This window comes from Sulfitobacter noctilucae (genome assembly GCF_000622365.1).
Taxonomy (GTDB): domain Bacteria; phylum Pseudomonadota; class Alphaproteobacteria; order Rhodobacterales; family Rhodobacteraceae; genus Sulfitobacter; species Sulfitobacter noctilucae.
The window spans coordinates 173,015-230,685 of sequence record NZ_JASC01000002.1; the positions used below are offsets into that span (position 1 = coordinate 173,015).

At 59.9% G+C, this 57,671-nt stretch carries 47 protein-coding genes (2 of these 47 running past the window's edge); 24 read left to right on the top strand and 23 right to left on the bottom strand.

The window, feature by feature from the left end; all coding sequences use genetic code 11:
• A protein-coding gene (locus Z945_RS0101995) for a rhomboid family intramembrane serine protease (RefSeq protein WP_025050449.1) crosses the window boundary here: on the bottom strand, positions 1-242 show its beginning. Its footprint begins 445 nt before the window's first position; 242 of the gene's 687 nt are visible here — the first part of the coding sequence; it begins with the start codon at positions 240-242; the stop codon falls past the left edge of the window.
• Between the two features lie 74 nt (positions 243-316).
• On the opposite strand from Z945_RS0101995, the gene trpS reads away from it, so the two are divergent.
• The 4 genes from trpS (at position 317) to Z945_RS0102015 (ending at position 3,824) form a co-directional block, all read left to right on the top strand.
• Positions 317-1,333, top strand: coding sequence for a tryptophan--tRNA ligase (gene trpS / locus Z945_RS0102000; RefSeq protein WP_025050450.1), 1,017 nt, complete (start codon positions 317-319; stop codon positions 1,331-1,333).
• 109 nt (positions 1,334-1,442) lie between these two features.
• Positions 1,443-2,549, top strand: coding sequence for a class II histone deacetylase (locus Z945_RS0102005; protein WP_025050451.1), 1,107 nt, complete (start codon positions 1,443-1,445; stop codon positions 2,547-2,549).
• A gap of 4 nt (positions 2,550-2,553) precedes the next feature.
• Entirely contained in the window at positions 2,554-3,132 is a 579-nt protein-coding gene (locus tag Z945_RS0102010; RefSeq protein WP_025050452.1) for a nitroreductase family protein, read from the top strand.
• The gene (locus Z945_RS0102015) at positions 3,117-3,824 is read left to right on the top strand and encodes an EI24 domain-containing protein (protein ID WP_037970285.1); all 708 of its coding nucleotides are present in this window, start codon (positions 3,117-3,119) and stop codon (positions 3,822-3,824) included. Before Z945_RS0102010 ends, Z945_RS0102015 begins: the two co-directional genes overlap by 16 nt.
• Here Z945_RS0102015 and Z945_RS0102020 read toward each other — a convergent pair.
• The gene (locus Z945_RS0102020) at positions 3,784-4,077 is read right to left on the bottom strand and encodes a DUF1467 family protein (RefSeq protein ID WP_025050454.1); all 294 of its coding nucleotides are present in this window, start codon (positions 4,075-4,077) and stop codon (positions 3,784-3,786) included. The genes Z945_RS0102015 and Z945_RS0102020 overlap by 41 nt on opposite strands.
• A gap of 3 nt (positions 4,078-4,080) precedes the next feature.
• Positions 4,081-4,485, bottom strand: a complete 405-nt coding sequence (mce, locus tag Z945_RS0102025) for a methylmalonyl-CoA epimerase (protein WP_025050455.1) — start codon at positions 4,483-4,485, stop codon at positions 4,081-4,083.
• A 131-nt stretch (positions 4,486-4,616) separates the two neighbouring features.
• Between mce and Z945_RS0102030 the strand changes: the two genes are divergently transcribed.
• Positions 4,617-5,336 (top strand): response regulator, encoded by a 720-nt coding sequence (locus Z945_RS0102030; protein WP_025050456.1) that lies wholly within the window; start codon positions 4,617-4,619, stop codon positions 5,334-5,336.
• A 100-nt stretch (positions 5,337-5,436) separates the two neighbouring features.
• Here the strand turns inward: Z945_RS0102030 and Z945_RS0102035 are convergent, their stop codons facing one another.
• Positions 5,437-6,168 carry a GNAT family N-acetyltransferase gene (locus tag Z945_RS0102035; protein WP_025050457.1) on the bottom strand — a complete coding sequence of 244 codons (732 nt, stop codon included), beginning with the start codon at positions 6,166-6,168 and terminating at the stop codon, positions 5,437-5,439.
• A 168-nt stretch (positions 6,169-6,336) separates the two neighbouring features.
• Here Z945_RS0102035 and Z945_RS0102040 point away from each other — a divergent pair, with 168 nt between their 5' ends.
• Positions 6,337-6,516, top strand: coding sequence for a hypothetical protein (locus Z945_RS0102040; RefSeq protein WP_025050458.1), 180 nt, complete (start codon positions 6,337-6,339; stop codon positions 6,514-6,516).
• 9 nt (positions 6,517-6,525) lie between these two features.
• Here Z945_RS0102040 and Z945_RS0102045 read toward each other — a convergent pair whose 3' ends face one another.
• Together Z945_RS0102045 and Z945_RS0102050 are read right to left on the bottom strand one after the other, a co-directional pair.
• Positions 6,526-7,683 (bottom strand): DUF1501 domain-containing protein, encoded by a 1,158-nt coding sequence (locus tag Z945_RS0102045; protein ID WP_174412321.1) that lies wholly within the window; start codon positions 7,681-7,683, stop codon positions 6,526-6,528.
• 11 nt (positions 7,684-7,694) lie between these two features.
• On the bottom strand, positions 7,695-9,077 hold the full coding sequence (locus tag Z945_RS0102050; protein WP_025050460.1) for a DUF1800 domain-containing protein: 1,383 nt from the start codon (positions 9,075-9,077) through the stop codon (positions 7,695-7,697).
• 156 nt (positions 9,078-9,233) lie between these two features.
• Between Z945_RS0102050 and Z945_RS0102055 the strand changes: the two genes are divergently transcribed.
• Positions 9,234-9,710 carry a hemerythrin domain-containing protein gene (locus tag Z945_RS0102055; RefSeq protein ID WP_025050461.1) on the top strand — a complete coding sequence of 159 codons (477 nt, stop codon included), beginning with the start codon at positions 9,234-9,236 and terminating at the stop codon, positions 9,708-9,710.
• Between the two features lie 34 nt (positions 9,711-9,744).
• Here Z945_RS0102055 and aspS read toward each other — a convergent pair whose 3' ends face one another.
• From aspS to Z945_RS0102090, 7 genes are all read right to left on the bottom strand, one after another.
• On the bottom strand, positions 9,745-11,595 hold the full coding sequence (aspS, locus tag Z945_RS0102060; RefSeq protein ID WP_025050462.1) for an aspartate--tRNA ligase: 1,851 nt from the start codon (positions 11,593-11,595) through the stop codon (positions 9,745-9,747).
• Positions 11,596-11,712: 117 nt separating this feature from the next.
• The gene (locus Z945_RS0102065; RefSeq protein WP_025050463.1) at positions 11,713-12,012 is read right to left on the bottom strand and encodes a PAAR domain-containing protein; all 300 of its coding nucleotides are present in this window, start codon (positions 12,010-12,012) and stop codon (positions 11,713-11,715) included.
• A gap of 14 nt (positions 12,013-12,026) precedes the next feature.
• On the bottom strand, positions 12,027-12,740 hold the full coding sequence (locus Z945_RS19940; protein WP_025050464.1) for a DUF4123 domain-containing protein: 714 nt from the start codon (positions 12,738-12,740) through the stop codon (positions 12,027-12,029).
• Positions 12,740-13,102 carry a hypothetical protein gene (locus tag Z945_RS0102075; RefSeq protein WP_025050465.1) on the bottom strand — a complete coding sequence of 121 codons (363 nt, stop codon included), beginning with the start codon at positions 13,100-13,102 and terminating at the stop codon, positions 12,740-12,742. Before Z945_RS0102075 ends, Z945_RS19940 begins: the two co-directional genes overlap by 1 nt.
• The gene (locus tag Z945_RS0102080; protein WP_025050466.1) at positions 13,099-13,896 is read right to left on the bottom strand and encodes a hypothetical protein; all 798 of its coding nucleotides are present in this window, start codon (positions 13,894-13,896) and stop codon (positions 13,099-13,101) included. The genes Z945_RS0102075 and Z945_RS0102080 overlap by 4 nt, the downstream gene beginning before the upstream one ends.
• Positions 13,893-14,438, bottom strand: coding sequence for a hypothetical protein (locus Z945_RS20665; RefSeq protein ID WP_025050467.1), 546 nt, complete (start codon positions 14,436-14,438; stop codon positions 13,893-13,895). Before Z945_RS20665 ends, Z945_RS0102080 begins: the two co-directional genes overlap by 4 nt.
• A 4-nt stretch (positions 14,439-14,442) precedes the next feature.
• Positions 14,443-16,761: a type VI secretion system Vgr family protein gene (locus Z945_RS0102090; protein ID WP_025050468.1), complete on the bottom strand. Its 2,319-nt coding sequence runs from the start codon at positions 16,759-16,761 to the stop codon at positions 14,443-14,445.
• 213 nt (positions 16,762-16,974) lie between these two features.
• Here Z945_RS0102090 and Z945_RS0102095 point away from each other — a divergent pair, with 213 nt between their 5' ends.
• The 11 genes from Z945_RS0102095 (at position 16,975) to Z945_RS0102145 (ending at position 29,990) form a co-directional block, all read left to right on the top strand.
• The gene (locus Z945_RS0102095) at positions 16,975-17,574 is read left to right on the top strand and encodes a DUF6931 family protein (protein ID WP_025050469.1); all 600 of its coding nucleotides are present in this window, start codon (positions 16,975-16,977) and stop codon (positions 17,572-17,574) included.
• A gap of 108 nt (positions 17,575-17,682) precedes the next feature.
• Entirely contained in the window at positions 17,683-18,945 is a 1,263-nt protein-coding gene (tagH, locus tag Z945_RS0102100; protein WP_025050470.1) for a type VI secretion system-associated FHA domain protein TagH, read from the top strand.
• Positions 18,946-18,998: 53 nt separating this feature from the next.
• Positions 18,999-20,336, top strand: coding sequence for a type VI secretion system protein TssA (locus Z945_RS0102105; RefSeq protein WP_025050471.1), 1,338 nt, complete (start codon positions 18,999-19,001; stop codon positions 20,334-20,336).
• 127 nt (positions 20,337-20,463) lie between these two features.
• Positions 20,464-20,982 carry a type VI secretion system contractile sheath small subunit gene (tssB, locus tag Z945_RS0102110; protein ID WP_025050472.1) on the top strand — a complete coding sequence of 173 codons (519 nt, stop codon included), beginning with the start codon at positions 20,464-20,466 and terminating at the stop codon, positions 20,980-20,982.
• A 54-nt stretch (positions 20,983-21,036) separates the two neighbouring features.
• Positions 21,037-22,530, top strand: a complete 1,494-nt coding sequence (gene tssC, locus Z945_RS0102115) for a type VI secretion system contractile sheath large subunit (protein ID WP_025050473.1) — start codon at positions 21,037-21,039, stop codon at positions 22,528-22,530.
• A gap of 64 nt (positions 22,531-22,594) precedes the next feature.
• The gene (locus Z945_RS0102120; protein ID WP_025050474.1) at positions 22,595-23,092 is read left to right on the top strand and encodes an Hcp family type VI secretion system effector; all 498 of its coding nucleotides are present in this window, start codon (positions 22,595-22,597) and stop codon (positions 23,090-23,092) included.
• A gap of 115 nt (positions 23,093-23,207) precedes the next feature.
• Positions 23,208-23,798, top strand: a complete 591-nt coding sequence (gene tssE, locus Z945_RS0102125; protein ID WP_025050475.1) for a type VI secretion system baseplate subunit TssE — start codon at positions 23,208-23,210, stop codon at positions 23,796-23,798.
• Complete coding sequence (tssF, locus tag Z945_RS0102130) at positions 23,795-25,726, top strand: type VI secretion system baseplate subunit TssF (protein ID WP_025050476.1); 1,932 nt, start codon at positions 23,795-23,797, stop codon at positions 25,724-25,726. Before tssE ends, tssF begins: the two co-directional genes overlap by 4 nt.
• Positions 25,723-26,775: a type VI secretion system baseplate subunit TssG gene (gene tssG / locus Z945_RS0102135; protein ID WP_025050477.1), complete on the top strand. Its 1,053-nt coding sequence runs from the start codon at positions 25,723-25,725 to the stop codon at positions 26,773-26,775. The genes tssF and tssG overlap by 4 nt, the downstream gene beginning before the upstream one ends.
• A gap of 30 nt (positions 26,776-26,805) precedes the next feature.
• Positions 26,806-29,460: a type VI secretion system ATPase TssH gene (tssH, locus tag Z945_RS0102140; protein WP_025050478.1), complete on the top strand. Its 2,655-nt coding sequence runs from the start codon at positions 26,806-26,808 to the stop codon at positions 29,458-29,460.
• 59 nt (positions 29,461-29,519) lie between these two features.
• Positions 29,520-29,990, top strand: coding sequence for a hypothetical protein (locus Z945_RS0102145; RefSeq protein ID WP_152541027.1), 471 nt, complete (start codon positions 29,520-29,522; stop codon positions 29,988-29,990).
• On the opposite strand, the gene Z945_RS0102150 is transcribed toward Z945_RS0102145, so the two are convergent.
• The 3 genes from Z945_RS0102150 to Z945_RS0102160 form a co-directional block, all read right to left on the bottom strand.
• Positions 29,987-32,335, bottom strand: a complete 2,349-nt coding sequence (locus Z945_RS0102150) for a peptidoglycan DD-metalloendopeptidase family protein (RefSeq protein WP_025050480.1) — start codon at positions 32,333-32,335, stop codon at positions 29,987-29,989. The genes Z945_RS0102145 and Z945_RS0102150 overlap by 4 nt on opposite strands.
• A 3-nt stretch (positions 32,336-32,338) precedes the next feature.
• Positions 32,339-33,721 (bottom strand): hypothetical protein, encoded by a 1,383-nt coding sequence (locus tag Z945_RS0102155; protein WP_037970291.1) that lies wholly within the window; start codon positions 33,719-33,721, stop codon positions 32,339-32,341.
• 75 nt (positions 33,722-33,796) lie between these two features.
• On the bottom strand, positions 33,797-34,216 hold the full coding sequence (locus Z945_RS0102160; RefSeq protein WP_241434450.1) for a DUF1036 domain-containing protein: 420 nt from the start codon (positions 34,214-34,216) through the stop codon (positions 33,797-33,799).
• A 202-nt stretch (positions 34,217-34,418) separates the two neighbouring features.
• On the opposite strand from Z945_RS0102160, the gene Z945_RS0102165 reads away from it, so the two are divergent.
• The 6 genes from Z945_RS0102165 (at position 34,419) to Z945_RS0102190 (ending at position 38,425) form a co-directional block, all read left to right on the top strand.
• Positions 34,419-34,925: a hypothetical protein gene (locus Z945_RS0102165; RefSeq protein ID WP_152541028.1), complete on the top strand. Its 507-nt coding sequence runs from the start codon at positions 34,419-34,421 to the stop codon at positions 34,923-34,925.
• A 163-nt stretch (positions 34,926-35,088) separates the two neighbouring features.
• A complete protein-coding gene (locus tag Z945_RS0102170) occupies positions 35,089-35,517 on the top strand; it encodes a hypothetical protein (RefSeq protein WP_025050484.1) in 429 nt (142 codons plus the stop codon).
• Between the two features lie 51 nt (positions 35,518-35,568).
• The gene (locus tag Z945_RS0102175) at positions 35,569-36,207 is read left to right on the top strand and encodes a MotA/TolQ/ExbB proton channel family protein (protein ID WP_025050485.1); all 639 of its coding nucleotides are present in this window, start codon (positions 35,569-35,571) and stop codon (positions 36,205-36,207) included.
• A 7-nt stretch (positions 36,208-36,214) separates the two neighbouring features.
• Positions 36,215-36,676: an ExbD/TolR family protein gene (locus Z945_RS0102180; RefSeq protein WP_037970347.1), complete on the top strand. Its 462-nt coding sequence runs from the start codon at positions 36,215-36,217 to the stop codon at positions 36,674-36,676.
• 7 nt (positions 36,677-36,683) lie between these two features.
• Complete coding sequence (locus Z945_RS0102185) at positions 36,684-37,082, top strand: hypothetical protein (protein WP_037970349.1); 399 nt, start codon at positions 36,684-36,686, stop codon at positions 37,080-37,082.
• Complete coding sequence (locus Z945_RS0102190) at positions 37,079-38,425, top strand: hypothetical protein (protein WP_025050488.1); 1,347 nt, start codon at positions 37,079-37,081, stop codon at positions 38,423-38,425. The genes Z945_RS0102185 and Z945_RS0102190 overlap by 4 nt, the downstream gene beginning before the upstream one ends.
• Before the next feature lie 3 nt (positions 38,426-38,428).
• Here Z945_RS0102190 and Z945_RS0102195 read toward each other — a convergent pair whose 3' ends face one another.
• From Z945_RS0102195 to Z945_RS0102225, 7 genes are all read right to left on the bottom strand, one after another.
• A complete protein-coding gene (locus Z945_RS0102195; protein WP_025050489.1) occupies positions 38,429-40,453 on the bottom strand; it encodes a serine/threonine-protein kinase in 2,025 nt (674 codons plus the stop codon).
• Positions 40,450-41,253 carry a PP2C family protein-serine/threonine phosphatase gene (locus Z945_RS0102200; protein ID WP_025050490.1) on the bottom strand — a complete coding sequence of 268 codons (804 nt, stop codon included), beginning with the start codon at positions 41,251-41,253 and terminating at the stop codon, positions 40,450-40,452. Before Z945_RS0102200 ends, Z945_RS0102195 begins: the two co-directional genes overlap by 4 nt.
• Positions 41,250-41,933 (bottom strand): type VI secretion system-associated protein TagF, encoded by a 684-nt coding sequence (tagF, locus tag Z945_RS0102205; RefSeq protein WP_025050491.1) that lies wholly within the window; start codon positions 41,931-41,933, stop codon positions 41,250-41,252. Before tagF ends, Z945_RS0102200 begins: the two co-directional genes overlap by 4 nt.
• A gap of 1 nt (position 41,934) precedes the next feature.
• Positions 41,935-45,558: a type VI secretion system membrane subunit TssM gene (tssM, locus tag Z945_RS0102210; RefSeq protein ID WP_025050492.1), complete on the bottom strand. Its 3,624-nt coding sequence runs from the start codon at positions 45,556-45,558 to the stop codon at positions 41,935-41,937.
• 17 nt (positions 45,559-45,575) lie between these two features.
• Positions 45,576-47,180: a type IVB secretion system protein IcmH/DotU gene (icmH, locus tag Z945_RS0102215; RefSeq protein WP_025050493.1), complete on the bottom strand. Its 1,605-nt coding sequence runs from the start codon at positions 47,178-47,180 to the stop codon at positions 45,576-45,578.
• Entirely contained in the window at positions 47,180-48,514 is a 1,335-nt protein-coding gene (tssK, locus tag Z945_RS0102220) for a type VI secretion system baseplate subunit TssK (RefSeq protein ID WP_025050494.1), read from the bottom strand. The genes icmH and tssK overlap by 1 nt, the downstream gene beginning before the upstream one ends.
• Positions 48,515-48,627: 113 nt before the next feature.
• On the bottom strand, positions 48,628-57,671 hold the 3' portion of the coding sequence (locus Z945_RS0102225) for an autotransporter-associated beta strand repeat-containing protein (protein WP_025050495.1). It continues 550 nt past the right edge of the window; 9,044 of the gene's 9,594 nt are visible here — the last part of the coding sequence; its start codon lies beyond the right edge, outside the window; the stop codon is at positions 48,628-48,630.

The window sequence follows — 57,671 nt, forward strand, 5'->3', positions numbered from 1 at the left end:
GTAAAGGCGCGTATGACCTCCCAGAATGGCCACTGCCCGTTGGCTAGCATCCAGTCAAAAATCTGGCCTGAGAACCCGTAGTCCCGGATCAGGCCCAGCCGCCACCCCACAGCCCCCGGACCGCCGAAAATACCGGCCTCGCCCAGTGACAGCCCTGCCTCGACGCTTGCGATCGCCAGAAAGACCAGTGTGACGATCGGTGGCAGCGGATTGATGGGGGGTTCGAAATCGGGGTCCTGCATGGGCGCTCCTTGACTGCGGCAGGCCCTAGAGTTACGCCGCAAGTGCCCGTTAATCCAGCCCTCCGAGGTATGACATGTCCGATCCCAAATTCACCCCGCGCGTTTTCTCCGGTATCCAGCCATCCGGCGGTCTGACGCTGGGGAATTATCTGGGTGCGATCAAACGTTTTGTCACGATGCAGGACGAAGCATTCGAGACGGTTTATTGCATGGTCGATATGCATGCGATGACCGTCTGGCAGGACCCCAAGGATCTGGCGCACAATACCCGCGAGCTGGCCGCAGGCTTTATCGCTTCGGGCGTATCGCCGGAGAAATCCATCCTGATCAACCAGTCCCAGGTCCCCGAACATGCGCAGCTCGGCTGGATTTTCAATTGCGTGGCCCGCATGGGCTGGATGGGCCGCATGACACAGTTCAAGGACAAGGCCGGTAAGAACACCGAGAATGTATCGCTGGGCCTCTTCGCCTATCCTGCGCTGATGGCGGCCGACATCCTTGTCTATCACGCGACCCATGTGCCGGTGGGCGAGGACCAGAAACAGCATCTTGAGCTGACCCGCGACATCGCGGCCAAGTTCAATCACGACTACGGGGTTGATTTCTTCCCGATGACCGAGCCGGTGATCGAGGGTGCCGCGACGCGTGTGATGTCCTTGCGGGACGGCTCCAAGAAGATGTCAAAGTCCGATCCGTCGGATGCCAGCCGCATCAACATGACCGATGACGCCGATGCCATCGCCAAGAAAATCCGCAAAGCCAAGACCGACCCCGATGCCCTGCCCTCCGAGGTGGATGGTCTCAAGGACCGGCCAGAGGCGCGCAATCTGGTGAACATCTATGCAGGCCTGAACGAGCAGTCGGTCGAAGAGGTGTTGCGTGATGTGGGCGGACAACAGTTCGGCACGTTCAAGCCGGCTTTGGCCGAGCTTGCGGTCGCCAAACTCTCGCCCATCTCGACCGAGATGGCGCGGCTTATGGCTGACCCCGCCGAGATTGACCGTATTCTTGCAAGAGGTGCCGGTCAGGCCCGTGAGATCGCAACGCCGATCCTGAAGAAAACCTATGAGATCGTGGGCATGGTTGGCTAAGCCAGCCCGTCAAAGGCTGTGGTGCCCTGCCAAAGCTCCCTTCTTTTGGTCTTATGGACAAACCTGAAGCACTGCGCCACCTTCGGCGCATTGCAAGAAAGGACATCACATGAGCACGGGATTTTTCTGGGACGAACGCTGTTTCTGGCATGCGGGCGGGAATTACGCTTTTACGATGCATATCGGCGGACTGGTGCAGCCCTTGGCCGCTGGCGGTATCCCCGAAAACCCTGAAACCAAGCGGCGGTTAAAGAACCTGATGGATGTGACCGGCCTGACTGCCGAGCTTGCGATGCAGGGCGCCCCCGCTGCGACGCGCGAGATGCTGGAGCGGGTGCATCCGGTGTCCTATCTCGATGCTTTCAAAGCCATGTCCGACGCAGGCGGCGGAGAGATCGGGCATCATGCACCCTTTGCCAGCGGCGGCTACGAGATTGCCGCTGTGTCCGCCGGGCTGGCGGTGGGCGCGGTGGATGCTGTGGCCTCTGGGACCCTCGACAATGCCTATGCGCTCAGCCGCCCGCCCGGGCACCACTGCGAAGCGGATGGCCCTGCGGGTTTCTGCCTGCTCGCCAATATCGCGATTGCCATTGAGGCCGCGCGCGCCAAGGGGTTGGTCAAACGTGTGGCGGTGGTGGATTGGGATGTGCACCATGGCAACGGCACCGAGGCGATTTTCTATGACCGCGACGAAGTGCTGACCCTCTCGATGCATCAGGACGGCAATTACCCCATCACCTCTGGTGCTTTGAAAGATCGAGGGCGCGGTGCAGGCGAGGGTTATAACATCAACCTCCCGATGCACGCGGGCTCTGGCCACAATGCCTATCTACACGCAATGGACCGCGTCGTGATCCCCGCGCTTGAAGCCTACAAGCCCGATATGATCATCGTCGCCTGTGGCTATGACGCGGCGGTGGTGGACCCGCTGGCGCGGATGCAGGCGATGGCCGAGACCTTTGGAGTGATGACAACGCGCATCAAAGATGCGGCAGAACGGCTCTGCGACGGCAAGCTGGTGCTGGTGCATGAGGGCGGCTATTCCGAAGTCTATGTGCCGTTTTGCGGCCATGCCACGCTGACCGCTTTGTCAGGCAGCCGCATTGAAGCGCCTGATCCGATGGCCCCCGGCTTGAAACCGCGCCAGCCTTCCCCCACCTTTGATGCATTCCTACGCCAGTCAATCGACGATATGGCCCTGCAACTGGAGCTTTGATCTAATGCCAGAGTTGAACGCGCAAGCGTTACATTTCCTGCAAACCCGCCGCTCGCGGCCCGCCAAGACTTTGGGCCAGCCAGTGCCGGACAGACTGGCGCTGGAGCCGCTACTGACGGCTGCGGCCCGTACGCCGGACCACGGCAAGCTGGAGCCCTGGCGTTTTATCGTCGTGGAAAAGCCTGCGATGGCGCGGTTGGCCGATGTGGCAGAGGCCCGCGGTGTGGCCTTGGGATTGGATGCCGAACAAATTGCCAAAGGGCGCAATCAATTCGACACCGGTAATCTTGCAGTGGTTGTGGTTGAGGTTCAAAAGCCCTCGGCCAAGATACCGGCGCTGGAACAGACGTATTCCGCCGGTGCGGTCTGTTTGGCGCTGCTGAATGCGGCGCTTGCAGCTGGATGGGGCGCCAACTGGCTTAGCGGTTGGGCCAGCCATGACCGTGGGTTCATGGAAGAGGGTTTGGGCCTTGCCCCGCACGAATGCATCGCTGGACTGATCCACATCGGCACCGAAACCGCCGCCCCGCCAGAGCGCCCGCGCCCGGATATCCAAGGGATCACCACGTGGCTATCGGACTGATCTTTCGGTCATTTATACTGGCTGTCAGCCAGCTTTCCGATCCGCGCTTTCGCCGGGTCTTTGCCCTTGGCGTAGTGCTGTCTTTGGTGTTGTTGATCGGCTTTACCGCCGGTTTTGCAGGATTCACCGACTGGATCACACCTGAAGAAGTCTGGCTGCCTGTCTTGGGCGAAGTCACATGGATTGATGATTTGCTATCCTGGGGCGCGGTGTTCTTGCTGCTGTTTTTGTCGATATTTCTGATGATACCCGTCGCTTCTACCATCACATCCATGTTTCTGGATGAAGTGGCAGATGCGGTCGAAGTCGCGCACTTTCCCCAACTGCCAGCGCCCCAGTCGGTGTCCTGGGGGGATGCGATCCGTGATACGGTGAACTTCTTTGGCGTTCTGGTGGCGGCAAACCTCGTGGCCATCGTCCTATATATCTTCCTTGCACCATTGGCCCTGTTCATCTTTTGGGGACTGAACGGATTTTTGCTGGGCCGGGAATATTTCACCATGGTCGCGATCCGGCGCGTTGGCCGGACAGAGGCAAAGCAGCTCAGGGCGAAATTCAGCGGCACGATCTGGGTCGCGGGTGTGCTGATGGCGATGCCGTTGTCAGTGCCGCTGTTGAACCTATTGGTTCCGATTATCGGCGCTGCAACATTTACTCATCTATTTCACGGCCTGACCACGCGCCAGCTCTAAACAGGCTTTCCACATCATCAACGCTGATCCATTCCGACAGGATCACCGTGGCCGCGATGGCCCAAAGGATCGCCGCAACAACGGTGGTCCAGAACGCTTTCTTGCGCAGGTGGTGATGTTCGGGAGATCCGGCATGGGTGCCGGGTACGATGTCGTTCAAATCACCCTGGGTTTGCACACGGATCGGCAGCGCGATCAGGAAACACATCGCCCATATGACCGCATAGAGAACCAGCCCTGATACAACACCCATTGTTCAGACCTGCTCAAGCTCGACCAAGGCACCGTTAAAGTCCTTAGGATGCAGAAAAAGCACAGGCTTGCCATGCGCGCCAATTTTGGGCTCTCCGGTGCCCAGCACGCGTGCGCCGGTGGATTTCAGATGGTCGCGGGCCGCGATGATATCGTCGACTTCGTAGCAGATGTGATGAATGCCGCCCGCCGGGTTTTTCTCGAGAAAGCCGTTGATCGGGCTGTCATCACCCAAGGGATACAGCAGTTCAATCTTGGTGTTTGGCAGTTCGATAAAGATCACCGTCACACCGTGGTCGGGTTCGTCCTGGGGGGCCCCAACGTTGGCACCCAATGCGTTGCGATATTGATCTGCGGCGGCCTCAAGGTCAGGCACGGCAATGGCAACATGGTTCAATCTTCCGATCATCGGGACAGCTCCTCGGGCTTGCAAGTATCAGCCCGGTTATGGCGTTCAGAAACCCGAAGGGCAATGCGTCACGTTAACTCCCTGTTAGCCACCCTTGGGTAACGATAGGGCTCTGCAACCTGGAGGCTATGATGGATACGAATGACCCTTTCGCGGCAAATATCCCCGCGCCAACTGCCGCGCGCCCGCTACTGGGGCTGACCGTCCTTGTCGTGGAAGACAGCCGTTTCGCTTGCGAAGCAATGCGCCTTTTATGCCTGCGCTCTGGTGCGCGAATCAGACGGGCGGATTGCTTGCGGTCGGCCCGGCGGCACTTTCGGGTGTATCGCCCTTCGGTTGTGATCATCGACCTTGGGCTGCCAGACGGCAATGGTGCCGAATTGATCGAAGAACTGAATGAGGCAAGCCCCCGTGTGGAGGGTATTCTTGCCATCTCCGGTGACCGTCATCTTGAAGCTGCAGCGATGGCTGCAGGGGCGGACGGGTTTATGGAGAAACCAATCCTGTCGCTTGGCGAGTTTCAGGAGAAGATTTTGGCGATGCTGCCTCCCGAACGACACCCCAAAGGACCACGGCAGGTGGATAATTCAGCCATTCTGCCGGACAGGCTCGCCTACCGTGATGATATGGCCCATATCGCGGATGTACTGGATGAGCAGATAACGGAACATATCCTCGACTATGTCGCGCAATTCCTAAGCGGTGTCGCCCGTTCAGCTGGTGACAGGGTGTTGGAGGACGCAGCCAAGGCGCTGGCAGAAAAGCGGGCGATGGGCAAGACCGCCGCATCTGAAACCGCAAAGATTGCCGGCTTGATCCAGAACCGACTGTCCGAGAGCGTTGCGATCTAGGGACGTGGAAAATAGTCGTATGAGGTAAAAGAGCGACTGCGCGCCTGTCCCCTCTGCTTCAAATGCGCCCGAGCCAACGTGCCTACATCCTAGCGGACCACTAAGGATCAAGTGCGGGGTCGCTTGAGACCCGAACAAGCCGGGTCAGATCGCCCAGACGCTCGCGCTGTTGGCCTTTTGCATCAAAATTACTGGGGGCCAACCATGCCTCAAAGGCTTCTTTCAACGCGGGCCATTCCGCATCAATAATGGCGAACCATGCGGTATCGCGGTTGCGTCCTTTAACGACCGCCGCTTGGCGGAACACCCCTTCAAAACTGAACCCAAGTCGCTGAGCAGCTACGCGGGAGGGCAGGTTGAGGGCATTACACTTCCATTCATACCGCCGGTAGCCCGCATCAAAGGCCCACTTCATCATCAGATACATCGCCTCAGTCGACGCACGGGTGCGCTGCAACGAGGGGCTATAGCTGATAAAACCAACCTCGATAGATCCCGCATCGGGGCTGACGCGCAGAAAGCTAGCCACACCCTCCCACTGATCGGTTTCCAGATTGCGTATAGCAAGAAAGTAAGGGTCCGGCTTGCCCTCATGATCGCGCACCCACCTATGGTACTGCGCCGCCGAGGAAAACGGGCCGTTCGGCATATAATCCCAAATCTCGTCGTGACCTGCATAGGCACGATACAAGAGTGCTGCGTGTTCTTCGGCAGAAAGCGGGGCGAGTTCTGCGAAACTTCCGCGAAGCCGGATTTTGTCCGGTGCCGGCGGCGGCGTCCAGTGGGGCAACAAAGCGCCAAGCGGACGCGAAGAGGATTTATCCTGGGTCATCAAACCACGTTAGGGCCAAGTTTACGCCGCGCCAAGCCCTTAAAATACAACACAAGTTGCAAGAATTATCCCCGTTCTGAACGCAGGCACCGCATAAATCCGCCACACAAATATAGGATGATCTGGGCAGAGCAAGGCACCCCCTGCCTGCAGAGGAGAGACAAAATGATGACCACAAAGCTCAAGCGTTTTTGCAAAGACACATCCGGCGCCGTCACGGTCGACTGGATTGTATTGACCGCAGCCGTGGTGGCCCTCGCGGCGATGACGGTGACCGTTTTGCAGTCCGGATCGGAAGGCCTGGCAGAAAACACCGGCGATTTTATGATTGATCAAAATTTCTTTTGATCAGAGCGGTTAGCGCAGCAAACCCGGATCCGAGCCCATTTGCAGACCGGGAAAGACGCTTGTTTCAAGGGTACTGCGGTCAAGGCCCGTCAGCCCGCGCATGATCCATGCCGCAGGTGCGCGTACATCGGCGGTCGGCATCAAATCACGCTCTTGGTACAGGTTTGCCGGGTCAAGGCCCGGCCAGCGCCCCATTACCTGCCCGCCACGCACCGCACCACCGGCCATGACCATCAGCCCGGCTGTGCCATGATCCGTCCCGCCTGTGCCGTTTTCCCGCGCCGTCCGTCCAAATTCCGTCATCGCGATCACAGCCGTCTTGCCCCAGACATCCGCGCCCACGCCGCTGCGCAAAGTCAGCAGAGTTTCGGATAGCTGTTGCAAGCTACGAGGCAGCGACCGGTCCTGCCGCCGATGCGTGTCCCATCCATTCAGGGAAAAGGCCGCAATGCGGGCCGAACCGCGCAAACGATCGGCGGCAAACCTTGCGACTTTCTGATGAGCCCTCCCCCCGCCTCCGCCCGGCGCAGTGGAGTCTGACAGCATCTGGGCTTCTGCGACTGCGGCATGCAGGGCCGGGTCGTCTTCCATCACCAATTCGGCAAGACGCAGGGCGGCGGGGCTGAGCGTGAGACGCGCATCAGGCGCCCAATTGGCCACCGCCGCATCACCGTTCAGCACACGGATATCATTATTCCCAATGGCATAGGCGGTATCGGCCCGCACATCGGGCATCACCTGTAACATCCGGTTCAACCATCCCCCCCGCGCAAATGCGCCGCGTGGATCAGTGCCGGCTTCCAGTATGTCCTGCCCGTCGAAATGGCTGCGCTTGTCCCGATAAGGAGTCGAGACAGCGTGGAAAAACCCTAGCTCTTCGCGCTGCCAAAGCGGCATCAACGGCGCAAGTGCGGGGTGCAACTGGAAGTAGCCGTCGAGATCGAGACCGAGATTTGCCGCAGCCAAAGTCGGACGCAAGGCGGCATAGGCCGGATCACCCACGGGGCGCACGACATCCAGCCCGTCCATCCCGCCGCGCAGGATGATCACGACCAGCCGTGCGTCCCAGGCGGCAGCAGCGAAGGTAACGGGCGTGGCCAGCGGGCTGGCAGCAAGCGAACATCCGATGAACGCGCTGCGGGCAAGGAAGTCTCGGCGTGAAATCATGGGTCTCTCTTTCATCGGCGTTGAAACGCGGGAGAAGACAGGATGAGGCCAACCGCCACTGCACGGTTCTCGGCGGCCTGTGCGGCAAAGCGCACCGGCTTTGGCACACGGCCGCCCAGCGCATGATCAACGAACGTGCGGGGATCGGGCAGGTTTTGCATCAACCGGCTTGGCACGGTCATCGCCCAGTCCATCCGCGCCGATATGCCCTGCGGTGTGATCCAGGCGGCGTCGGCCTCATCGAAACCGTCGGGACCACCGGGCGCGTACCACGGTTGCCCCATGCGCCTGAGAGGGCGGAAAAAGTGTTTGCGCACGTCAGAAAGACGCAGCTTTTCGAGCGCATCTGCGCCGATACCCAGCGTTCGCAAGCTGGCGCTGACGAACTCATCCGGCGTACGGATATTGGGCGCGGTGGTGTCCCATGCGTCGGGGTGATTCAGCAAAGTAGCTGTGCAGGCCATTAGGTCGCCATCCGTATCAAGAAAGGCTTGGGTCACATGGGCGACCAAAGCCTTGCTTGGGGTATCGGACACAAAATGCACGCAAATCTTACGCGCCAGATGCGCTGCTGTGGCGGGATGATGGGCCAGATCGGTGAGCACATCGCGGATGTGATCCATACTGGGCTTGGCGCCATAGGTGGCACCCAACACCGTCTCGCCCCCCGGTTCGGCCATTGCAGAGCGGAATTTGAACCCCCAGTCGCGGGTCGCCCCAAGGCCGGTGAAAAGCTCGGCCAATTCGCGTACGTCTTGCTGGGTGTATGGCCCACCCGCGCCCAAGGTGTGCAATTCCAGCACTTCGCGCGCGAGGTTTTCGTTGAGACCGCGCACGCGGTCGTTGCGCCGGGCCAACCGGCTGTTCGGACCGGCAGAGGCGTTCTGATCGAGATAATGCAACATCAGCGGATGGGTCACGCAGGCGATCAGCATATCGGCAAAGCGGCCAGCGACATGCGGCCGAATGGTTTCATCCACGTAGGCGGGGTTCGCGTGGCTGAGGAGCAGGTTTTTGCCCCGTGCAGTGAAATGATCCGCCCAGAAAGCCACGAGGCGTTCGCGCAGACCATCGCGGGTGCTGATGCGGCGCAGCTGATGGCGGATGAACCACTGCGCATGTTCCTCGCGGGCTTCGCGGCGGATGTTCTGCGCTTTCTCGGCCGCGCTCTTACCTTCTTTGCTGTCCGGGTTGGCGCGCCCGAACCGCTGAAACCTGCGCCATAGAACGAAGGTGTCCTGTATGTGCCGGAAGGGCGGCAGGGGATATTCTGCCTGCGCGTGGTCAGGTCCGGCCAGCGCTGCCAACATGGTATCTAAAGATTCTGGGCCGCGCAGACCGATGCTGTGTCCATAACCGAAGCGGTGTTCTGCGAGGATAGGATCAAAGGACAAAGGGAAACCTGTGTTACAGTCTTGGTCCCCTCTCATATAGGCGATCTTGGGCAGTGTTTCATCACTGCAATCGGTCGAACGCTATATTCCGCCCGTCGATCTGGAACCTGCATTGGCACTGCCGCGTTTTACCAGATATATTTCAAAGGAAATCTCATGCCCAATATTTATGACGCCATCAAAGCCGATCACGACAATCATCGCGCTCTGCTGAACGAGCTTGCCGATACCAGCGGTAACAGCAGCAAGCGGCAGGAGGCCTGGGACAGCTTTTATCACGATGTGAAATCCCATGCCGCCGCCGAAGAAGAGACGTTTTATTCCAAGCTGATCTCGAAGACCTGGGGTCAGGATGCGGCGCGCCATTCGGTGCACGAGCATCAGCAACTGGACGATTTGATGGAAGAATTGAACGACATGGATATGTCATCATCGGGCTGGCTGACGAAGTTCAAAACCCTCAAGCATGATTACGAACATCACATGGATGAGGAAGAGGATGAGGTATTCACCCGCGCCAAAGAGGTCATCGAAGACAGCGAAATCGAAGGCTATGGTTCACGGTTCGAAGCGCGCAAAAAAGAAGAGCGCGGGCTGATCGAAGAGAAGAAGGAAGACAGTCTCGAAGACTGAAAAGAAAGGGCCGCATCAGAGCGGCCCTTTTTATTTACTCTTGCGGAATGACGCGCAGGCCCAATTCCATCAACTGATCCGACGTCGGATCGTTGGGGGCATTCATCATCAGGTCTTCAGCGCGCTGGTTCATCGGGAAGAGGATGACCTCGCGGATGTTGTTTTCGTTGGCCAGCAGCATGACGATCCGGTCGATGCCCGCCGCGCACCCACCGTGGGGTGGCGCGCCATATTGGAAGGCGTTGACCATGCCGCCGAAACGCTTGCGCACCTCGTCTTCGCCGTAGCCAGCGATCTCGAATGCCTTGAACATGATCTCTGGCTTGTGGTTCCGGATGGCACCCGACACCAGTTCGTAGCCGTTGCACGACAGATCATACTGATAGCCCAGCACTTCCAGCGGATCACCCTGAAGCACCTCCATCCCGCCTTGCGGCATGGAGAACGGGTTGTGTTCAAAGTCGATCTTGCCGGTTTCTTCGTCCTTTTCGTAGATCGGGAAATCGACGATCCAGGCAAAAGCGAAACGGTCCTGATCGGTCAGGCCCAGCTCTTCGCCGATGATGTTGCGGGCACGGCCTGCGATGGCCTCGAATGCCTTGGGCTTGCCACCGAGGAAGAACGCAGCATCGCCGATGCCAAGACCCAGTTGCTGGCGGATGGCCTCAGTGCGCTCTGGTCCGATGTTTTTGGCCAGTGGACCTGCCGCTTCCATGCCGCCTTCGACTTCGCCTGACTTCAGTTTGGCCTGCGCTTCCTTGACCGGGATGCCCATCTCCTGGGCCACGGCATCAGCGGTCTTTTCACGCCAGAAGATATAGCCCATGCCGGGCAGACCTTCCTTTTGGGCGAAGGCGTTCATCCGGTCACAGAATTTGCGGCTGCCGCCCTTGGGTGCGGGAATGGCGCGGACCTGCGTACCTTCCTGCTCCAGCAGTTTGGAAAAGATCGCAAAACCGGAGCCTGCGAAATGCTCGCTGACCACCTGCATCTTGATCGGGTTGCGCAGGTCGGGCTTGTCAGAGCCATACCACAATGCCGCGTCTTTATAGGAAATCTGTGGCCACTCCTGATCGACTTTCCGGCCGCCGCCAAATTCTTCAAAGATGCCGCCGATGACCGGCTGGATCGTGTCGAAGACATCCTGCTGGGTGACAAAGGACATCTCCAAGTCGAGCTGGTAGAAATCGGTGGGCGAGCGGTCCGCACGGGGGTCTTCATCGCGGAAACAGGGCGCGATCTGGAAATATTTGTCAAAGCCCGACACCATCAGCAGCTGCTTGAACTGCTGCGGGGCCTGCGGCAGGGCATAGAATTTGCCGGGATGCAGACGCGAAGGCACCAGAAAATCGCGCGCGCCTTCGGGTGAGGACGCGGTGATGATCGGGGTCTGGAATTCTTTGAACTGCTTGTCCCACATGCGTTTGCGAATGGACGCGACGACGTCAGACCGCAACACCATGTTTTCCTGCATCTTGTCGCGGCGCAGGTCGAGGTAGCGGTAGCGCAGGCGCGTTTCTTCAGGGTATTCCTGATCGCCAAACACCATCAGCGGCAATTCGGCTGCACTGCCCAGCACTTCCATATCGCGGATAAACACCTCGATCTCGCCTGTGGGGATCTTGCTGTTGATCAGGCTCTCGTCGCGCGGTTTGACCTCGCCATCAATGCGGATACACCATTCAGAGCGAACCTTTTCGACTTCTTTGAACACCGGGCTATCGGGGTCACAAAGCACTTGGGTAATGCCGTAGTGATCACGCAGGTCGATGAACAGCAGGCCCCCGTGGTCGCGCACCCGGTGGACCCAACCGGCAAGACGCACGGTTTCGCCCTTATTTGAGAGGTTCAGATCGGCGCAGGTATGGGTGCGATAGGCGTGCATGAGCGGTCCCTTTCGAGGGCTGGATTTGTTGGCGCAGGTACACCTTTTGGCGGCGGGGAAGTCAAGGGTAGGTGCAGAAATCCAGGCAATGCGTGGCGCAGCGGTCCGCTGCGGGGATCAGCAGACCTTGATCGTCGGGATACCGGCCACGATCTTGCCGCCATGAGCGGTGCTGTCACCGATCCGCATCACGCCTTTGCCGTTGATCTTGACCTTCGACGATCCCTTTTTGTGTTTGTCCGGGCCGGGCAACCCCGTGCAAAGCGCTGCCCCGCCCTCAACGGCCCAAGGGATACCGTTGAATTTCACATGGCTTTGCCCCGCAGTGATGACAGGCCCTCCCACATGCGGGCGCGGACCAGAGGCAACCTTGGGGCAGACATGCATCATGCCGACGACGGCGAGGGGTTTGCTCATGTGACTGGCTCCTATCAGTTCGCTGCGTCAGCAGGGTCTTTGGCCGCCTGCTCCAGCAGAGTGGCAACCGCATTTTCGGAGGGCGGCTGGATACGCAGGGGCATGCCCACCTCGATCAGATCGTGTTGCTGGACCATGATCTGCCCTTCCGGGCTGCTCGTATAGTGCTGCAATGTGCCACTATCGCCGTGGGTTTCGGCATAGATCGATTCGATCCCGCGCATGAAGCTCGCCCGCTGTCCGGCATCAAACGCAGGCAGATACGCATTCAGATGTTGTGGGCGATAGTACTTGAAAAAGTAGGTTTCGCCGTCTTCGTCCTCGATTTTAATGAATTTCTTCATCTGCGTTTTGAGGCGCATCAACGGCAGGCGGCTGTGGATCACGATGCCCCAGTTGTTGCCATAGCCATCCTCGACGAACCAATCCCAGGCATCGCCGTAGCGGCGCAGTTCCACCAGCCAGGGACCGACTTCGCTCAGTTCTTCGAATGCGGCACCGTCAAACAGGCAACGCGCTTTTTCGGAAAACGCCTCGACGCAGATGGCGATGTCGGGATTGATCGACGCGTCCAGCAGCAGATAGGCCTTGAGAGGAGCGGTTTCTTCGTCTTTGGCTTTTGTCCGGGCGGCTTCATCCTGCGCCACCGGATTGAAAACCAACGCATCCAGCGCGAGTTCGACCGCCTCTTTCTCGGGCGGCGGCGAGATAAATTCTGGCAGATCCATCAGGCAGTTCCTCCGGGTATCGCTTGTGGCCAATCTAGCTCGAGAATCTGAGCGATGAGAACCTCTTTGTCCTCTGGCTCAAGCTCTTCACTAGGGTCATCCATCAGTCGGGCGATGCGCAGGGATTGCAGCGGATGCAAGCGCCCCTCGACAATGCGCCCGACCAGTTTGGTCAAGAGGTCGACATCGGCAAGGCCTTGTTCCTGCCAGTGCCGCGTGAACTGCGCAAGGGAGGCCGCGCTGTCATCCAGTCCAAAGAAATCCGCGGCACTTTCCTTGCCGTATTTGACCTGAATGAACCGGGTCGCATCGCCTTGTTGGATGTCCGCGCCCTCATCAAAAAAGCTGTTCCCGACCTTCATAGGATGGCCTCGCGAAAGCGGTCCGACCACAGATGTTTGACGCGAAAGGCATCGACGTCTGCAACATAGGCTTTGAGATGTTCCGAAGTTTCTTTTTGCTGAGCATAAAGAATCGCCATGCGTTCCAGCACCTCCACGTCGCCCCCTTGTTCACGGTAGGTTTGCGTTGCGTCGCGCAGAACATGCGCCCGTCGCATGAAATTTAGCCGGATCAGGGGGGGGCTGATCATCACATCCGGCACGATGTTGATGTGAAACTTGGCTTTTTGCCAGGTGTCAAAATAGCTGTCCTTGTTCTGCGCAAGTTTCTGACGGGCAGCAGCATACTTTGCGCTGTCCACAGCTTTGACGACGTCATTTGCAAAGGCGGTCATCACGTCCAGATCGGGACTGTCGACCAGTTGCGCAAGCGCATCATACCGCGCGGTCCAGCGACAGGCGGACGACCAGAACAGACGGTGCGGGAATTCATGGACACTGCCGGTCTGCCCGTTCTCAAGCCAGTCGTAAAAGGCCAGACGGTCCGGTTTGGAGAGTGTTGAAAAATCATCTTGTCGCAGCGCCCGGCCCACCAGATGGTACCACCTGACCCACCCCATAACGTCATCGGCGTCATAGACAGCCTCGCGCACATCAGCCGTGGCGCGCTGGCAAATCTGCCGCAGGTCTTCGGGCGAGCCAAGCGTCAGGCCGGTCTGCGGCATCAACTCCCATATACCTTCCAGCGACAGCATGACCGCAATTTCACCAAGCGCGTTGTCGCCATAGCGATCAATGTTCGGTGTCGAGATCACGGGACTGGCACGAAATTGCGCGGCAGGTACAAGCGAGAGCCAAGCGAGACAATGATATATGCCGTCAGCGCCGCCCCGGTTAGGCCTGTCGCCGCGGCAAACCATTCGCGACTGCCCCATTCTGGCTCCGTGCTCAGATTGGTTTGACCGGGGGTGTAATCCCCTTCCGGCATCGGACCGCCATTTTCGGCTTCCCAATCCTCGATCGTGGGGATGGGCCGGTTCATGTTTTCAAGCGCGGACTGGGGGATCGGCGCATGTGCGGGTGCCCCCGGTCCGCCGCACCCCTGATCATCATAGATATCTTCCGCTTCGCGCATCGCCCGTTGGCGCCCGTCGATCTGTTCGGCGTGTGTGGGGATGCCGGACTGCACCGCATTCGGCCCCAACATGCGGTCGAAGCGCTCGCTGAGCCCCGAGCGGCCAGAGTTCATCCGCTCCATAAAGGCCGAGATACATTCGCACACATTATCCCGACAGGCCTTCAGGTGCTTCTTAAGGGCGTTGCTATTCACATTGCCCCAGATTTCACGACCCACCATGCCGCTACTTCCCCTTACAATCCTGCGCAAAGGGCTTGTCGGACTTCAGCGCATCCACCTGATCCGGCGCGCCTGAGGTGAAGTCCACCTTGGGGGATTTCACCTTGAGGTGTTTGGTTTTGATCGTGATGCCGCTGCTGTCGATGATGATGGTCCCACCCGGTCCGCCGATGACAAATTTATCTTTGGCATGCAGGGTATGTTTGCGGGTGCGGCTAAAGATCGACTTCTTGGTTTCAAGGTCGTAATCCTCGCCCACTTTGGTCTGCATCATCTTGCCGACAGAGGTGGTCAGTACATTGCCCACCAGCACGTTCTTGGCCAGACCGACCTGTTCGGTCGATCCCGCACCGACGGTCTCTTTCTTGTACTTCTCGACAGTCAGGTTCATCGTGCCCGACGACGGCATGATCATCTGCAACAGACGCCCCATCATCGCGCCCTTGCCCAGCTGATCGGCGCCACCTGCGGTGCGATGCCCTCCCGATCCGCTGAACTGACCTTTAGCAACAATCGACGCCAATTCGTTTGGCAAATCCGACACGCCCGCCACGATCCCGGCAAAGCCGCCAACTCCGTCACCGGCACCTGATTTATTGGCACCCTTCTGCATGAACTTGCCACCCGCCTGCACCAGCGGCATCAGCATTTGCAGCAGGCCCATGCCGCCGCCACCGACGGAGATACTTTTGTTGGCACCCACCCGCTCCATCGCGTTGGCGGCCACGTTCAGCGAGGCATTGGCCCCGATCTGTTCCACCCGGTTGGCGTTAATATTGGAGCTTTGGTCATTCAGCACGCGGATCGTCTGATCCTTTTGCGCGTGGATAGCCATGTTCTCCTGCCCCGACTGCGCCTCAAAGCTGATCTCGTTGAACCCGGAGCCTTCGTGGGTGTCGGCGCGGATCACATGTTTGGTTTTATGTGTAGGCAGCGAATAGGGCCGGTCGGTTTTGCCATTGAACACACAGCCGGTGACCAGCGGCTTGTCCGGATCACCCTCCAGAAACTCGACCACAGCTTCCATGCCGATGCGCGGGATGGCCATGCCGCCATATTCATTCGACGCGGTATGCTGCACGACGCGGCAGCGCATGGAATAGGCTTTGTCCAGATCCCAGTGGAAATGCACAAGGATGCGACCATACTCGTCGCAATCAATCTCGCCCTCGCCTACAACAATCGCTGTTTGCGGGCCGTGAATCCGCGGAACAGGCGTCTTGCGTGCAGGATAGATCGGGGCATCGGCAGGCGTCAGGACATATTCGCCGCTGTAGGACGCCATCTCGCCCGGTGTGCCGCCGCTTTGATAGGCATTGGCGGAATAGCTATGCCGCGCCTCCATACAAATGAGCGTCCCATCGCGCCGCCCCGGAATGGGGTCGCCTGTCAGGTCCAGCGACATGCCCGCCGAAAAAGAGGACGCATTGCCCACGATGCGCTGGCGGTGATCGGCAGCTTCATGCTGGTTTAACCGCAATTGGGCGACGTTGCGCCCTGTCCCGGCCTCGAGGTAGTCGCCCGGATAGGCATAGCCTTCGATCTCGCCATGCGGATGCGATTCGCCGGACGTCTGGCTGACCTGCATCGCGGCTTTCGGCGTTTTGAAGTTGAAGTCCGTTAGCTTGACCGCTCCTGTCGTCAGACCCCGGCCAGAACGCCACCCCCAAAAATGCTCGTCGTCGGCATTATGATCTTCGACGGAGTTGTAGTAATCGCGAGATCCGCCCGCGATAGCGGTAAAGCTGAGCGGGTCATCCAGCAAAATCAGCGTGTGAGCGCCCTCGGAATGATCAAAGCAGTAATTGATGCCGAACCGCTCCATCTGGCGGCACACAAAATTGCGATCCGTTTCGCCAAATTGGACGGTGTATTCCAGCACCGGGTAGTCTTGCACCAGACGGTTTTCGAACAGAGGTTGGGAGGCCTGCGCCCAATCGGCGAAGACTTCCTCAAGTATCTCGACCACGGTTTTGTTGTGGAAAATACGCTGGTTCTGGCGTTGATCTGCCAGCCATAACCAGGGCCGTAGGGTCAATGCATAGACATGTCCACCGTCACCGACACCCAGCGTTTCAGCATGGGTCACGATCCCGTCGTAATGGCGCGGACCGTGTTTATCGTTTGAAAAGGCAACATGCGCATGGGTGCCCATCAGCGCGTTCAGATCAATATCAGGATTGAGAGAGACCGCTTCGACACGATATTCGAAAAGGGCGTTTACAGCGTCCTGACCATTAAAGCGCATCAGGACCAGTTCTGTTTCACCTAATACGGTTGTCAGGATTCCGGGGCGATTGTCCTGCGAAAGATCCAAACTCATTTTAGCCTACTGATGCAAAGAAGAATCATGCCAAATTACCTTTATCGTCCGGTGTCAGCAAACGCACCGATCCTGCCATTCGGGGAGGGATCGCTGTTCGCGCCTCATTCACAGGTTGAGTAAGCCATTTCCGCAGAAGAATGCCAAGTGGTTCGCATACATAAGTTTTCGGCATGGATTGACGCCACAGCATTTTGTGGGAAACTCTGCCTCATGTCGCCAAACGATCATATTACCAACGCGGAGCCGGACAAGACGCAGCCGCCGGTCTCGGCGCTGAGATATGACAGCCCGGCCGATCTTTATGCGAATTTGCCCCAAGTCGCCCAGTTGACCCTGCACCGGCCCCGCGAAGAAGAAACGCCATTGGGCTATCTGCATCGGTTGCGCGCCTCTACCACACCGGAAGAGGCGGTAACCTTTACCGCTTTTGCCGCCATGCCCAAGATGGGTGTGTGGTGGGGCTATGAATGTCTGCGTCTATCCGGTTACGAGCTGAGCGGCCCGGACCGGGAGTTGATCGAGCTGGTGGCAAACTGGACGCAATATTCCGACAATGAAAACCGCTACCGCACGATGAAGGCGGCATTGTTCGCGCCGGTGCGCACGCCGGCGGTTTATCTGGGATTGGCCGTTGGCTGGTCCGGTGGCCAGATCGCACCCAATGATCCGGCCGGCGTGCCGCCGCACCGGGCCCCGCGGGCGCTGAACACCGCTGTGCTGTCCTGCCTGGCGCGGTCCGATATACAGTCACGTTCGATCCGTCTGGCCCGTTTTATTGATCAGGCCACCGTGCTTTATCCGGCCTATTAGTTTGCGGGCTTAGGCGGAACTATGGGGGGTAAAGACCCTGTATTGTTATGGATTTGAGGGGTTTATGTCACTGGAACTGCCGGTCAATTTCGCGCAAGCTCTCGGCCAATGACACTGCGCCTGCGAATCGACAACTTTGACACGCTGGAAGATGGCGGTCCGACCTGGATATCTCTTGATCAAAGGGGGGCCAGTGTTGGGCGGCGTGCGTCGATGGACTGGGTTCTGCCCGACCCGGCTAAGCATGTGTCGAGCCATCACTTCGACATTCAATTCGCCAACGGGGCCTACTGGCTTCGCGATGTGTCGACCAACGGCACCTTTTTGCAGGGCAGCCGCTACCGGATCGAAGGGATGCAACAACTCCGCGGCGGCGAGCGTCTGGTCGTCGGACATTATGTGATCGCCGTCGAGATGGCGGGCCAGCAGGCTGCTGTGCCACTGGCCTCGCCTCAAGGTGCCACGCAGGATCCCTGGAGCACCATGTCGGATGATGCTGACCCCTGGGATTTGGGCCCGCAACCGCTGCAACCCGTGAACCCATTGCCGCCGCCCCGTATGAGCCCACATCATTTCGATGATATGGCGCAGGATTTCATGCCGCTGCAACAGCCGCCCCGCGCGGAGCCACCGCCCCAGGCGGTCGAGCCATCTGCCCGCCCCGGCGAGCCGAAAGCAGTGCCAATGCCGTCGCTTCACCCGCAAGAGCGGCCCCCGGCAGCGCAAGCGGCCCCGCGTCCGCAGCCCGCCCAGCCGCTGCAAACCACGCCGGTTGTCAGCGAAGATGCTTTCCGGCAGGAAATCATTGCGGCCTTTTGCCGGGGTGCTGGTGTCGCCCCCGAAACATTGCAGGAAGTGGATCTTGTGCAACTGGTCGAAGCGATGGGCAAGTCCACGCGGGTGACGGTGGACGAGATGATGCAGATGCTTCAGGATCGCGCCAGCGTGAAACAATTCACCCGCGGCGGTGAGCGCACCATGCGCAGTGCCACGGGCAATAATCCCATGAAATTCCTGCCCGATGCCGAACAGGCCTTTGTTGCGCTGTTTCTGGAGCCACGGCAGGGCTTCATGCAGGGGGCAGAAGGGTTCGAGAACGCCCTGCGCGACCTGCGGCAGCATCAAAAAGCGGTCTTTGCCGCGCTTCAGCCTGCGCTTGCGGATGTGCTGACCGGCTTGTCCCCGGACGAGATCGAAGACCGGGATGGCAAGACGGGCAATTTGCTGGCGGGGTCCAAGCGTGGACGCCATTGGGATGCGTTTGTGCAGCGCTGGGATGAAAAAGCAAGCGGTGGGGATCATGGCATGCTCGATGTATTTTTACGTGCCTTTGCAAAGGCCTATGCCGAAGCGGCGGTCAAACCGGATTGAGAACAGAACGCGGCACCCCGGCTTCGGGGACCGCACTGGAAGGACGCGATACCATGCTGGACGAACTGTTGATGCCGATCACCGAGGAAGCCCCCTGCGGCCCCGATCTTGATGCGGAAATGGACGCGGATTACGAGGCTTATTACTTCGGTGCTTTGGGTCGTCTGCCCGCCTATTTCTATCGCCCGGGTGTTGAGCGCCCCGATGGCACCTCTTCCCCTGACATGATTTTTGACGGCGGCGATGTGGATATCGCAGCGGAACGCCAGCAGATCGAACCGCTTTTGTCCCGCAGTCGTGATCTGCGCTTGCTGGTGCTTTTGGCGCAATGGGAAGCGTTGGCCGGCAGGCTTGGCCCGCTGGCCGATGTGCTTGAAACAATCGCGGCGCTGATCGAGACGTTCGGTGCAGATGCGCACCCCGGTCTTGGCGATGGTCCAGCTGCACGGCGCGATGTGTTGAATGATCTGAATACGCAAGTGACCATGATCCAGCCGCTTCAATTTCTGGGCCTGACCGGCACCGATGAGGTCAGTCTGCGCAAGATGAAGGTTGCCTCGGGCGCGGTGACGCCGCTGCAAAGCGAACAGGATCTGACACCTGCGGTGCTGAACGATGCGCTGTCCGATCCGGCAAACAAGAAGCGAATCGAGACGACACACGCGGCGCTGATGCGCATGGCGGATGCCTTGGGCCGCATTACCCGTGCCTGCCAAAGCGCCGAACCTACGCCTTTTACCCCGTCGCTCGATCTGCTGAGCGCCACCGTGGCGGAGATGCTGAGCGCGCTTAGCACGGCACGTCCCGACTTGCGTGCCGCAGAGGAGCAGGCCGTTGCGGACCAAGCGGTAGAAACCGCTGCTGATAGCCCTGCTGCGTCCGAGGGGGCAAACGCGCAAGCTCCGGTCGGCCCTGCCGTCCTGAGCCATGCCGAAGCGCGGCAGATGTTGGAGGCGGTGGAGCATTATTACCGTCGGGCGGAACCGTCTTCGGCGGCGCTGTTGCTGGTCACGCAAGCCCGGCTCCTGATCGGCAGTCCCCTGGTCGAAGCGCTGGAGACGTTGCTGCCCGACAGAGCGGGCAAGGCGATGGTCGATTTCGGGCCGCAGACAGGCTTTGTGCTTAACATCGAACGCCTGCGTCAACTGACCGGCAGCGCCCCCGAAAGCAGTGCACCGGAAGACAAAACGCCCGCGCCTTCATCCTCGCCTCCGGTGATCGGATCCGGCGCGGAAGCCGCCGGTGCAATCAAGTCGGTTGAGGCCTATTTCACAAGGGCCGAACGCTCTTCTCCGGTGCCTGTTCTATTGCAAAGAGCACGCAGCTATCTGGATCGGGATTTTCAATCTCTGGTTGATGAATTGGTCCCGCTGTCGGAAACAAATAGCTAGAGAGTTGGGTTCTATCGTCCGATCGCACCTTAAAAGGGCGTAAACGTGCGCAGTCGTTGACTTTGTCGGTTAACGCTGGTTCAATTTTTAAGAGAATAACCAAAGTTACTATTTGGAGAAAGACTACATGGCGTCCGACAAAGGTTCAGGGTTCATCAAACGCAACCGCCCGCCCCGCGTTCAAATTCAATACGAAGATCCCTATGACAGCGAAAAGATGGTCGAATTGCCATTCGTTATGGGTGTGATGTCGGATCTGTCAGGCAACAACCCCGGGGTCGAGCCCGACGCGCCGGACGAACGGACGTTCACGGATGTCACAAAAGATACACTTGATGACTATATGTCAGCGATGAAGCCCGGCATGACTTTCATGGTGGGCAACAAGCTTGAAGCAGACAGCGGGCAGAAAATGGGCGTGAGCCTGCAGTTTGAAAAGATGGACGATCTGGAACCGGCAGAGATTGCCCGTCAGGTTCCTGCGCTCAAGAAGATCCTTGAGGCGCGCGAGCAACTGGCAAACCTGCAGCGCTATATGAGCGCCAAGCCGAAGGCGCAAGAGCACCTGCAGAAACTGTTGAACGATCCCGAACTGATGGCCGCGCTCGCAGACCGCGCAGGCCCCGCCACCAGTGACGAGGACTAGGACAGTCGGGGCCAAGGCCGCGCCACCCCGCAGATTTTCCGGAGATAGAATAAAATGACAAACGAAGCACAGCAGGATCAAGTACAGGGCGCGGAGGGGCTGGACGAGCTTTCCGAGTTTTCCGACATGCTCAAGCAAACGATCAAGCCCCGCTCTGACGTGGCCGCCAAGGAGGTCGACAACGCGGTTGTCGCTCTGGTGCGCGAAGCGATGGGCGACCAGTCGCTGATTGCCGAAGACGTGATCGACACGCTGGATGCGATGCTGGCCAAGCTTGATGAAAAGCTTAGCGATCAGATGAATGAAATCATGCACAACGAGCAGTTTCAGGAATTTGAATCAAGCTGGCGTGGTTTGGCCTATACGCTGAACAACGCCGAGACAGACAGCACGCTGCGCGTCAAAGTGCTGAACATGTCGAAAAAGGAATTGCAGGCGATGATGCGCCGCTATCCCGGTGCGAAATGGGATAAATCCCCACTGCATGACATGGTCTATGAACAGAACCTCGGCACGCTGGGCGGCAAGCCCTTCGGATGTTTGATCGGTGACTACCAGTTCAGTCAATCCTCGCCCGACGTGAACCTGCTGAATTCCATCGGCAAGATCGCCGAAGCCTCTCTGGCACCCTTTATCTCAAGCGCATCGCCTGAACTGTTGGGTCTGGACAGCTGGAACGAAATTTCCGTGCCCCCGGATCTAAGCGAGATCTTTGAGACACCGGAATATGCCCAGTGGAACAGCCTGCGTGACAGCGAAAACTCGCGTTTCCTTGCGCTGACCCTGCCGCGCGTTCTGTCACGCGAGCCTTACGGTCCCAACAGCAACGCGGTCGTTGAAGAGTTCAACTTTGTCGAGGACACAGACGGCCACGGCGGCCGTATGTATTCCTGGATGAACGCGGCCCATGCGATGGCCGCGAACATCAACCGGGCCTTCAAGGACAGCGGCTGGACGGTGCGCATCCGCGGCGTCACTTCAGGTGGTGAGGTTGCCAATCTGCCCACGCATCTGTTTGACACAGGGGATGGTGCGAAGGATCTGAAATGCCCTACCGAAGTGTCGATTACCGACCGGCGTGAGGGCGAATTGTCCAAAGCGGGTCTGATCGGTTTGATCCATCGCCAGCACACCGACAAGGCGGCCTTTATCGGTGCGCAATCGCTGTACCGCCCCAAGAAGTACGTCGACGATCTGGCGACTGCCTCTGACAATATGTCATCGCGGATCCCCTACATCTTTGCCGTGTCGCGGTTCAGCCACTACCTCAAGGCGATGGTCCGCGACAAAATCGGACAAAGCCCCGACCGGATGCAGTTGCAGATGGATTTGCAGGCTTGGATCAACAAATACGTTTCCGGCAACCCCGAAAGCGCGTCGGAATTCGAGAAGGCGAAAAAGCCTTTGGCCGGTGCAAAAGTCGAAGTCGTCGAAGACGAATTAAATCCGGGCTACTATCAGGGAAAATTCTTTTTGAAGCCCCACTTTCAACTGGAGGGTATGGACATTGGTATGAGCCTCGTGTCCAAGTTGCCCACAGGTAAATAAACCAACTATGCCGAGATGTTATAAATCATCCCGGTGCTGCTGAAGCCAAAAGGAGAGAACTAATATGGCTATTGATTGCTTTTTGTACCTCGACAACAACATCGTCGGTGAATCCCAGGACGACAAGCACAAGGAATGGATTGATATTCTTTCTTGGAACTGGGGCATGAGCCAGTCCGGCACGACCCACCAGGGCGGCGGCGGCGGCGGCGGCAAGGTCGACGTACAGGACATCACAATCAGCAAATACGTCGACAAATCGACACACGACCTGATCGCACGCTGCTGTTCCGGCGAGCACATCAAAAGCGGTCAGCTGGTCGTGCGCAAGTCGGGCGGCACAGCGCCGGTTGATTACCTCAAGATCGACATGGAAGACATCATCATCAGCACCTACAACACAGGTGGCAGCAAAGACGGCCTGGACCGCGTTCAGGAAACACTGACGCTGAACATGCGCCGCTTCCAGGTGACATACACCTTCCAGGAGCAGTCCGGTGCCGCAGGCCCCGAAAGCATGGCTGGCTGGGAAATCGCCGAGAACAAAGCCTGGGGCAAGTAAGCTCCACCCTGCCGCATATGCGGCTTGTGACAAGGGGGGCTGGCCTTTGGGCCGGCTTCCGTATTTTTACTCTCTGGACTGCCGCTGCTGATTGGTCCGAACACACTGCGAGAATATGCAAAACCCTCTTTCTGATAAGCGCGCGCCGGGGCCACGCTTGTGGCGCAAGGGCGAACGCGCGAAGGTTTCGATTCTGCAGGTTTTCAGAAATTCATTCGAGGATGGCGACGCGCGACGCGGGACGGATGCCGCACGCGCAGAAGACGCAGATGGCCCGCGCAGTCTGCAACGGCGGGACGGTCTGAACGAAGAAACTCTAAGGCGGCATTTGCAGTTGGATTTGAATGCGCTGCTGAATACCATTCAATTGGGGTCGGCCAGCAATCTGGAAGATGCCCCTTTTGTGCAGGCCTCTATCCTGAATTACGGGTTTCGCGACCTTTCAAGCGTATCGACCGCCGAGATCAATACACCGAAGATTAAACAGAGTATTAAAGCGTCCCTGATAAATCACGAACCCCGGCTGATCGCCGATAGCATAGAGGTCGATGTCGTGGAGCCCGAAGGCGACAATCGCCAACGCCTGTCTATTTCCGTGACGGCGGAACTAATGGGTGATCCGGTGGACATACCGCTGGATTTCGATGCGGAGGTCGATATGTCCGCGGGCACGCTGAAAATGTCCAAGCTGAGGATACAGGCGTGAAGCGCGCCTTTCGCGAAGCCTATAACCGCGAGTTGGCCCTGCTCAAGGAACGCGCGGCGGAATTTGCGCAAGAATATCCTGGTCTTGCGGATCGCCTGGGTGGCTTGGTCGAGGAAAATCTTGATCCGACAGTGGCAGGCCTTCTCGAAGGCAGTGCATTTCTGGCTGCACGCGTGCAGACCAAGATGCAGGAGGAATTCCGCACCTTCACGCATGAACTGCTGGATCAGGTCTTTCCCGACGCGCTGGCCCCAACACCGTCGGCGATGTTGGTGCAGGCCAATCTGCCGTTGGAAAACACCGATCTGTCCAAAGGCGTCCGTTTTGCCGCCGGGGATTACATGGATGCGCGGTTCAAGGATGCGGACAAGCAGGTCTCCTGCCGCTTTGCCCTTGCCGCCCCGCTCAGACTTTGGCCGCTCCAGATCACGGAGCTCAAGTATCATTCGGGCGAAGGCCCCATCGGGGCGCTGGGACAAGAGATTGCGCAGGGCACCAAGGCAGGCATCGTCGTTACAATCAACCGCATCGGCCCGGCCAAGGCCACAGCGGCCGATCTTGCGCTAAGCGGTCTGGACGGGTTGGATGCGCTGGATGTGCATCTGAGCGGTCCGATCAAAGACGCCACTGCGCTGTTCGAGCAGATTTTCTGCGACACGACCCGCATATCGCTGCGCTGGCTGGATGCGCAGGGCGATGCTGTTTTTGCCACGCTGCCGATGGACGCGTTGGAGCAGGTGGGGTTTGGGCGGGACGAAAGGCTCTTTGCCCACAACACGCGGCTATTCGAAGGCTTTGCCTTTCTGCGTGAATTCTTTGTCTTCCCGCGCAAATTCGCCGGTTTCCGGTTGAACGGATTGGCGCAATACCTCAGCGGGATCAAAGCGTCCGAGGTGCAGGTCGTCTTTGAACTCGACACGGTCAATCGCGGATTGGCATCGCGGCTGGACAAGGAGCATTTGGCGCTGAATGCGGCCCCGGCGGTCAACCTGTTTCAGGAAATGTCATCGCAGGTGCGGATGAACACCAAGGCGCACGATGTGATCGTAACGCCCAATTCCACCCCTGTGACCCACTACGAAGTGCAGTCGATCAATGAGGTTTGGGCGTTCTACAAAGGTCAGCAGGCCAAGGTGCGGGTTCATCCGCTATATGCCTTGCCCCCCGATGCCATAGACCCGCGTCAGGTGCTGTACTACACCTACCGCCGCCGTCCGCGCCGTCTGACGGCAAGCGAAAGACGCTATGGCGCGTCGAATTACAGGTATCGGGGAACCGAGACTTTTATCTCGCTTTATGCCCCGCCCGATGATGATGAAGTGCAGCGGTTGCAGGTCAATACGCTTAGTTCGAACCGGCACTTGCCGGAGTATTTGCCCATTGCTCAATCCCGCGATGATTTCTATTTCTGCGACGACCAGACGGTGACGCTTGCCTGTATCGCGGGGCCAACCGCGCCCACCGACAGCCTTGCCGATCTGGAAACCGGGGCCGCGCATCGCACCACGGCAGGCGATGTGTATTGGCGGCTGGTATCCTATCTGTCGCTGAACCATTTCGGACTGGAAAGCCGCGATGGCACCGATGCCGCCGCCAGCCTGCGCGAGATGCTGTCGCTGTTCACCGATCTGTCCGACAACGTGAGCGAAGCACAGGTGGCCGGTTTGGCGCGTGTTGAAACGCGCCCGGTTGCGCGCACTGTGGCCCATGCCGATGGCTACCACACCGCCCGCGGGATCGAGGTCACGCTGACCTTTGACGAAGAAGAATACGAAGGGTCCGGCATGATCCTATTGGCCGCAGTGCTGGACAGGTTCCTATCTGAATACGCCGCGATCAACAGTTTTACCCAGACGGTCGTGCGCACCCTGCAACGCGGCGAGATCAAGATCTTCCCGTCCCGCTCGGGCAGTGGGCCGCTGCTATGACCAAACAGACCAAAACCGAGCTGCTCAACGAACGCGAGGCGCAGTCGCAAGCGGCATTCGGGATGGGTCTGTTCAACCTTCTGCGCAAGCTGGAGCGCGAGGGACAGAACAGCCCCCGCATTGGCAAGAACACGCGCCTGCACCAATCGCTTGTCCGGCTGGGGCAAGACCCCTTTCTGGCCTTTCCCGACACCGATCTGGCGCGGGTCGATATGGCCGCGCGCCCGCCCATGGTGCGGGCGCAGTTTCTGGGGTTCTTTGGCGCACATGGCGCGTTGCCCTTGGTCTGGACCGAAGAGGTGCGCCGCTGGTTCGATGCGGGCGATCCCAGTTTCGTAGCGTTCACCGATGTTTTTGCCGCACGTTTTCAGGAGTTGTTCTTTCGCGCGTGGTCCGACGCCCGCGCCATCACTCAATTCGATCACGCTGCCGAAGACCGGTTTTCCACCTATCTGTTGTCGGTGATCGGCACCGGCTCGCCCGCCTATCTTAACCGCGACAGCCTGCCCGATACCGCCCGCCAGCGCCTTGCCCCTCTGGCGGCAGGCCGGGTCAAAAGCCCCGTACGCCTGCGCCAGATGATGCAGGTGCATTTCGGCGACACGGTCAAATTCGACATCGAAGAAATGGTGCCCTCCTGGCTGGAATTCGAGCCGAATGCCCTGACCCGCATGGGCCGCCAATCCGCCCGCATGGGCCGCGATCTGCATCTGGGGCAGAAGGTCCGCTCGATTGGTGAGAAGATCACCGTGCATGTCTATGTCAAAGACTATGCCGCCTATCGCCGCTTTCTGCCGGGCGGGGTGGATTACGCGCATTTGCGCGATCTGACCTTTTGGTATCTGGGGCGCGCTTTTGACATCGAGGTGGCTCTTTGGCTGCCCAAGCCCGAACTCCGCGCCGCCGTGCTGGGCCAGACGATCCAGATGGGGTGGATGGCCTGTATCGCCCCGGACATCGACAATCCGGACCACCTGACCCGCGTGACCCGCTTTGAACTGCTGCCGCTAGGCCATCCCGAAGCCGAAACCCGCCCTGCCGCCGCATGATGGCCCGCACCGACCCATAGGAAAGACCTGATGACCGAGATCACAATCGAGAAATATGCCGGCAAGATGAACCGCGCAGGGTATGATGCCTTTCTGGGTGCGATGCGCCATGCACGAGCGGAACAGAACCGCTCGGTCGAATTGTGCCACTGGCTGTTCTACGCATTGTCGAACAAGGATGCCGATCTGTCGGTTACCCTGCGCGAATTGGGTCTGGACCGGGGACGTGCGCTCAAGGATCTGGATCAGGCGATGGCGGCGCTGAACAAGAACGTGACCGAGACCCCCGGCATATCCGACTTTCTGTCAGATGCCCTGAACCACGCCTGGACCTACGCCACGCTGTTCTTTGGCGAAGCCCAAATCAGGACCGGCCATGTGCTTGTCGCCCTGCTGAGTGATCCGCACCTCAAGCGCCAGCTGACCCGCGCCTCGATGGTGTTCGACCAGATTTCAGCCGAGCAGATATCGCAAGACAGTCGCACGCTGTGGGCCGCCTCCGAAGAAGACAGCATGCCGCCGATGGATGGCTCCGGTCTCGCCCCTGCGGGCAGTGGTGCGGTGGACGAAGACGGACGCACGGGTGCCGCCACTGCTCTTGGCCGCTTTGCCAAGGACATGACTGCCAATGCCGCTACAATGGACCCGATCAAAGGGCGCGGCGACGAGATACGCCAGATCATCGACGTGCTGCTGCGCCGTCGCCAGAACAACCCGATCCTGACAGGAGAGGCCGGCGTGGGCAAAACCGCCGTGGTCGAAGGCTTTGCACAGGCGCTGGCCGCAGGCGAGGTGCCGCCCAAGCTGAAAGGCACCAAGCTCTTCGAGTTGGACATACAGTCGATGCAGGCCGGTGCCTCAATGAAAGGTGAATTCGAGCAGCGCCTGAAGTCGGTAATCGATGAGGTGCAATCCAGCCCCGTGCCGATCATCCTGTTTATCGACGAGGCGCATACGTTGATTGGCGCAGGCGGCGCACAGGGGACGGGAGATGCGGCCAACCTGCTGAAACCGGCGCTGGCCCGTGGCACATTGCGCACAATCGCCGCGACCACATGGTCAGAATACACCAAATACTTTGAAAAAGACCCCGCCCTTACCCGCCGCTTCCAGCCGGTCAGCGTGGATGAACCCAGTGTCGAGCAATGTTGCTTTATGCTGCGCGGCATTCTCGGCCCGATGGAGGCCCACCACGGCGTGCGCATCTCGGACGAGGCGATTGTATCGGCGGTGGCGCTGTCGCACCGCTATATCCCGGCGCGCCAATTGCCGGACAAGGCGGTGTCGTTGCTCGATACCGCTTGCGCTCGCGTGGCGGTCAGTCAGGCGTCGATCCCCGCCCGCATTGAAGACACCAGCGACAAGATCGAAGCCCTGGCCGCGGAAATCGCCAGCAAAGTATCCGAGCGTGATCTGGGCGAGACTGACGAAGAGCGGCTGGTCGAAGCGGAGGCCAAGAAGGCCGAGCTTGAGGAAACACTCGCCGAGCTGCAGGCCAGCTTTGCCCGCGAAAAGGAAGTGGTCGAACATATTCTATCTTTGCGCAAATCACTGGCCGAGGATCACAAGGCCGAAGAAGGGGCCGAACCCTTCGACGCCGATGCCACCCGCGCCGAGATGTATGCCCAGATGACCATGTTGGAAGATGGCAACCCCGATGACCGCATGGTCTATGCCCATGTGGATGGGCAGGCCGTCGCGAGTGTCATTAGCGATTGGACGGGCATCCCCGCAGGCCGCATGGTGCAGGACGAATTGCAAGCGGTGCTGCAACTGGGCGACCGTCTGCGCGAGCGGGTGATCGGACAGGACCACGGCCTTGCCGCCATCGCCAAGCGGATCGAGACAAACCGCGCAGGACTGTCGAACCCCAACAAACCCATCGGTGTTTTCATGCTGTGTGGCCCGTCGGGCGTGGGCAAGACGGAAACCGCGCTGGCACTGGCCGAACAGCTTTATGGTGGCGAACAGAAACTGATCACCATCAACATGAGCGAGTTTCAGGAGGCACATACCGTGTCGCTGCTCAAGGGCGCACCTCCGGGCTATGTAGGCTATGGCGAGGGGGGACGCCTGACCGAAGCGGTGCGGCGCAAGCCTTACTCCGTGGTGCTGCTGGACGAGATCGAAAAGGCGCATCCGGATGTGCACGAGCTGTTCTTTCAGGTCTTTGACAAAGGCCAGATGGAGGATGGCAATGGCCGGATGATTGATTTCAAAAACACGATCATCCTGCTGACCTCGAACGTAGGCACCGATGTGATCATGGAGATGGCAGAAGCGGGCGAGACCACACCTGATCTGGACGAGCTGGAGGCAGCGCTCAAGCCGTTCCAGCTGGACGTCTTCCCGCCTGCCCTTCTGGGCCGGATCGTGTCGATCCCCTATTTCCCGCTGGGCCGCGAGGTGCTGACCGGCATCACCAAGCTGAAACTGGGTGCCGTCGAGCGCCGTCTGAAAGGCGCACATGGCGCAGCGATCACCTATGCGGACGGGGTGATCGAACATATCGTGGAACAATGCCGCGACCCCGACAGTGGCGGGCGGATGATCGACAATATCATCACCAATTCGATCCTGCCCGATCTCAGCCGTCAAGTGCTCAGCCGGATGGTATCAGGCGCGCCGTTCGAGACAGTTGAGGTGCGTGTCGCGGATGGCGGATTTGACTATGTGTTTGCATGAGCGTGCAACCGAATTTGAAATCTAAACTGTGACGTGCAGGAATTTTGAGGGAGAAAACAATGCCAGATAATCCAACAGTAACGGCGAAATTGGTTAGCATGGGCATGGGGTTAAAAATCCCATCTACCTCCCTTGCTGCAAATCTGATCAACGGGTTTTACCTTGAGCTTAGCTCGGGCGGGCAGAAGACGCTTTATGGCGTGTCGAGCCTGCTGGACATCAACCAGGGCGGCTTTGTGGTCTACGGTGTCGCGACCGAAGCTTTTGGAATTGAGTTCGACTTCTCAAAAGGCTTGTCCCCCCATGATCTTGAGGGGAACCTTGTCGATCTTTCTGTCGATGCGGGCGTCGTCATCGCGAAACTGGGCAGCATTGATGTGAAAATGACGATCTATAGCAAGAACAACGCGCCAATGATGTCCTTGCAGCGTGTTGATATTCCGGCACAGGGCATCATGATCGCCGATGCAAAAATCAGGGGGCATCTGGTTAATTTGACCAAGGCAAACAATCCTCGGAAAACCAACTAAAGCGCTGCCAGCATCGCATCGACTGCATCACGGTACTGAATGACCTCAGGCGGGACCACTCTGACTGCCGGTGCTTGGGGGACCACAGTTCTGGCCCCGCCCCGCCGGGCCATTTTGCGGTCGGCCCAGCTGCGCAAGGCCGCGATGGTCTTGCCGCGCAGGAACGGGTTTGCGCTTACAACGCGCGCGCCCATCACCTCAAGAACAGTCTCCGAAGGGTCCGCACGCAGCGCTGTATGCGCGCCTGCCGGTCCCAGAAAATGCGCCAGATAGAGCCGGCCTGCCGTGATCTGATGACCGCGTGCGCGCAGAAATGATTCATTCTCGCGGGCGAGATTGCGCACCATGGCGCGGCTGAGCGCCGGATCGTTGCGCAGCGCGAGTAGCTCGGCGCGGTTCATTTGTCGGGTGAGGTCAGGACGGTAATCGCGCATCATCCGCAGCCATGTGCTTTGAATAAACTGGCCCAGTCCGGTTGCCGTCGACAGCGGGTTCTTTGCGGTTGCCACGCCAGCGCTTTCCACGCGAATGATCTGATCGACCAAGGCCTCTACCGCTTGTGTACCGGTGCCGCTGCCAACCCCGGCAAAGCTGAGCGGATCAAGCGGGCGGCCATCCACACGCAGTTCAAAATGAAGATGTGGTCCAGTGCTGCGGCCGGTGGTGCCGACATAGCCGATGACCTGCCCTGCCTCTACCCGCGTGCCCCGGCGCAGCCCTTTGGCAAAGGCGTTCAGGTGGGCATACCGCGTCTCGATCCCATTGCCGTGGTCAAGATAGACCACATTGCCATAGCCCCCCCCGTCGCCTGCACGGGCGACACGGCCTGCGGCGACCGCCAGAACCGGGGTGCCGGTTGGGGCGGCCCAGTCAACGCCATTGTGGTTGCGCACCTGCTTGAGGATCGGATGATGTCGTGGCCCAAAACCCGAGGTTTTCACACCATTGACCGGCACGAGAAACCCGCCGCCCAGCGCTCCCGGGCCGCCCGATGCCGTAGCCGGGGCCTCGAAGTCGTAGCAGTTGAAGTTGCCCCCGTTGGCACTGGCCAGAATGTAGCAGGGCATCATCTCCTCCCGACCGTGGATGCCGACATAAAGAACCTCGCCCAAGCCGCGAGCCAATGGGCCGCGCGATGCGCTACGCAGGACCACCATCTCGTCCCCGCGCGCGACAAAACGGTCAAGATCATACTGCTGGGACAGCAAGACGATTAACTCGCCCACCAGTTTGGTCGGGAGCCCGTTGCGGATTGCGGCGGAGTAAAAGGCGTCCAGCAAACGGATCTCGCCAGGAGCCTGACTGCCCTCGCGCAGGGTATCCGACCGGGCCAGCAGATCAGCACCGATCCAGGCATCGGCAGCCGGTTCGAACCGACCCGCGCCGACCTGCGCCAGACTGGCCAGATATCCATCGGCGCTATAGACGGACATCAGCATCATCTTGCGCCCCAATACATTGGGGCGCAGACGCAAGGCCACCACGCTGCCTGCAGGTAAAGGCTCCGGCAACTCCAGCTTTTGCGCCGCCGCCCGTGCGACACTGGCGCTTTCGGGGGCATCAAGGCCCGCAGAGAGCAGGACATTTTCCAGTTTGCGCTCGGCCTGCTGCACAATCACCTCATCACGATACAGCGGTTGGCGCTGGCTTTCGCGCAGGGTGACAGCGACGCTGGTCGTGTTCTCGATCTGGGTTTCGACATAGATGGCCGCCTGCGGCACCTCCGCCGCCTGCGCTTTCTCTGACGTCATCAACTCACCCCAGGAACTGGCCTCGCTGACAGCTACCAGACGGCCCTGCGCCACGGCGGGCCCCACCGGCGCATCCATGGCGGCCTGCAACCCTTGGCTCCGCTGCGCTTTGAACAAAGCAAAATCATCCCGGCTGGAGGGAAGTGTAGTCACCAACCGCTTTTCCGCGACAAAGAGCCTGTCGCTCAGGGCAATCACAGCGCCCCGGCGGTCCAGTCCCAATCGCCCCTTCGCAAATCCCGCAGGCGCATCAAAGGTGCGTTCTTCTTCGGTTTCGGAAGGTGCCAACCGCAAAATCATCGGATCTCGGAGCAGGTCGACAAAAGCGTTTTGCCGTTCCACTGCGATGGCGGCATCGGCTGTTTCTGCGGTTTGCACCAATGCAAAGGCATCCTCGGCTGCGGTATCGTCGGGACTGGTCGCAATTTCCGGCGGCAAGGGCGCGTTGAACCATCCCACCACCCCGCGCGTCACCCCCACAATGGCGATGGCAGTCACCAGCCCCAGTGCGATCCTTGCGCCCAGCCTCCGCCGCTTGCGCTGTCTGGCGCTGCGCCCGCTGTTAGCGAAAAGGGGATCAACCTCGAATGGCATGTGTTAGCGGAAAACGCCCAGACTGGTTCCAGTTGAGATGGTCCGCTTCGGTGCGGGCTTGCGCGCTGGTGCCGGCGCCGCGCGGCGGGTTGTTGTCTGGCGTGTGGTTCGGCGCGGTGTCGCTGCTGTTGTACGCCGCGTTGTTGTAGTACGCGCGGCAGCCACGGGTGCCGGGCAGACCACATCGTCTTGCAAAACGATCTGCCGGAACAACGAGACTGTCGGGTCGAGTGTGACTGCGTCTTCGCCTTCAATTTCGCTGAAATAGCGCGTCACAGAACTGCGGGATCCGCCGCCCCATTGTCCGTCTATCCCCGCACGGTAGCACCCCATACGCGCCAATTCGGTTTGCAGGGCCACGGGCAAAAGCTGTTCTGGCGGATCAAATGCGCCGCTTCCGACAAGTGTGCGGAACAAGGCCGCATCTTGTGCACGCAGAGCACGGCGGGCTTCGAGGTTTTCATAGCTGATCTCGGTACTGGTGACTTCGCCCGGTGTTTCAGCGGGGGAAAACGACGCCAGTGTTGCGTCCTCAATCAGGCCGACGATGATAGAGGGTTCAGGCAGGCCAGCCGCGCGGGGCACTGCGGCCTGCTGGCTCTGCGGTGTGGGCGAAAAGATCACCACCTCGCCAACGCTGGCAGGTACAGAGGACTGAAATGAGACCGGCGCGATGGTTGCGGTTGTGGCGGTTGGCGGGGCCACCGGTGTCAACGAAACGACAGGCGTATCACTTAGTCTGACGACCGGTGCCACCACGGGTGCCGGCGCGCGCAGCACAAGATCTCGGGCCAGATCGGTGCTGACCCAGACGTCGGACAGCACCTCGGCCAAGGGTGTATCCTGTGTCACCTTATTACGCAGTTGATCGGTAAGCCGTGCCCCGTCTGTCGGGCAAACGCCGCTGGGAGCGACAGATGCGGCGCGGAGCATTTGTACGGAAGGATGTGCTTCAGGCACGACCAAAGGCTGATCGCCGGGGCAGCTTTCGATCAGCAGTGCGGCTTGCGTCAGACCCGCCCCGGCAAGTTGGGTCATAAGCGCCTGAAACTGCAATGTACCGCCATCAAGTCTCACGCCCGCCCCGTCGGGGGTCAGCGGCCCGGTCAGATAAATCACCGCCGGATCTTTTGGTTCCAGTGCGCCCAGCGCGGCCTGCACCTCGGCAAACGGACGGTCGCGCAAGACCTGCACAACATCAATCCCGCCTTTGCGGAACGCTTCGGCGGCATGGAATGCATCCCCAAATGCACGCGGGGCGGTTGGCCCCGACTGGCCTATCACCACAGCCTGCCAATCCTGCGCCACCACGGGTGCGGCTACCAAGCAGGACAACGCCGCAATCCAGCCACGCAGGTATTTTGCCAGATGTGCAAAAGAAGGCATAACGTCCATCGTTCCTTGGTTGTCAGGCCGACTATAACACAGGCTTGAAGGCACGGGAGTCTATGCGCAAAATTGTTATGAGGGGGGCGGATAAATGAACACAGTCCAGCGTTCGCTGCGGCGGGTGTCGACTTCGTGAAACCGGGCCTCAAGCAGACCGCGTACGAGGCATTCGTCTTCGCCTCTGATCTCGAACCGGTCGGGGGCAACACACATCGGCGTCGCGCCGGTCATGACTTCGCGCCCGAACACATCCGTGGCGTAGATATAAAAATACCGCGCGGTCAGCGTGTCTTCGACAACATTGGCACATTGGTTGGGGCCGATTGTCCACCAGCCCGAGGTTTCAAACGCAGTCCGGTCGTAGGCCCCCAAGGCCACATTAATCACGTCAAATGTCTGATTGCAGACAGCAAATTGCGCCCGCGCAGGGGCCGGGGGCAAAACAGTCAGGGCCAGCGCCATGCCCACCGCATGCCAAACCTTCAAGCGCACGGTGCCATCCTTGGGTTTGTCGCCACCCTGGCCCAAAACGCAACACACCTTTGAAACGTAAGCAATTTCAATATCTTCCAACTCGATCCGTGGATTTTATAGCACAGTTCTCGCGCCACGCGAGAATAATGCTGAAAACGGTTCCGAACTGCGCTATATCAGAGGAATGATCCGCTTGGTCCTTATATGCTCTGTTTTTGCTTTGAGTACAGTCACAGCAGGCGTCGCCCTGTCGGTGGCGCATGGATCACGGGTGACATTCAACACTGCATCGCCGGAAACCCATACCACCGTATCCGCATTCGGACGTTCACCCGACGTATCCGCCTTTGACCGCCCTGCCCTTGTTCCCGCGCAGCCCACATCGCTTTGGGCACGCACGCGCAAGAAAATGCCGCCGCAACAGGATACACCCGCCGAAGTCTCGCAGAACGCTGTGCCGCTGGCGCATTTCGGCACAATCCGCGCGCCCCGCGCGGGTTTGCGACCCCGCGCAAGGTACGACGCGCCGCAAATTGTGGTTCACGCGTCCGCCCCGCGGAGTGTGCAGTCACCTGTACTATCCCCGGCCGCAGCGCCCGCACAGGTCGAACAACTCCAGACCTATATGGCCCCGCTGCCGCTCCCAATGCGGGATGCACCTTCACCGGCACAATCCTCCCTGACACAGAAGCTGCCGCCAGAATACCTGATCGGCGTCTACCGCTAAACCGGAAGAAATCGCGCTTTGCCTGTGCAGCCTTGGCTGCAAATCACAGCCACCCGATGCGGCAAAACCCTAATTCCTTTTTTTCGTAGAGTTTATGATTGACTTGAGCCTGTGTTCGCGGCGCAATGCGGACCTATTCGCACATCAATCTGAGGACGCCTCAATGATCTTTTCGCGCCTTACCGCTTTCATGCTTGCCGCCTGTGTCGGCCTTTCCGGTGTTGCTCATGCGCAGGAAACTCAGGTGTTATCCGTGGAACTGAACGGGGCTGCGGAGACCGAAGACGGCAGTTGCCGCCTGACCTATGTTGCCGCCAACCGCACCGCCAGTGCATTGGACCGCACGGCGTATGAGGTGGCTGTCTTTGACACTCAAGGGACTGTCACACGCCTGCTGGTTCTGGAATTCGGCGGGTTGATCGAAGGCAAGACTAAGATCCTGCAATTCGACCTGAGCGGCACGCCCTGCGCTTCGATTTCGCGCATCGTGGTGAATGACGCGGCGGGGTGCACCGTAGCAGGAGCCGAAGTACCGCTTTGCATGCATGCTTTGAGCGCGTCATCGCGTACTGCGATCCAGTTTGGCATCTGATCGCACCTACGGCCCTGATTGTGGCGGGCGCAAGACAGTGGAAAGAAACCTATGGATCAGCTGATCGGAACCCTTAATCCGGCAACTCTTGTGGTGTTTGCAGCCCTTGCCGTTTTGTCGTTTCTGTCGATTACCGTATCGGTCTTCAAGATGATGCAATTCGCCCGCCTTGGTGTGGGCAAACGTGCGCGAGCCGAGGAAATTCTCGATACATGGCTGTCGGGGCGGGGCGAGGAAGCGATGAAGCTCGCATCCGAGCGCAAGTCGGTCCTCGCGCGGATCTTGCAGGCTGTGTTCACAGGCGTACAGGCCAAACCGGGTGAAACGGGCTATGCCGAAGAGCTTGGCCGCCAATCCGCGATCATCGAGCTAGCCAGCATGTCCGACCGGATGCGCGTGTTGGAAATCGTGGTGCAGGCTGCGCCGATGCTGGGCTTGTTGGGCACAGTGATCGGGATGATTGATGCGTTTTCAGTTTTGTCTTTGTCCGAAGGCGGGGTTGATCCAGCCGCCCTTGCCGGTGGCATCTGGACCGCGCTGACCACCACCGCAGTCGGCCTGAGCATCGCGCTGGTGGCGTATTTCTTTGCCAGCTGGTTCGAAAGCCGTATCGACCGCGAGCGGAACCTGATCGAAGCGGCCATATCGGCGGCGATCTACGGGCGGGTTGATCCAACCGCAGGGACGTGAGGCGCAGGTGGGCCGCTTTTCTCTCAACATTCCACAGCGGCGCACCAATTACCGCTTTGCGCTGACGCCATTGGCGGATGCGATGTTTCAACTGCTGATCTTCTTCATGCTATCTGCAGGGCTGACCCCCTATTCGCTCCTGACCTTTCAAAGCGCGCCGGCGTTGGCCTCCGCGCCGCCCAGCGTCGCGGGCGAAGATGGCGTCATACCGCAGGTGCCCGCGCTGGGACCGGATGGCGAAGTGGCGCTTTGGACCATCGAAGCGGACACCGTTTTGGTCGGCGGCCAGCGCTTTGGCTTTGACGCGCTGGATGATCTGGCAGAGGCGTTGGGCGCAACCGGCGCGCCTGCATCCGTTGTGTTGATCGTGCGTCCCTCGGCTCAGGTGCAGGACATCACCACCGTGCTGGCGCGCCTGACCGCTGCCGAGGTTGCCTCCGTGCAGGTCAGCATTGGCGAGACGTTCTGACGTGGCCTTGAAACGCAATCTCCTGCCCCCGTCACAGCCGCCGATCCGGCCCGATGTGTCGCTGTTCATCGTAAATATCGTGCTGTTGTTGATCCTGTTTTTTCTGGCCACCGGCACGCTTGTTAATACTCCCGACATGGGGGTGCGCCTGTCCGAAACCCGCGATTTGCCGATTGATCAACTGCCCTCGCCAGTGTTGGTCGTGGCGCCCGATGGCACCCTTTCGCTGGACAGCACCCCCATCACCGACGCTGATCTGCCACAGGCCTTGGCGGGTGCCAGCGTCCTGCATATCCTGATCGACCGCACCGCACCTGCTGTTGACCTGTTGTCGCTGATCGATCAGCCCGCGTTCAAGACGCTCGACATCCGTCTGGTCACCATCCACCGGCGCGAGGGCATATGAGCTTTCTGCCTTATGCATCAAACGGCAAATCCGGCTGGATCGCGGCAGCCTGCGGTGCCGTATTGGTGCATGGTGTGGCCCTTGCCGTGGGGTTCGGCGGTTTGCAGGATATCTTTGCGCGGGCTGCACCCGACCCGAACGAGCGGCCGCACTATACCATCACGGTTGCCCCTCTGGACAGCGACACCATCGCAGGACTGGTCGAACAACAAGGTGACGCAGGTACAGAGGATGGTGAGGGGCTGGACCTCACCTCTCCCGAGACGGCACAAAGCCCGGAACCCGAGCGACTGGCTGCGCTGACGCCGGAGGCGTTGTCCGAAGCCCCGGAACCGGAAAGCACAGACGCGCTGACAGCACAGGAACCCGACGCGGTTGACCCCGAGCCTGTCGTGCCGGACGCAATCACGCCGGAAACGCTCGCGCCAGAGACGATCGAACCTTTAGCCAGCCTGCCGCAGGAAACCATCACCCCCGTGCCACCCTCAGCGCCGCCGCCTGCGCTAACCGGCCCGCTGATCCCTGACACAGTGACCGCCCTGCCCAGCGCGCCCTCGCTCAGCCCCGTGGCACCATCCGGCACAGCGGATCTGATCGCAAAGCCTGTGCCATCGCAGACAGAGACCTTGCAGCCCAAAGCCCCTTCAGGCGCGATGGTCGCCGCCGTGGGACGCCCGGCACCAGCAGCAACACCGCAAACCGCAACAGCGGCACCCAGCGCACAAGACATCGCTGTGGCGGACCTGTTGCGCCGCATCCAGACAGCGAAGGCTGATCCCTGTTTGCTTGCCTTGCCGCGCCGGGACGGCGAAGAGGGTGTCGGCCTCGCGTTGATCGCCAATTCGGACAGCGCCATGTCCCGTTTTAGCGACACGGTCCTGACCCGACCAAGCGATGCTGACATCCGCCAAACCCGCGTGTTGGTCGATGAACGCCAATGTGCCGCCCTTAATTTCATACGCCAGAATGTGGATTATCCCGCCACCCGCCTTGGCCTGCGGCTGGATGCGGTCGAAGTGCCTTCGGGCGGGCGGCTGACGGGGGTCTTGCGCGGCACGGCGGGACGGTATGTGACGCTGGTGCTGATCGACAACAATGGCGTGGTGCAGGATTTGCAGCGGTTTCTGTCATTTTCAGGCAATTTCACCCGCTTTGATGTGCCCGTCACCCGCGCAGGCCCCGCGCGCGATACCAAGCAGATGTTGCTGGCCATTGCCACACGAAGACCTGCACCTGCGATACGCACCCGTGCGGGCCGATTGGCGCAGGACGTTTTCGCCGGGTTGGAGGGCGAGGTGGCCGCGCAGGCGGCGCTGGCCGTTGTCACCTTTGATGTGCGATAGCCGTCAGTCGCCCTCGGTTGGCAACAGCAGCACATAGCCCAAGGTTGTCGACGCCGTGCCGCCGCGTGCAGCAATCTCGTCCAGCACGGCGGGGAGCAATTCGTCAGCGGGCGTATTGTCAGCGGCCGTGGCGGCGCGGGTCAGCGGTCTGTCGCTCGCCACGATCAAAACCAACTGCGGCGTCGGGTCATTGCCTTGGTCCAGTGTCAGACCAAAGCCCAGAGTGCGCTCTCCTCCGACCGCATCGGACAGACGGCCGGTCAGATTGAACACGGCCGAATTGGGGGTAATCAACGCCGCCCATATGGACTGATCGCCGATATTCCCGATGCGCATCGTAATCGCCTCGCCCGATGTCATCTGATCCGCCGAGATTTGCACCCGTGGCGGCTCGCGCCCGCGTCCCTGCAATGCCTGGGTAAAGGCGAGCGCGGCACACTGCCCGCTGGTCACCTGTCGGGGCAGGACGGCTGGTCGGGCGCCGAATTTCTCCTCATAGGCGACAGGCAAGCCCGCAAACGGCTCTCCCGTCTCTGAAAAGCCCTCGATCATGCCCGCGTTCGGCCCCGCAGTCACCCGTGACAACAAAGTGCAATCTCCGCCGTCAAAAGCGGCAAGGAAGCCTGCGCGTGTGTCTTCCAATGGTGGCGGGATACTCTCTGCCTGGGCGGGTTCCGCGACCACAGGCGCACTGTGCTCTCCGATCATGCCCATCTGCCATGCGCCAAATCCGACAATGGCGCAGATCACCAGGAACGCCATTACGAGAAGGCCCAGCGCACGAGTGCTCTCTTGTGGTTCGGGTGCCGGAAAATTAACAGGCGCGGCGGTCGGTTCTGGCGGCAGCGTGCCCTGCAAAGTCTGGGTGACCGTTGACATCGGCACCTGAAGCCCTTGTGGCGGCGCGGTGAGCATGCTGTTCGGCGTCAGCGTTTGCGGCCCTCCGGTCAGGGGACCCATAGGCAAGGTCACCCCCTGCCGGTAGTGCGCGGGAATGAGCGATGGATTGTCCAGCATCCGCTGCACGTCCTCCATCGAGCCGGGGCGCCGTGCCGGGTCAGGCTCCAGCATGTACCGTAGGATCGGCTGAACGATCTGTGGCAGACTGGACAGATCGGGAATGGATTGGCGCGACTGGACCGCATCTACAATCGACGCCCCCATATCCAGTGCCTCGCCCCGTGTCGCCGCCGCGATCAGCAGGGCAAGCCCGTAAATATCCGTGGCCGGTCCGATTTCGCTGCCATAGTGACCCAGCTGTTCAGGGGCGACATATTTGAATTTGCCGGCAAACTGCCCGTGCATTGTCCCCTCGGTCACGACATTCGATTTGGCGATGCCAAAGTCAATCAACCGCGCCTGACCGACGTCCCCATCGGGCAACATGACGTTGTCAGGCGACAGATCTCGGTGGACGACGCCCTGCGCATGCGCACGCGCCAGACCACCACTCAGCCTTCTTAGCAAAGTGAGCGCCTGAACAGGTGGCATGGCACCGTCTTTGGCCAAGTAATCAGCCAGCGGCACCCCTTCTATGAACTCCATGACCAGAAAGTACTGATCCAAATCACGGTCATGCACATAGTTGTAATACCGCACGATGGCCTCGTGCGAGAGCTGCCTCAGGGTGCGCGCCTCGCGCTTGAACAGCAAGCCAGCCTTCTCGTCTTCGGCCAGATTGGCTAGGATCGCTTTGATCGCCACCGGATCACCCGTGCCGATCTCGATCCCGCGATAGACCTCGCCCATGCCACCCGCCTTGAGCACTTCCTCAATCCGGTAGTTGTTGTTGATCGTCGTCCCGATCCCCAGGGCTGTGGCACCTTCCTTGATGGTAGAGGGGCTATCGGGCGCGGGCAAAGGTGCGATCCCGGCTGCGCCGTCATCCCCTTGCGGCTGGGAAATGCGGGTGCGGTCGTCGTCGACGTCATCGCCGGCGGGCGGGCCGGACCAGAACTCTGTCTTGTCGTCAGGCGCATCGGTTGGACCGGCATCTGGTTTGCCGGAGGGTGGCTTTTTGTCGCTCACGGCACCAGCCCCGGTTCGGTCAAGTCACCGGTGCGTTCGATCTGCATCTCGTTTTCCGCAGAAGGCGGCGGGGCGGCGCAGATGGTGGCGATGACCGTTACGTTGTCGCGCGCGCCTCGACGCACGGTTTCCGCAATCAGAGCCGCGCAGGCATCTTGCGGCGCGTGGTTCAGCAGGATCCCCACGATATCGGAATCTTCAAGGTGTTCATTCAACCCGTCAGAGCAGATGAGAAACGCATCGCCTACCTGGACTTCGCCCAGGATCACCTCGCAGTTCGGGGTATCCGTCACACCAACCGCGCGGGTGATGACATTTTTGCGCGGCCAGTTTTCCGCCTCCTGTTCGGTGATAGAACCCGCATCAAGCAACATGCGCACCTCGGTATGATCCTGACTTTGCTGGATCAGCTTACCCTCCCGCAAGACATAGACACGGCTGTCACCTGACCAGACGCAGGCGAACTGGGTCTCGTGGATCAACAGGGCCGCAACGGTCGCCCCGATGACGCCGCCATCTAGGTCAGCGGCATGGGTGCGGATCAGATCATTGGCGCGGCTGAGCCGTTCATCGAACCGCGCGTGCAGATCTTCCAAAGATGCCGCCATGCCGATCGAGTTCAGTTCCCTTACAATAGTCTGGCTGGCGAAATCGCCCGCTGCATGTCCGCCCATGCCGTCCGCCACCACCCAAAGACCGCAGTCGGGGCGGGACAGAAAGCTGTCCTCGTTGACGTGACGTTGGCAGCCCACATCGCTGGCTTGTCCGGTCTCGAACGTAAAAAATTCGTTGGCGTTCATGTCGCGTCCTCTGTCTCACCGGGTACACCACCCAAAAGCCAGCCAAGCGCTTGCGGAGCCGGAAGCCCCTCACAACCGAGCCATGTCGCGGCACGGTATTGGGTTTTTGAATGGGTGCCCGGTGCCCACCAGTATGACCGCGACAGATGTGCCCGATCCGCATTAGGTGCGTCTGCCGAGGCCAGCAGCGCAGCCAGATTACCGCCCGGATGATGCGCCCAAAGAGTTGGGCCAAGCGCTGCCGTCGTCTCGTCTTCTGCCGGGGCGGAGACATGTGCATCCGCGAGCAATGCGGCGGCCCCCTGTCCCGGTTCCATCTGTTCCAGATGATCCGCCATCGCGTCCCACAGGCTGTGGTCCACGTCCGCCCCCAGCGGCACCGGCACATTTGCGCCCTCGACCAGCAATAGCAGCGGAAAACGCCGACCGACCCTGTCGCGGGACGGGTGCAGCAGCCCAGCCACACTGCGCCCCAGTACGGCGCGCCCGACCCAGAACCGCAGGTTCTGCGCACCGTCCCAAAAGGCTCCCCAATCCTCGCCCATTTGATCGCGCAGCGGCGGCAAAGTGGCATCCAGCCAGCCGTTCATCGCCTCGATCAGATGTTCAGACACGCCCGCCTGCAAGAAATCGCCATACCCGGGATGCTTGCCCATGAGGCCGAGGGGAACGTGCTGCATCCTATTGCTCCAAGGTTGCCGGGCAGGAGAAATCTGCCAGCTCCGGCATCAGGAAAGGCACCGTGGTGCTGTCAAATTCGATCCGGTAGGTGATGGAACGTCCGCCGACGTCTTGCGTCACATCCACGAAATTGGCGCTGACCCGTGCGCGACCTTTGCGCAGGAAATTCACAATGTCCCAGCGGCCTTCTGCAAAGCTGATGCTGGATTGGCGGTCATCAGGGGCCGGGAACAATTCGACTGATACGCCGGAGCTTTGCCCCGGCCAGCTGAGTGCTGCGGGCGCGCTGTCTGGTTGGGTGCGGATAGAGCCGCCGTTCATCGACAGGATCGCCAGTTCGACCGTCGGCGAGGAGGTTAGATGGGCGATGGACATGTCGACTTTGGGTTCTGCTGATCCGCTGGCAAAGAACGCCAGTTGGATGGCCTGAGCGCGGTCAAACTGCTTAAGCCCGGCGCGCGAGAGCGTCTGGCCGATGGCGCTGTCGGGGGCGGGCAGCAACCCGTCCGGCCCCCGAATGACATGAGGCTGCAAATAGGAGGTATAGAAATTGTCCATCCGCCCTCCGGGGCCAAAGAATTGCCCGAAAACCGCAGGCGAGACATGCCGCCCGTTCCCGAACGGGAACAGTGGCGCGATGAAATCACGGCAAAATTGCGAGACTTCATCGTTCAATGCGCGGTTAAGCTGGCTCATGGTGGCGGCGGTGGCGACGGCGCGGAATTCGTTTTCAACCTCGTTCAGCATGCGCGCCAGATCATCAGGCAATGCGGTGTTGTTGCGGGTCAGCGCCGAAAGCGACTGGCTAAGCATGGTTTCATCCGCCGGCGTCGGGGCCACGCTCGCCTGCCGGCGGTTTTCTCGCAGATCGCCCAGATTGGCGAGGATCACATCCACCGGGCGCGAGCGGTCACTGCCTGTCATCAAGGCATGCCACTGGGCAAAATCATCGCTGATCCGCTCGACCTGACGGCGCTGGGTGTCTTCGGCGACCGCGTTGCCCGCGCGGGTTTGGACCTTGCTTTTGGATTTGACGGAATCCAGCACAACCCGCTGGAACACCCCCGATTGGCTGTAGATGCGGCGGAACGCGGCGCTGCCCATGTTGTCGCTCAGCGACCCTGTCGCCAATTGCTCAGGCGTCAGATCGCCGATTTCATCGTAAAGACGCACCAAGCGCGTCTCTTCCTCCACCGCTTCAACCAGTTCAAGGATGGGCGATGCGACGGGCGACGACAGGATCGCCAGCGCCTCGAATTCCGGGGCGTCATTGGAAAGCGGACCGATGCCGATGCGGCCGAACATCTCGCGCCAGGCACCGTTGAATTCGATCCGGTAGGCGCGGTGCAGATCACGCTCCAGATTGGCCAGCTGTGCCTCATAGCCAACGCGCTCTGCCGCGTCGCCCAGCACCCATTGATCTTCGCGCAAGCGGTCGCGGGCCTCGGTCAGCTCTTCAAGGAAGAAGCCCCAATAGCCTTCGAATGTATAAAGGCCGGGCACGCCGAGACTGTCCAGCGGGCTACCATCGGTCGTCTCGAACACACGCGCAACACCGCCCGATACCCGTTCAACCAAATTGAAATCGGCCACGCCCGAGGTAACCGCCCGATCCTTGAGAGAGGCATAGGCCTGATCCGCCAAGGGCAGATTCACGATGGCTTCACGGGCGCTGCTGACAATTTCGGGGTCAATGGCCAGAAGCGTCTGACGGTCTGCGTCAAGCTCCAGCATTGCGGCGAGATGGGCGTTGATGCGGTCGCGTTCATCAACCTGACCGGCGTTCGAGAACATCGCACTCCAGACATCGGCGAAATAGGCTTGGACGGCAGCATCATCGCCGCTGCCCTCGCCTTGCCCGCCGATCAGAAGATAGACCTTGAGGGCGCGGTAGATGCCGCCCGTGTCCTTGTCAGCAATCAGCTGGGGAATTTCGTTTTCGAGATGAAGAACCATGCGGGGGCGCAACATCCGCTCCAACCCATCCGAATAAGCCCGGGTCGCGGCGAGGGAGACTTCGCCGTGACGGGACAGGCCGAAGCCTTCCCACAGGCCCGGGTCGCGGGTATCGCCGTAACCTGCGGTCATATTCCGCAGGTCTTGGAGGTGCTGCAGGATCAAAGATGGATCGGTGTTGTCGACCACCGGGCGGCTGATCTCGGCGCGGGCCGCGCGTGCATAGGTTTGCGCCTCTACGTCAGCGGTGCGCAGCAGGGTCGCGTTCTGCCAAAAGCTGAAGCCGAAAGCCCCCATGGCCGCAATCGTAACGCCCACGATCAGGCTGAGTGCTGCCGTGCGCAAAATCTTGGCCCGGCGGATGGCGCGGTGGTCGAAGCTGACCCAATCGCGTTCTTCAAAGATCACGCGCTTGAGAAGGTCGTGCAAAAAGAAAGACTTGCCCTTCCCGGACATGAAGGACGGCTGAAACGCCGCATCATCCTGCGTGCGCGACATGGCCCCCAACACTTGATCGATGGGCGTGCCTTCTTGTGTGCCGGAAGTGAAGTAGAAGCCGCGCAGGATCGCGTTGGTTTTGTAGCGCGTCGGCTCGAACACCTGCCGCATGAACTCGGCCACATTGTCGCGCATCATGGCCATCTGCCCCGGAAGCCCGAAGATCGCGATGCGGCTCACGCCGTCGGGCTCTTCGCTCATCCTGTCGATGACCTCATCGCTCAGCCGGCCCAAAAGCGCGTCAAATTCATCCGCGACATTCAGATAGGTATCCGCCTTGCGGTCCTTGGTTTGGAAGGTCACGCCCCAAACACTTTTGCGGCGGTTGGTGTTGAAACTGGCGAAATATTCGCGGAAGCCTGCAATCAGATCCGCCTTGGTGAACAGCACATAGACCGGAAAGTCGATTTTCAGCTGTTCGTGTATCTCGCCCAGCCGTTTGCGCACAGTCTGCGCCTGCGCTGCGATCTCGGCCTCGCTGGCGTTCAGCACTTGCTCAACGGAAAACGCAAGAATGACGCCATTAATCGGCTGATCGGGGCGACCATTTTTGAGCAAGGTGAGGAAGGACGCCCAGCTGGCCTCGTCCGCAACGGCATCGCTGTCCTGAGTGGTGTAGCGGCCTGCGGTGTCGATCAGCACCGCGTCTTCGGCGAACCACCAGTCGCAATTGCGCGTACCACCAAAGCCTGCACCCTGTTCGGGCATCGCATCCAGCCCCGGAAATTCGATGCCGGAATTGCGCAGCGCGGTGGTTTTACCTGCACCCGGCGGGCCAATGATGACATACCATGGCAGGTCATAAAGGTAGTTCTTGCCACCGGATTTCTTCAGCTTGTCCAGCGCCAGCTTCATGTTTTCGGCCAGCACCTTGCCGTCGCCGGTCTGGTCCGGCATCAGGCTTTGTTCGAGCTTTTGTGCCTTTTTGCGACGGCTGCGCCAGCGGATCAGATAAATCAATGCGATCAGCCCGATGATGCCGCCAATGGCCATGGCACGGGCAAAGACGCTGGTCAGCGGTGCATAACCGGTCAGCGGAAAGCCGAACCAGATCGCGGCAAAGATCGCCGCGAAACCGCCAATGATCAGCAGCGCCCGGCCCCATTTGGTTTTGGTGAGCCGCATCAGAAAGCGGAACAGGCGGATGATCGGATTGAATATCGCGCGCATGGCTTACAGGGCTCCGGTCATTCGGTTCGCGGGATCATGATTTCGACCCGTCTATTGCGTGCGCGGCCCTCACGGGTGCCATTGTCTGCAATCGGGTCCACAGCCCCCTTGCCCTCGACCACCACGCGGGAGGGATCAATCAGGACGCCTTGCACGATATCGGCCACGGTTTGCGCCCGCGCAACAGAGAGGTCTTCGTTCGTCTTGAACTGCCCGCGTCCACTGGGCGGGATGCTATCGGTATGGCCCACCACGCGGACCGGTCCCGGTTCATCATCAAACGTACGCCCAATGGAGGCGGCCAAAGTGCTGAAGTCATTGGTCAAGGTGGCTGATCCAGAGCCGAATTGCAGCACATCGCCCACGCGCACAAAGACCCAGTCCGTATTGCGGTCCACTTCGACCTCACCGTTTTCAATTTCAGGGGCCAGTGCTGTGCGGATGCGTTCAAGCTGCGTTGATGTGGGGGCCTCGTAGCCTCGGATAATCGGCTCTGTGCGTTCGATTGTGACGGGAGGCTGGCCCGCGTGAACCGCCAGAATACGGCTGCGCACCTCGGCCCCTTCGCGGGTCAGCAGCGTGGACAATGTGGCAAACAATGACACAACCATGACCGCCGCCACGGCAGCAATGACCCAGAGAGGGACGCCGCCGCGCCGCCGCTTGCCGCCCAGCAGGACCGGCGTCCAGCGCACGGATACATCATCATCCGGACGCGGCTGGACACGGCGCAGGGTCTCATAGATCGCGGTGCGGATGCGACTGAGCTCAACGCCGCCGTTGGGCATGGCACGGTATTGCCCCTCAAAACCAAGCGACAGACAGGTCAGCATCAACTCCAGCAGGTGAAACCGCTGACCGGGCGCGCGCATGGCCTCGTCCATCTTTTGAAAGAACCCCACGCCCGAGGAGCGTTCACCAAAGAACCGCGCGACCATGGAATATTCAAGCCATGTGCCACGGTCGGCACCGGGCAGGTTTTGCACAATATCATCTGCCGTTGCCGACAGGGCGTATTTCGCATCTGAGGCATCCTGCGCCGTGACACCGGCAGACAGGGCCGTGCGTTCGAAATTGTCGATCTCGCGGGTGACGTGATCAATCAGCGGAGCGGGTTGCATATCGACCAAGCCGGTGCGCAAGCGTCCCAGCAGGATCAGCAGGTTGGAGGCCGCCCGCAAGATCGGGTTTGACGATCCGCCCGTACCGGGGGCGGCACCGCGCAGTGCATCCTGAAAGGCGATGCGCGGCCGCTGTGCATATTGCGGCGCATCTTGCGGGCGCTGGATTTCCGGAAAAATCTCCGCCCCTGCAGCGCGTTGTCCCGTGCCGGGCTGATAAAGCGGTTGCTGCGCGGGCGGCTGTTGGGGTGGATAGGGCTGTGCGACGGGACGCGGCTGCGGATCGAAATTCCCGCCAAACCAGGTGTCATCCGCACCGGGGTTGTTCAAGGGCCGCTGGCCCGGTCCCGCACGCCCGCCCCCCTGAGGCGAGCCACCAGCGGGCGGCAAGGGCTGACCAAAGACAGTCTTGTCTGAAGCAGTGCCCTGCCCGCCGGATTTGCCCCCACCGGCGGGCGGCAGCGGCTGGCCAAAGACGGTTTTGTCGTCATCATCCGACATCACGCGCTCTCCGGTATGGCCCACATTTCTAGTTTAAGGTCCGGCCAGTTGCCCGCGAAATGCATTCCGATCGCAGGTGCGGTGGAAAATTCGCGCCAAAGTTCGGTGGATTTATCCAGTACGAAATAGACATTGGTGCTGACGACCCGGATCTGCCGCGGCGGATTGGGCAGATGCACGATCCCGATGCCGGGCAAGTTGTTGTTGATAATTTGCTTCATGCTCGTGGACGGGCCGACCTTAGCCAGTTGCGGAAACTGGCTTTGAACCTGGCTCAGCGGCAAGCCCGAGCTGACCTCGATCACGAAGGTCGCCTGTGCAAAGAGGTTACGGTCATTGACCAGTGCAGCATAGGAATTGGCGCGGACTTCTTTCAGCGGCAGACGCACGGCGCGGCCCACATCGCGGGCAAGCAGGCGCTGGATGTCCTGCACCACAGGGGTAAAGCTCGCCTTCGGGTCTTCATGCACATAGGGTTTGTAATTGGCGACACGGCGTTCGCCCTGATCAAAGGTCGCCAGCTCGCCCGCCAACCCGATCAGCTTCTCATAGAGCCGCTCCGGGTGGACAGCCGCCATTCCCTTGAGATGCTGAAGGATTGGCAGTTCGCGGTTCAGCACCATCAGCATCAGGTAGTCCGTGGCTTGCATTCCGCCGCCTGAAGACGGGTCAGAAGCAAAACGTGACAGCGTTTCCAGCTTGGCTTCCATCCAGCCTACAACACGGCTGAGATAGCCTTCGTAGGCGTTGTGCACCCGCAGCACCAAGCCGGTGGGCGGCACGGTGTCATCCAATGTGACAATGCCATCGCGCATCTCGATAATGCGGCCCAGATGGAGGTTCTGATACCCCGGCCGTGGCGTTTTGCGCAGCACCAGTTCAAGGCGCGGCGTTGCGATCTCGAGTGTTTGCTCATTGCGCGAGGCCGAGGATGTTTCCGACACAGTCTCGGTGCCCAGAACATAGCGGGTCGCAGCATTGGCTGCAGAAGGGGCGACGCTTTGCCCGCCGACATTGATATCCGGCAGAGTCAGCCAGATGGACAAGCCCTGTGCTTCTTCTTCGGGGACCGGAACGGGCAATGGCAGCGGGGCCCCTGCGGGCGCATCAAAAGCCGTGCCATCGGGGAAGATGCCCGCGATGGCGGTCAGCCCGATCTTGGCCTGCTGTGCGAGGTCCCGGTTGAACCGCAACTCGCTGACGCCCCAGGGATAGGGCGTAATGTCAGCCGTACGTGCCTGTACCAGCCGCTCCATATAGCGGTCGGATTGTTGCAGATGGTGCGGGTGCAAAAACAGCCCTTCTTTCCAGGCAACCTTGCTGGTCCAAGACATGAGCGGACGATTTCCTTTGTGTTATCAGGCACGCCCCAAAAGGCGCACTGCTATGTTGGCAGGCATATCCACTGTGGTCACAGCGGCGGCGGTGGTCAAGCCGCGCATCCTGTCTAGAACTGGAAGCGCATCTGTGCGGTGATGCCGTAGCCGTCGAGATTGTCGGAGAAACGCGCATCGACACGCACCGATGCATCAAACTGACGCGCGCCCGCCGCGCGACCCGGATCAATCAGCTTGGTATAGTTCACACCCAACGAAATCTCGCCATAGGCACCCAGATTGCTGCTGGTTGTGGTGAGTGGTTCGCCGAAGGGTTTGCCGTTTGCGTCCAGCTCATAGAAGCGCGATGTCGTATCGCCGCCGAAGTCTTGATAGTAGGTGGCCGTCCCGAAATAGTTGATCACGGCAGTGCCGCTGGGAAGAACCTTACTGCGGGACAATGTGCCGGAGATAAAACCGACAGTACTGACGATATCGTCGATTTGCAGCACACCATCATCGTCCGTGAAATCAACGGTACCGCCATCAAAGCGCAGATCATCGACGGAGGTCCGGCTGTGCGAAATACCAACCGCAGGGACAAAGACCAGACCGAGGTCCCCGCCCAGCGGGAAGGCATAGCCGACCGAGCCGCTGATCGTTGAACTGGTGCTGTCAAATTCCTGATCGGCTACGCCCAAATCGTCCGGGCCACCATCTGCCGCCGATGGCAGCAGCGCGCGGTTGGTCAGATCAAAGGCTGTTTGATCAAAGCGGAACTGCACATCCGCGAAGAGACGGTCGCGCGATCCACCCAAGTACAGTCCGCCGTACGTTTGTGTGAAATCGGTTTCATTGGTGCTTGTCTGGATGCTGCGGTTCAGGCTGACAGCCGCTGAATCGAACTGGAACACCGGCTGAGACAGTGACCCTTGGTTCATGCCCAGGATGCCGCCAAAGCTGAGATCAAAGCCGGCAAATCGGTTGTCAAAGCAGGAGTAATCGAAGCCCGCCTGTAGACCGCCATAGCTGGCTGAAATAGTTGAGTTGAATGTACCGATCGAAGTATTGGTGTCACCACTTGCATCGGCCTGCCCACCGACACCCCGCGCCCATGTACCAAAGCCGCAGGGCTTGTCATCTTCTGCTGCAAGGCCGGATACAAAGGGGCTGGAAGGACGGTTCACCACAGTATTGATGAGCGATTGTGTCAGCGTAAGACCGGATGCAATGCCCGCCACAGCGGGGTTGGCACCTGATTGAAGCTGGAGTCCGGAGGCTTCCGAGTTGACCGCAACACCGTAAACGAGCGCGCCACCATTCGGCAAACCGTTCAACTGGAATGTGAATTCCGGATCGACAGTACCGAATTCCAGCAAGGAAAGAGATTCAGGCAGGACACTGAATTCAGTGCTCAGATCGGTGAAGTTCAGCACCAGATCACCACTAAGCTGCCCGCCCACACTAATACGGTCCACGCTGGCAATATCGCGGCCAAGGTTCATATCAAGGTTGATCACACCATTCAGGTTCGCATCACCAGTCACGTTAAGGACATCGGATGTGGATCCGTTGCTCGCCAATTGAATGATGCCAGACGCGGTGTTTGTCAGTGTCCCACCCGCCTGATTGGTGCCAACGACATTCATTTGCGCATTGTTGACGACATCAGCAGCAATGCTGCCCCCCCCGGGCAGGGTCAGCAGACCGTTGTTGATCACCTGGCCCGCGCTGATCTGGCCGCCATCGCGCACTGTCAGGGTATCGTTGTTGGTGAAGGTTCTATCCCCCACCACGTTTGCCTGGACAGTAAAGGCGGTGTCGATGGAGGAAAAGCTGTTGGCTGTCAGCGTATTGCCTGTGATCACCCGCGAACCGCTTGCAATCTCGCCTAACGTTCCGCCGCTGATATCAGCACCACCGAAAATATCGACAGTGCCATTGTTCACGAAGCTGCCAAAGACCATGCTTCCCTCGCCTACGGCGAATTCCGCGTCATTGACGAAAGCGCCAACCGTTGCTGTGCGGTCGGCAATAAGGGTGGTGCGATCTTGGTTTGTCACCGTTCCGGAAACGCCGCCGCCCAATTGTAGCGTGTTTGCATTGGTCACATCGCCCGTGACCTGACCCAGCAGATCAAGTGTGCTGTTATTGGTAACGTCGCCCGTTACGTCACCTGTTTCGGCAAGGGTCAAGGTCGCGTTGTTTGTCACGTCTCCTGTTGCCCGACCTTGCAAATCGAATGTGCCGGTATTGCTGACATCGCCCGCCACGCTGCCAGTATCAGCAAGGGTAAAGCGTGCGGCATTCGTGACCTGACCTGTCGCACTGCCGCTGACGATCATATCGCCGAGGTTGCTGATCGCGCCGGCTTGGGTACCCGACATGACAAGAGTGCCTGTTGCAGCATTCGTCACATCGCCCGTGATCGCCCCTTGCGCGTCCAGAGCGCCGTCATTGACGACATCCATCGCCACAAAGCCCGCTTGCGCGATTGTAACGTTGCCTGTGTTAGTCAGCTGACCCGTACCGCTTAACCCGCCGCTGATGCTTAGATCACCCGCGTTGGTCACGGTACCGCCTGAATCCAGCCTGGTTGTTCCCGCTGCAATAACCAAAGACCCGTTGCCCGTATTGTCGATGCTGACGACGTCTGAGAGGCCGGCTACGATTGTCACATCCCCGTCACCCGCTTGGAGCGCGCCGTTCAGGCGACCTGACAGATTTGTGGTGCCTCCATTCGCCGCCAGTGTGCCACCGATGGTACCTGAGGAATTGAGCGTGCCCGCCTCGACTGTCACTCCGCCGCCCAATGTACCGGTGTTGGTAATGATACCTGCAATCAGGTTGGTTGCACCGGTGACGGTGCCGCTAACGGTTGCCGTACCGTCCGTGTTGGTCAGGCTTGAGGCAGTTCCGGACAAGTTCAGTGTTGCCGCGTTGGTCACCGCGCCTGTGTTCAGCGCAAGATCCAGCGTGCCGACCTCGTTGTTCACCGAAGCCACGGTGCCGCCGGTCAGGTTGATCTCGCCACCTGCGTTGGTCAGCGCACCGATCGCACCTGCGGTCCCTTCAAAGGAACCCCCGCTGACGCTGACATCCCCCATCGTGCCGCTGTTCGTCACATCGCCGCCCGTGATGCTGGTGGCATCTGTAATGGTACCGCTGTTGTTGAATGTACCGGCGGTGTTTTCGAGGCTGGCAACAGTTCCCGCGTTTGAGGCGGTGGCCGCGTTTTTAATTGCGCCGGCGCTGCCGCTTGCACCAATATTCAGGGTACCGCTGTCGTTGGTAATGGCACCTGTAACTCCGCCCGATATGTCGATATCGCCACCGGTATTCGTAATTGCTCCGGTTGTGCCACCCGTGTTCTTCAAGGACCCGCTACTAAGGGTTACGGTCTGCAACGTGCCACTGTTTGTCACGGTACCCGCTGCAATCTCGGTATCGCCGGTGACGCTGCCTGAGTTGTTGAAGCTGCCGCCGGATATCTGCGCAGTCGTGATTGAACCTGCGCTGGTAACCTGACCCGTCGACGTCAGGGCGCCAACAGTAGCAGCACCGATGGTCAGTGTACCACCCGCGTTCGAGGCCGAGCCAACGCTGCCGCCCTGAATATCGACAGACCCGCCATTGTTGTTCAATGAACCGATAGAACCCGAACTGCTGAGCGCTACACCAGCAGCCACGGAGGCTGTCGTGATGTTACCTGAATTCGTAAAGGAGCCGCCGTTCTGCGCCAGTTCCCCGATGCTGCCCGCATTGCTGGCAGTGCCGCTGTTGGTCATGCTGGCAACGGAACCGCCGGTGATCATGGCTGTACCGCTGTTGCTGAGGTTGCCAACCGATGCACCGCTGACCGTAACCTCCGCGCCGTTGTTGGCCAAAGTGCCTACAGTGCCGCCCTGTGCAACAAAGCTGCCTGCCGAGACTGTCGCTGTGGTGACAGAACCGCCTTCGTTGGTGAAGGTCCCGCCAGTGACATTGGCGCTCGTGATGTTGCCTGCATTCGTCGTGGTTGTGGCAGAGTTCACCGTGGTGATCGTGCCTGCGTTGATGTCAAGAACACCTGCTGTGTTGTCGATCTGTGCAACCGTCCCGCCGCCGACAATCATCGTCCCGCCCGCAATCTCGGCAGTGCCGGTGACTGTGCCGGATGTGTTGAACACGCCGCCATTCAACGCGACGTTGTCCATCGTGCCGGTGCCTGCGTTGATTGCGGTGCCTGCGACAATGGTGATCGGCCCGGCAATGGTGCCTGCGTTATCCAGCGTTGCAGACTCGTCCGCACCGCCTGCGACACCCAAGGTCACCGTCGGGATCGTATCCGGGTCGGCGGCCACCAAAGCGCCGGTATCGCTTAGCGCAAGTGTGCCGGTCTCGATCACAGTGCCGCCGGTAAAGGTGTTCTCACCCCCCAGCGTCAGCGAGCCTGATGTGGAATCGACGATCAGGGCGCCGGTTCCGGCGATCGCGCCGCCAAAGGTGGTTTCGCCCTCCCCTGTGATCGTCAGGGTGCCAGCACCCATGGCAACGTTGCCCGTGCCGGCAAGTGAACCGATGGTCTCATCTGTAGCATTCAGATCAAGCACACCATTGACCACGACGTCGCCGTTATTCGACAAGGTATTGGCCACGCCAAGAATTAAGGTACCGCTTTCGACAGTCGTGGTGCCGGTGTATGTTTGCGCTTGGTTCAGCGTCAAACTGCCCGTTGAACCGGTACTGCCAACCGTCAGCCCGCCGTCGCCCGACATCACGCCATCATAGGTCGTAGCGCTGTCACCGCCAATGGTCAGGGTTGCGGCGTCTGCCAACGCAACGCCACCATCGCCTGTGATGCTCCCGATGGTTTCGTCCGCCTGCACATCCAATGTCCCGGTGCTCAAGACGGTCACATCGCTTGTATCGCCAATGGCATTGCCACCCGACACCGACATGGTGCCGCTGGTGATCGTCGTCGCACCGGAGAAGGCATTCGCCGCTGCGGCACCAGCCGCCGTCCCCAGCGTAAACGTCTCGCCAGCGCCGACATCGACATTCAGCGCAAGAACCGATGGAACGCCTGCACCGTCTACGCCATCTGTGAAGGCCCCTGTGTAGGTCGTCGGCCCGCTGAGGGTGACTGTAGTCAGAGGGGTGTCTGTGGTTGTGATCACGCCCGTGCCACTGAGCCCGGTAAGCATAGCATCCTGCCCGAAGAGATCGAGCGTGCCGGTGACTGTCGCATTGTCGCTGACCAGATCGAGAGCGCTGGCAGCGCCAAGCACCAGCGTCGTGTTTTCCGCAATTGTCGCCGTCGCAGTTGCGCCGACAGTGGCTGCGTTCACCGTGATCGAAGACATCGCAGTGCCGTCACCAAAGGTAAGCGCCCCGTTGTTGGTCAGAGCACCGGTGATCTCGAAATCCACACCGTCCGCGCCGGCGATGGTGCCGCCAGCTGTCGAAACTGTCACTGCATTGGCGACTGTTGTCGCAACATCAACCTGCAAGGTGCCATCGTCGAGAGTGATGAGCCCGCCGCCGAGGGCGTCGTCTGCCCCGATGGCGACCGTGCCTGCATTTACGGTGGTGGAGAATGTCTCGCCTGTGTTTGTGCTGGCGACCGTCACAGTGCCATCGCCCTGTTTGATCAGGCTGCCCGTTGTACCGGTAATGGCTGCTGCGATCTCTGTGTCGGTCTCGGTGCCAAAGGTCAGCGCGTCCGTTCCCAGCGCGATGGTCCCGCCGCTCGCGCTCAACGCCCCGATCGTTTCGCCAACCAGCAGCGCAAGCGTACCGTTGTCTGAAATGGTGACCGACCCTGTGTCGAGGATCGCAGCGCCGTCATCCAGCGTCAGCTGCGCGTCATCTTCGATCCGTGTCATGCCGGTGTAGCTGTTGGTGCCAGAGAGAGTCTGATCCGTATTCCCCGCCACTGTCAGGCCGCCATCGCCTGAAATATCGCCATCATAGGTGCCGGTAGCAACGGTTACGGTCCCGTTGTCGAGAGTCAGTGAAGCTGTCAGATCAACCGCGCCTGTTCCAGAAAGGGCCGCGATCTGCTCGGCGTCTGTGACACGCAAAGTGCCATCGGCTGCGATGTCGACCACAGTCGCATCGGCAAGAGCGCTGCCATCCTGTACGTCCAGAATGCCCTTGGTGATCATGGTGTTGCCGGTAAAGGTGTTTGTGTTGGTCAGGGTCAGCACATCGTCACTTGTCGCCATATCGACCGTGAGGGCGAGAACGCCCGTGCCGTTCTCGATCACACCATCGAATGTTGTTACGCCCGCGCCGCCCACGGTCAGCGTTGCGCCGGTCGTCGCCGATATCGTGCCCGTGCCTGAGAGGTTATCGACGGCTGTGTCGGTGCCGTTCAGATCCAGTGTGGCGTCCGTTCCGATCTCGGTACCCGCGACGCCGGTGAAGAAGCCTGTGCCGACTGCAGCAGAGCCAACCTCGACCGTGCCGTTCGCGATGGTAACAGTGGAAGTTGGGTTATTATCGACGTCGCCAAAAGCGAGGTTGATGGTGCCGTCGTTGTCTTCGGTGCCGAGAGTCAGTGCACCGCCCTCGTTGACGAAATCGCCACCGGTTAGTGCAAGACTGGTTGCATTGGCCGCAGAGAGGGTCGCGCCGCTGCCGGTCACCGTCAGATCATTGGCCGAGGTTGCGTCGACGCTCGCGCTGAGTGCGGCACCGTTGATGGTGACCAGCCCCGTGCCAAGTGCACCATCCGCGCCGATGTCGATCGCACCTGCGTTGATCGTGGTGCCGAATGCACCCGTGGGGTTGGCACTGGTGACGGAAACGGTACCTGTGCCCAGCAAGATCAGCGTGCCGGTACCGGTGATCCCGGCGGCGATACTTGTATCATTCTCCGTGCCAAAGGTCAGATCGTTGGCTTGCAGATCAATCGTCCCGGCGCTGGCGCTCAGATCGCCGATGGTCTCATCTGCTGCCAGTTCCAGCGTGCCACCAGAGACCTCGACGCTGCCCGTGTCGAGTATCGCAGTGCCGTCGCTCAGGATCAGCGTGCCGGATTGCACCTGCGTTGTGCCATCGTAGGTGTTCGTGCCGGAAAGGGTGATGGACCCCGTGTCGGTATCAACCACGACCCCGAGAGAGCTTGCGCCCTCTCCTGAAATCACGCCGGAGAAGGTGGTGTCGCCCGTTCCCGTCAAGGTCACGTCGGTGGCCGAAGTAGCAGTGTTGGTCAGGCTGCCCGAACCAGTCAGGTTTGCGATTGTCGTCGCGGTGCCATTCACATCCAGCGTGCCTGCGCTCTGGATGTCAGTTGATGCGATGCCGTTGAAGAAATACGTGCCGGTGGTCTCGTTTTGCACCTGAACGGTGCCGCCCGCGATGGCGACACTGCCCGTTGCGGTATTGCTGACCGAGGCGACATTCAGCCCGATGGTGCCTGTCAGCGGCAGGTCCGCCGAAGGGTCTGATCCCAGCTCCAGCAAGCCGCCCGCGTTGGTGTAATCGCCAGTCAAGCTGATCGTTTGCCCATCCGCCGCACCCAGAATGCCGCCCGTGGTCGAAACTGTCAGGCCGTTTGCAAGGCTCAAGGTCCCGGTACTGGTCAGCGTACCGCCGTTCAGTGTGACGTTGCCCGTGCCAATGGCCGCGGCTGTATCGATAGACAGCACACCCGTGTCGATGCTGGTTCCACCTGAAAATACATTCGTACCGCTTAGGGTCAGAACATCGGCATCGGTGGCCATCTTCACGGCCAAAGACAAGACACCGGCACCATCCTCAATGGTCCCGCCAAACGCAACAGGGCCGGTACCACCCAAGGTGAGCGCGGCATCCGTTGTCGCCGTTATCGTGCCGTTGCCTGAGAGGTTGTCGACGGTCGTGTCGTAACCGTTCAGGTCGAGAGTTCCGTCCGTTCCGATCTCGGTACCCGCGACGCCGGTGAAGAAGCCTGTGCCGACCGCCCCAGAGCCAACCTCGACCGTGCCGTTCGCGATGGCGACAGTGGAAGTTGGATCATTAGTGATTGTGCCGAAAGCCAGGTTGATGGTCCCGTCGTTGTCTTCGGTGCCGAGGGTCAATGCACCGCCCTCGTTGACGAAATCGCCGCCGGTTAGTGTAAGACTGGTTGCATTGGCCGCAGAGAGTGTCGCGCCGCTACCGGCCACCGTCAGGTCATTGGCCGAGGTTGCGTCGACGCTCGCGCTGAGTGCCGCGCCGTTGATGGTGACCAGCCCCGTGCCAAGTGCGCCATCCGCGCCGATGTCGATCGCACCTGCGTTGATCGTGGTGTCGAAAGCCCCTGTGGGGTTGGCACTGGTGACAGAAACGGTGCCGGTGCCCTGCAGGACCAGCGCGCCGGTGCCGGTGATCCCGGCGGCGATACTTGTATCGTTCTCCGTGCCAAAGGTCAGATCGTTGGCTTGCAGGTCAATCGTCCCGCCCGTCGCGCTCAAATCGCCGATGGTCTCATCTGCTGCCAGTTGCAATGTGCCGCCAGAGACCTCGACGCTGCCCGTGTTGAGTATCGCGCCCGTACCGGTAGCATTGTTCAGTTGCAATGTGCCGCTCGCGACCTGTGTTGCACCGGTAAAGGTGTTCTCTCCAGCCAAGGTCATGATGTCGTTATTATCGGCATCATTCATCGTTAGGCCGCCAGCGCCGGAAATAATGCCGGAGAGCTCCGATGTATTCGCGCTCCCATCGCTCCCGACTGTCAGGGTCACCCCCGCGCCATTCAGATTGATATCGCCCTGCCCGCTTATTGCCCCTACGTCTTCTGATACATCGACTCGCAATGTACCGTTGGCACCAATCGTGATCTGGCTGTCATCATCCAGCGTCATGCCATCTGCGTTCGCGAGAGCCAGCACCCCCTGCGTAATGGTCGTGACGCCGGTATGGGTATTCTGGCCCGTGAGCGTCAAAAGCGCGTCTGCGTCACTCTTGTCCAGCTCGAGGTTCAAGAGACTGTCACCATCCGTAATCTGGCCGTCAAATGTCGTATCATCCCCGCCATTTACGGTCAGCAGCGCAGCATCTGCACCATTGTTCGTGATCGTTCCAACGCCAGTCAGATCAGTGATGATCGTGGCTTGGCCGTTAATATCGAGAATGGCGCCGAGGGACAAAGTTGTACCGGCAATACCATCGAACAAAGTGTTGCCAGCCTGACCAGAGCCGACGACGATTTCGCCGCCGGTCAGTG

Bases quoted from the DNA above. Each gene is read 5' to 3' on its own strand.
- trpS (WP_025050450.1), top strand. From the start codon at position 317: ATGTCCGATCCCAAATTCACCCCGCGCGTTTTCTCCGGTATCCAGCCA.
- Z945_RS0102005 (WP_025050451.1), top strand. From the start codon at position 1,443: ATGAGCACGGGATTTTTCTGGGACGAACGCTGTTTCTGGCATGCGGGC.
- Z945_RS0102010 (WP_025050452.1), top strand. From the start codon at position 2,554: ATGCCAGAGTTGAACGCGCAAGCGTTACATTTCCTGCAAACCCGCCGC.
- Z945_RS0102020 (WP_025050454.1), bottom strand. From the start codon at position 4,077: ATGGGTGTTGTATCAGGGCTGGTTCTCTATGCGGTCATATGGGCGATG.
- mce (WP_025050455.1), bottom strand. From the start codon at position 4,485: ATGATCGGAAGATTGAACCATGTTGCCATTGCCGTGCCTGACCTTGAG.
- Z945_RS0102030 (WP_025050456.1), top strand. From the start codon at position 4,617: ATGGATACGAATGACCCTTTCGCGGCAAATATCCCCGCGCCAACTGCC.
- Z945_RS0102035 (WP_025050457.1), bottom strand. From the start codon at position 6,168: ATGACCCAGGATAAATCCTCTTCGCGTCCGCTTGGCGCTTTGTTGCCC.
- Z945_RS0102040 (WP_025050458.1), top strand. From the start codon at position 6,337: ATGACCACAAAGCTCAAGCGTTTTTGCAAAGACACATCCGGCGCCGTC.
- Z945_RS0102045 (WP_174412321.1), bottom strand. From the start codon at position 7,683: ATGATTTCACGCCGAGACTTCCTTGCCCGCAGCGCGTTCATCGGATGT.
- Z945_RS0102055 (WP_025050461.1), top strand. From the start codon at position 9,234: ATGCCCAATATTTATGACGCCATCAAAGCCGATCACGACAATCATCGC.
- aspS (WP_025050462.1), bottom strand. From the start codon at position 11,595: ATGCACGCCTATCGCACCCATACCTGCGCCGATCTGAACCTCTCAAAT.
- Z945_RS0102065 (WP_025050463.1), bottom strand. From the start codon at position 12,012: ATGAGCAAACCCCTCGCCGTCGTCGGCATGATGCATGTCTGCCCCAAG.
- Z945_RS19940 (WP_025050464.1), bottom strand. From the start codon at position 12,740: ATGGATCTGCCAGAATTTATCTCGCCGCCGCCCGAGAAAGAGGCGGTC.
- Z945_RS0102075 (WP_025050465.1), bottom strand. From the start codon at position 13,102: ATGAAGGTCGGGAACAGCTTTTTTGATGAGGGCGCGGACATCCAACAA.
- Z945_RS20665 (WP_025050467.1), bottom strand. From the start codon at position 14,438: ATGGTGGGTCGTGAAATCTGGGGCAATGTGAATAGCAACGCCCTTAAG.
- Z945_RS0102090 (WP_025050468.1), bottom strand. From the start codon at position 16,761: ATGAGTTTGGATCTTTCGCAGGACAATCGCCCCGGAATCCTGACAACC.
- Z945_RS0102095 (WP_025050469.1), top strand. From the start codon at position 16,975: ATGTCGCCAAACGATCATATTACCAACGCGGAGCCGGACAAGACGCAG.
- tagH (WP_025050470.1), top strand. From the start codon at position 17,683: ATGACACTGCGCCTGCGAATCGACAACTTTGACACGCTGGAAGATGGC.
- Z945_RS0102105 (WP_025050471.1), top strand. From the start codon at position 18,999: ATGCTGGACGAACTGTTGATGCCGATCACCGAGGAAGCCCCCTGCGGC.
- tssB (WP_025050472.1), top strand. From the start codon at position 20,464: ATGGCGTCCGACAAAGGTTCAGGGTTCATCAAACGCAACCGCCCGCCC.
- tssC (WP_025050473.1), top strand. From the start codon at position 21,037: ATGACAAACGAAGCACAGCAGGATCAAGTACAGGGCGCGGAGGGGCTG.
- Z945_RS0102120 (WP_025050474.1), top strand. From the start codon at position 22,595: ATGGCTATTGATTGCTTTTTGTACCTCGACAACAACATCGTCGGTGAA.
- tssE (WP_025050475.1), top strand. From the start codon at position 23,208: ATGCAAAACCCTCTTTCTGATAAGCGCGCGCCGGGGCCACGCTTGTGG.
- tssG (WP_025050477.1), top strand. From the start codon at position 25,723: ATGACCAAACAGACCAAAACCGAGCTGCTCAACGAACGCGAGGCGCAG.
- tssH (WP_025050478.1), top strand. From the start codon at position 26,806: ATGACCGAGATCACAATCGAGAAATATGCCGGCAAGATGAACCGCGCA.
- Z945_RS0102145 (WP_152541027.1), top strand. From the start codon at position 29,520: ATGCCAGATAATCCAACAGTAACGGCGAAATTGGTTAGCATGGGCATG.
- Z945_RS0102150 (WP_025050480.1), bottom strand. From the start codon at position 32,335: ATGCCATTCGAGGTTGATCCCCTTTTCGCTAACAGCGGGCGCAGCGCC.
- Z945_RS0102155 (WP_037970291.1), bottom strand. From the start codon at position 33,721: ATGCCTTCTTTTGCACATCTGGCAAAATACCTGCGTGGCTGGATTGCG.
- Z945_RS0102170 (WP_025050484.1), top strand. From the start codon at position 35,089: ATGATCTTTTCGCGCCTTACCGCTTTCATGCTTGCCGCCTGTGTCGGC.
- Z945_RS0102175 (WP_025050485.1), top strand. From the start codon at position 35,569: ATGGATCAGCTGATCGGAACCCTTAATCCGGCAACTCTTGTGGTGTTT.
- Z945_RS0102190 (WP_025050488.1), top strand. From the start codon at position 37,079: ATGAGCTTTCTGCCTTATGCATCAAACGGCAAATCCGGCTGGATCGCG.
- Z945_RS0102200 (WP_025050490.1), bottom strand. From the start codon at position 41,253: ATGAACGCCAACGAATTTTTTACGTTCGAGACCGGACAAGCCAGCGAT.
- tagF (WP_025050491.1), bottom strand. From the start codon at position 41,933: ATGCAGCACGTTCCCCTCGGCCTCATGGGCAAGCATCCCGGGTATGGC.
- tssM (WP_025050492.1), bottom strand. From the start codon at position 45,558: ATGCGCGCGATATTCAATCCGATCATCCGCCTGTTCCGCTTTCTGATG.
- icmH (WP_025050493.1), bottom strand. From the start codon at position 47,180: ATGTCGGATGATGACGACAAAACCGTCTTTGGCCAGCCGCTGCCGCCC.
- tssK (WP_025050494.1), bottom strand. From the start codon at position 48,514: ATGTCTTGGACCAGCAAGGTTGCCTGGAAAGAAGGGCTGTTTTTGCAC.